Below are 54,756 nucleotides of genomic sequence, written 5' to 3' on the forward strand. Positions count from 1 at the left end.
GTGAGACAGTTCGGTCCCTATCTACCATGGGTGTTGGAAACTTGAGAGGACCTGTCCCTAGTACGAGAGGACCGGGATGGACGCACCTCTAGTGTACCGGTTGTCGCGCCAGCGGCATTGCCGGGTAGCCACGTGCGGACGAGATAACCGCTGAATGCATCTAAGCGGGAAGCTCCCCTCAAAACCAGGTTTCCCTATCAGAGCCGTGGAAGACCACCACGTTGATAGGTGGCGTGTGGAAGCGTGGTAACACGTGAAGCTAAGCCATACTAATCGCTCGATCGGCTTGATCGCCCATGCGCGGCGGCAAGCCCGACTTCTAGAACGCTAAAATTGCACGCGGTTTACTTACCAGATCAGATAAATTTGAGTTTCCTTCGACGACCTGGTGGTCATAGCGAGGGCCCCCCACCCGATCCCATCCCGAACTCGGACGTGAAACCCCTCTGCGCCCATGGTACTGTGTCTTAAGGCACGGGAGAGTCGGTCGCTGCCAGGTCTTCCAAGGAAACTCAAAAAAACCTATCCACAAAGACAACCCAACCCGCTCAAAACCATCACCGCGGGGTGGAGCAGCCCGGTAGCTCGTCAGGCTCATAACCTGAAGGTCGCAGGTTCAAATCCTGCCCCCGCAACCAAACGCAACAAAGCCCACCACACATCGTGGTGGGCTTTGTTGCGTTTAGACTGCCGATGCCCGGTTTCTGCTCTTCCGACCGTCAGGGCATGAGCCGTAGGCGAATAAATTGGCGCATAGCCTGACTTTGACCGGACCTGGGATACCCCTGGTCCGGGCATATAGGAAGGCTCGCGACAATCCCCCGGAGGGAAAAGGTCCCAGGTTCAAATCCTGCCACCGCAACCAAAATCAAAATATTGATCAAGGCGTTAGTCGAAAGGCTAACGCCTTTTTCGCGTCTCCAGCCCGGCGCTGGTAACGCCCGAATGCGTATGGGCGGCGGGAACCCAGTTCCGTTGCCCCTGCTTGACCCCGTCTCCTCGACCGGCTTTCAAGTGAATCGTGGCGGGCGTCCTAAAGGGCATATTGAACCGAGGGTGTACCTAAGGTAGGGTTCGAATGATATTCGAATTATCCTTATTCCAATTATATATGGCCCACGACCATGAGCGTCGCCACCCAGGCTGAAATCTACGTCATCGTCATCACGAACATTTTACTGCTCGGGATGATGCTTGCCTTGTCGTCAGGACGACGCGACGGTGTCCTGCTTTGGGCCATGGCTTTTTTCTGGCATGCAGCCACCTTTTTCATTTTGTTGCTGTGGCCGTCCAACCTGCCCGAACTTGGCATGCTGGCCGCCACCCTGACCTATTCGGTGGGCTTGGCCTGCCTGGCACAAGGTCTGGGACGTTTCCTCGCCCAAGTGGTGAGCGGCTGGGTGCTCTGGCTGCCCTGCGCTCTGATCCTCGTCACCGCTCCCTTCATCGATGAATGGCCCTTACTGCGGGTGGTGTGGCGTGGCACGATCCTCTCCGCCCAGACGAGCTTTCTGTTGTATTTCCTTGTTCGCCATCGGCACAGCGCCTCAGGCGTGGGGAAATATTATCTCGCCGTTGGATTTGGCATCCTGATCTTCTTCCAGATCGTCCGGACCGTCTACGCGGCGATTTCCGGGCTGTCCGGCTGGCCGCTGCTGTCCCTCGACATGGTCCAATTTTTCGCACAGATCGAACCGAGGAAACTCCTGTCGCTCAGCCTGGTGATCACGCTGCCGTCCCTAATCGGCATCAGTTCTCTCTTCATCATCAAGGATCGCCTGCGGCAGGATGTCGAAGACATCCGGATTTTCATGCAAAAGGTCCTGGACGCCATCCCGCATCAGCTTTGCGTGATCGACACAGCGGGCGAAATCACCCGGATCAACCGGGCTTGGAGCATTTTCGCGGCAGAGAATGGCGGACGTCCCGATTCGATCGGACTGGGGGCCAACTACCTGCGAGTCACCTTGGGTGCCAATGATCCGGTCGGCAAGGGGATCCAGGAGGTTCTCGACCATCGACGGGACCATTTCAGTGCGGAATATCCCTGTCATACCTCCAGACGGCAACGCTGGTTCCTGCTTCAGGCCGCCCCGTTGGACGACAGGCGCGGCCGGGCGGTGATCAGTCACACGGAGATCTCGGCGCAAAAAGAACTGGAGAGATTGCAGCAGCAATCACTGATCATGTTCCGCGATGTCGCAAATTTGGTCCCGGGTATTTTGTACAAGGTCCGGGAACGCGGGGTGGGTGAGGGAAAGCCCGTCTTCGAGTTCATGAGTCCCCGGATCGGCGAACTGGGTCTGGATGCCCAGGCCATCTGCGAGAACGCCGACCTGCTTCTGTCGCGGGTCCACCCTGACGACCTTCGGGAGATGGTCGGTTCGGTGGAAAGGTGTTCGGCGGCACAGATCGCGTGGCATATGCAGCTTCGCCTGCGACATCGCGACGGGGCCTATCGCTGGTATCAGGGCCGAGCCACCCCCGAGCGGGAAAATAACGGAAGTGAGACGGTCTGGTACGGCTATTTCCAAGACATTGATGAAATTAAATCGAGCGAGGAGAGTATTCGCGTCCTGGCGCATCACGATGCGCTGACCGGTCTTCCCAACCGGATTCTCTTCAACGATCGCCTCATTCAAGCGATGGCCCAGGCCCGCCGAAACCAGCACAAGCTGGCGGTTCTGTTTATCGACCTCGACCGTTTCAAGCCGGTCAACGACCGATATGGTCATGACATGGGCGATTCGTTGTTGCGCAAGGTGGCGGAGCGTTTGCGCGGCTGCCTCCGCGACATCGACACTCCCGCGCGCATCGGCGGCGACGAGTTCGTCGTCCTGCTCAATCAGGTCAAGGACGAGGCGGATGCAAGAACCGTCGCTGACAAGGCTGCTGCCGCGATGGCCGAACCGTTCCTCGTCAACGAGACGATTCTCACCATTTCCTCGAGCATCGGGATTTCGGTCTTTCCCGATCATGGCGAAAGCGTGACTGAACTCCTGACCCATGCGGATCGGGAAATGTATCGCCGCAAGGGTAGGAATTAACAAACAGCGCCGAACGCTAATCCGCTCCATTTATCGTGGGGGCATGGCCCTCGCTATGGATTGGCTGTCTCGCTCTCCTCGGAACGCGGGCCACATTTGCCTGGGTAATCCCCCCTGAAAATAAGGGGTTGGGACGTAGAACTTTCTCGGTCTTGTGTCCGCTGGACCCTATCGTCTGGCGTCATCCCTTAGCGACTGACCCGCTGCGACCGGTCATTGAGGGCGAGGGCGTTGGCCGTCCAGATCGCGTCTTCGACCGTTGCGGCGGTGACGTCGAACCATGTCGCATGGATCGTTTCGCCGGGAGCAGTGGCGGCCTCGGCGACGGCGCGGATGTCGTCGCGGGTCGGGGCGTGGATGCCGAGATCGTCGAGGCAGACCGGCAGCCCGACCGACCGACAGAATTCCAGAACCTGTTGAAATTGTTCGGCCGGACGGCCTTCCATCACCAGTTGGACCAGAGTTCCGAAGGCGACTTTCTGACCATGAAGCCGGTCGTGTGAGCTTTTAAGGACGGTCAGACCGTTATGGATCGCGTGGGCTCCGGCCAGACCGCCGCTTTCGAAGCCGAGGCCGCTCAGTAAGGTGTTGGCTTCGACGATTGCTTCGACCGCCGGAGTCACGCAGCGGTTCGCGACCGCCAGTTTTGCCGCCAACCCGTGTTCCAGCAAGGTGTCGTAGCACAGGCGGGCCAGGGCGAGGGCGGAGCGGAGCGGGGCCTTGGCTCCGGTCAATACGTTGGGGCGGCAGCTTCGGGCGCAAGTGTCGGCTTCCCAGAAGGTGGCCAGCGCGTCGCCCATCCCCGACACCAAGGTTTCGACTGGGGCGTTTGCGATGATCCGGGTATCGACCAGAACGCAGTCGGGATTGTGCGGCAGCAATTGATAGCGCTCGAACACACCTGTTTCGGCATAAATCACCGACAGGGCAGAGCAGGGAGCGTCGGTTGCCGCGACGGTGGGCAGGACGATCACCGGCAGCTTGAGCCGGTGGGCGACGACTTTGCCGGTGTCGATGACTTTTCCGCCTCCGGCGGCGATGACGAGATCGATCCCGTTCTGCTGGGCGACGCAAACCAATCTGGCGATCTCGGACTCGCAGCACTCTCCCCCGAAGAGTTCGCGGTGGCAGGAGAGACCGCTGCCCGCCAGGGCGGCCTCGATCGGTCCACCGCAGGCGGCCAGGGCTCGCCGTCCGCTCACCAGCAGCGCCCGGGTGCCGAGGCGCGCCGCGTGGAGTCCGATTTCGGCGACGGCCCCGTCTCCCTGGATATAGCGGCGGGGTGCAAGCAACATCTGGCTCATGGCGTGCGTTCCAGTTTGACGAAGCCCGTTTCCTGGCCGGACAGCCTATGCGCCGGGGGGAAGAGCTTCAAGCCCGACCGGTGGAGGGGGAGGGCGCAAAACCGAGGCGAGGGACCGTCCTCGGCCATAATTTGTCCGCTTTTGTGGCGTTTCCTATAAAGCAGCGGAATTGGTAACGATTGAGTTCTATACTCCTCCGCGTAAGGCTGAGGTTGCCTCTAGCTCTGGGAAGACCGGTCATGAAGGTTAAATTGGTAGTTTGCGCTCTTGCCGCCGCGATGGCGGTGGCTGCGCCGCTGGAGTCGGCCCAGGCTCGCGACCGACATGGCAACGACCTCACCCTGGGGCTGCTGCTGGGAGCCGCCGCAGTCGGCACTACGGCGGCGATCATGTCCGCGCCGTCGTCCGAGGTCTATGCTGCCCCGCCGCCGGTCTATTATGCGCCGCCCCCGGTTTATTACGCCCCGCCGCCGCCGGTCTATTACGCGCCGCCGCCGCCGGTTTACTATGCGCCGCCGCCCCCGCCGGTGGTGTATTACGCCCCGCCGCCGCGTCACTATTACTACCGGGGCTATTGAGGCCAAGACGATCCCGCCCGCGCTGGGCGCGAGGCGGGATCGGTTGTGCCGGGATCAGGCGGCGGCGGAAGGCTTGCCGTCCTTGAGGTCGGCGACGACTTTCTTTCCGATGCCGAATTGCTTCCGGAAGAAGGCTTTCACCTTGCTCGGATCGAGATCGACGAGGCTTCCCCCCGATTCGTAATGGCGGACAAAGACCTGATTGACGGCATAGGTCGCCGCTCCGGCCAGAACCGGCAGCGCCACCGCGCCGGTGGTCTGACCGATGATGGGGATGAATTTCAGCAGGCTGATGACGGTGCCGCCGACGGCGACGGGGAACAATCCCCCCAGCAGCGAGGTCAGGATCGCCTTGCCGCGATCTTGCTGGAAGGGGACGCCATATTCCTGCGACAGCGAGCGGATCAGGTCGAGATTGATCGCGACGACGCCGACGACATCGACGATCGGGATCGGAACCAGACCGACGCCGAGTGCGCCGAGGATGTGATTGCGGGCGATTTTTTCGACCCGCAGCGCGCGGGCGGCACCGTCGCCGGTCGCGTCGTCCGCGACGTCCGACGGGGCAGAGGATTCGCTGGGTTTATCCGACATGACGGCAGCTCCAGACAAGAGGGCGCGCGCGACCGGCGCGGGCAGGGACCAGGGCACACTCTACCGTTAAACCGACATCGCGTCACGGGCTCGCACCGCCCGGACCTCAGCGCGGCCGGGCTTGGTCCCGCGCCTGCAACTGCAATTCGCGCAGGGCGGTCAGTTCGCCCAGCAGCAGGCGGCGGTCGTTGTCCTGGACCGCCGGAGGATCCTTGGCGTTGGGGATGTAGAGCAAGGCGCCGAGCGCGTGGCACGCCGCCAGCCGCAAGGTTTGGTTCCCGTCATCGGCCATCCGCAACAGCGTTGCGATCTCCTCCCGCGGATGGCTTTGGAAGGTGGTTTGCAGGTAGCTCGACATCAGCAGTCCGTCGCGGTGGAAATAGCGGAACAGTTCTTCATCGCGCGAGGCGATGTCGATCAGCAACGTGTCGATGAACCAGCCCAGCGAGAATTGCGAAACATTGTGGCCGGTTTCGGTCTGGCGAATAAAATCCGAGACGCTGGAGACGTCGAAGACGACCTCGAGCGTCTCTTCGTCGGAGTTCGGAGCGGGAAAGGTATTGGCGCAGGCCAGAACGGACAGCGACAGCACCGCGCCCAGAACGATCCTGGCCGCCAGCGCAGTCCGCGCGCGCGGCACCGGCGCGGCCGTGCAAGAGTCCGAGGCGAAGGTCATGAAGCGACTCGGTTCACGATGAAGGGATAGGAGTGTTCCCCTTATACGCCGGATCGACCGTATGGGGCCATCCGGTAATTCCCCTCCCCCATTATTGACGATGGGTTGATTATCAGTTGGCGCCCCATGCAATATTTTAAATTAAAGCAAGAAAAATATTTAATTCCGTCTCTTTCGGCGGGCGTGAAGCCGCCCCGGTCAGGCCGGAAAGGGAAAGGGCAGATGGGATCGTCACGGGCAATCGGCTCCGATGGCCATGCCCTTTGGCCCAGGGCTTCCGTCTCCTCTGGAAATGGCGGGCAAACCTCGCTAGAAGTAGGCACATGCACCGCTACGCCAATCCCGCCCGCTTCCTGCGTCTGGCCAAGGCGATCCTGCCGTATTCGTCGGGACTCGCCGTTCTGCTCCTCGGTTCCGGCCTGTGGTTCGCCCTGGTCGGTTCGCCCGCCGATTACCAGCAAGGCGACAGCATGAGGATCATGTACGTCCATGTGCCGTCGGCCTGGATGGGCATGGTCTGCTATGTCGCGATGGCGATCTTCAGCGCGATGGCGCTGATCTGGAAACATCCGCTGGCCGATCTGCTCGCCCGCGCCACCGCTCCGGTGGGCGCCGCCTTCACCCTGCTCTGTCTCGTCACCGGATCGCTGTGGGGCAAGCCGATGTGGGGGACGTGGTGGGTGTGGGATGCCCGGCTGACCAGCATGTTGATCCTGCTGTTCCTCTATCTGGGCTATATGGCGCTGATCGACGCCTTCGACGATCCCGAGCGGGGGTCGAAGGCCGGGGCGATCCTGGCCCTGGTCGGGGCGGTCAACATTCCTGTCATCAAATTCTCGGTTGATTGGTGGAACACCCTGCACCAGCCCGCCAGCGTGGTGAAGATGGGCGGTCCGGCGATCGACCCCAGCATGCTGTTGCCGCTGCTGCTGATGGCGTTCGGCTTCAAGGCCTATTGGGTCACCGTTCTGCTGCTGCGCGGCCGCGCCGAGATCGCCGCCCAGAAAATCCGCGTCCTGCGCCTTGCCCAGGTCCACGCTTCATCCCAAGGGGAGTGACCGACAGATGGAGTCTCTGCACGCCCTGTTCGCCATGGGAGGCTATGCCGGTTACGTCTGGCCGGCCTACGGAATTTCGGTGGTGGTGCTGACCGCCGTTCTGGCGATCTCGCTACGCCAGGTGCGCCGCCGCGAGGCCGAACTGGAGCAGCTCCAGGGCGCGCGGCGGGGGCGCCGGAACGGCGCGGCGGGAGCCGGGTCATGACCCGCAAGCAGCGACGCCTTTATTTCGTTCTGCTCGGCCTGCTGGCGCTGGGCGCCGCCGCCACCCTGGTTCTCACCGCGATCTCGGATTCGCTGGTCTATTTCTATACGCCGAGCGACCTGGTCGCGAAGCCGCAGCCCGAAGGACGGCGGATGCGGATCGGCGGGCTGGTCCAGGACCATAGCGTCATTCGCGACGGTAAAAGCGTGACCTTTGTCGTCACCGATCTGGTCCAAAGCCTGCCGGTGACCTATGCCGGGATTCTGCCCGACCTGTTCCGCGAGGGCCAGGGCGTGGTGGTCGAGGGCAAGATGGGGCCGGACGGACGCTTCCTGGCCGCCGAGGTTCTCGCCAAGCATGACGAGAAATACATGCCGAAGGACGTCGCCGATGCCCTGAAAAAATCAGGGCAGTGGAAGGAACCGAAGGCGAACTGAGCGGGGGCTTTCCCGACCGCTCCCGATGCGACGTTTCCGACGAAAGGACTAACGCCCGATGATCGCCGAAACCGGCCATTTCGCCCTGGTGCTGGCCCTGGCCGTCGCCATCGTTCAGGCGTCGGTGCCGCTGGCCGGTGCCCGGCGCGGCAAGATGGCCTGGATGGCCGTGGCCGGTCCGGCCACGATGCTGCAATTCCTCTTCATCGCCATCGCCTTCGCCGCGCTGACCCATGGCTATATCACCAGCGATTTCTCGCTGATCAACGTCGCCAGCAACAGCCACACCGAAAAGCCGATGCTCTACAAGGTCGCCGGGGTGTGGGGCAACCACGAGGGCTCGCTGCTGCTGTGGGTAACGATCCTCGCTCTGTTCGGGCTGGCGGTCACCCTGTTCGGCCGCAATCTGCCGCCGGGATTGAAAGCCCGCGCGCTGGCGGTCCAGGCAATGATCTCGATCGGCTTTCTGCTGTTCCTGCTGCTGACCTCGAATCCGTTCCAGCGGGTTGATCCGGCCCCGTTCGACGGTAACGGCCTCAATCCGATGTTGCAGGATCCCGGTCTGGCCTTCCATCCGCCGATGCTCTATCTCGGCTATGTCGGCTTCTCGATGGCCTTTTCCTTCGCCATCGCCGCGTTGCTCGAAGGTCGGGTCGATGCCGCCTGGGCGCGCTGGGTGCGGCCGTGGACGCTGGCCGCCTGGGTGCTGCTGACCGGCGGGATCGTGCTCGGCTCGTGGTGGGCCTATTACACCCTGGGCTGGGGCGGCTGGTGGTATTGGGATCCGGTCGAAAACGCTTCGTTCATGCCCTGGCTGGTCGGCACCGCTCTGCTGCATTCGGCGATCGTCGTCGAAAAGCGCGACGCGCTGAAAAGCTGGACGATTCTGCTGGCGATCATCACCTTCGGCTTCTCGCTGCTGGGAACCTTCCTGGTTCGCTCGGGGGTGCTGACCTCGGTTCATGCCTTCGCCACCGATCCGGCCCGCGGCGTGTTCATTCTGCTGCTGCTGGTGCTGGCGGTCGGCGGCTCGCTGGCGCTGTATGCCGCGCGGGCGCCCTCGATGAAGATGGGCGGGCTGTTCTCGCCGATCTCGCGCGAGGGCTCGCTGCTGTTCAACAATGTGCTGATGTCGACCGGGGCGGCGACGGTGCTGCTCGGCACTCTCTATCCCCTGATCGCCGATGCGTTCGGTCTGGGCAAGGTTTCGGTCGGTCCGCCCTTCTTCAATTCGGTGTTCCTGCCGCTGATGGTGCCGATGGTGCTGGTGATGGCGCTGGCCCCGATGATGTCGTGGAAGCGGGGCGATCTCCCTGGCGTGTTGGGGCGGCTGAAGATCGTCGCGGTGATTTCGGTGCTGGTCGCGGCGGCGACGTGGCAGATGCAGGGCGGGTCCGCCGGTCCGTGGTGGAGCGCCGCCGGTCTTGGCCTCGCCGCCTGGCTGGGCCTGGGGACGCTGGCCGATCTGGCCGACCGCATCCGTCTGTTCCAGGCGCCGGTTCAGGCGCCGTTCCGCGCCTTTGCCCTGCCGCGCTCGACCTGGGGGATGATGGTCGCCCATTTCGGTCTGGCGGTGTTCATCGTCGGCCTGACCGCGTCGTCGGCCTGGACCACGGAAAAGGTCCAGACCCAGAAGATCGGCGAGACGATCGAAATCGCCGGGTATCAGGTCACCCTGAAAGGGGTCGAGCCGGTTCCCGGCCCCAATTACATCGCCCGGCGCGGCACCTTCGAAATCGCCCGCGGCGGACGGGTGCTCTACCAGTTGCAGCCGGAGAAGCGGGCCTATCGCACCCCGCCCCGGCCGATCACCACGGCGGCGATCCGCTCGGGCATCACCGGTGACCTGTACGTCGTGATCGGCGATCCCGACGGCAAGGAGGGGGCCGAGACCGGCTATGTCACCCGGCTTTATTTCAATCCCTGCATTCCCTGGCTGTGGGCCGGCGGCCTGCTGCTGATGGTGGGCGGGCTGATCAGTCTGGCCGACCGCCGTCACCGGATCGGGGCTCCGGCCCGGGCCAGTCGTTCGGCCGTCGCGTAACGAAAGGGGCCGCCGATGCGTCGCGTTCTCTACCTGCTGCCGGTTCTGATCTTCGTCGGTCTGACCGTGCTGTTCCTTAAAGGGCTGACGATGGACCCGCGCGAGATCCCCTCGGTTCTGATCGACCGCCCCGTGCCCGAGATGGCGCTGGCTCCGCTGCCCGGCCGGGGCGCGGAGAGCGGGCTCGCGAGCGCCGATCTGAAGGGGCGGGTGTCGGTGGTCAACATCTATGGCTCGTGGTGCATCGCCTGCGTCCAGGAACACCCGACCCTGATGGCGCTGAAAAGCCGGGGCGAGGTGCCGATCCACGGCATCGACTGGCGCGACGATCCCGAGCAGGGGGCGGCGTGGCTGAAGAAGCACGGCGATCCCTATCAACGGGTCGGCAGCGATCCCGCCCCCGGCCGCGCCGCGGTCGATTTCGGCGTCACGGGCGCTCCGGAAAGCTTCATCGTCGATCGCAACGGCATCATCCGCTACAAGCATGTCGGACCGATCACCCCCGACAACTGGCGCAAGACCTTGCTGCCGATCATCCGGGAGCTGGAGAAATGAGGCACCTTGTCCTGGGCGTTCTTCTGTTGGGCCTCTGCGCGGCCTCGCCCGCTTGGGCGGTCAATCCCGACGAGATGCTGAAAGACCCGGCCAAGGAAGCCCGCGCCCGCGACCTGGGCCGCGAGTTGCGCTGCGTGGTCTGCCAGAACCAGTCGATTGACGATTCCGACGCCGATCTGGCCCGCGACCTGCGCCTGATCGTCCGTGAGCGAATCGACCTGGGTGACAGCGATAACGACGTCCGTCGCTTTCTGGTCGAGCGCTATGGCGATTACGTGCTGCTGAAGCCGCCGTTCAAATCCTCGACCCTGGTGTTGTGGCTGGGGCCGCCGGTGCTGTTGCTGGGCGCGGCGGCGACGGTCGCACTGTTCTATCGCCGCCGCCGTCGCACCACCGTTCCGCCCGCGGTCGAAGTGCCGCTCAGCCCTGAGGAACAGCGCCGTCTCGACCGGCTGCTGAAGGAGAGCGGCCAATGATCTGGATTTTGTTCGGTGGGTTGACCGCGCTGGCGATGCTGGGGCTGCTGATGCCGCTGCTGCGTCCAGCCCCCGCCGGGTCGGCGCGCTCGGCCTATGACATGGCGGTCTATCGCGATCAGCTCGACGAGATCAGCCGCGATATCGAGCGCGGATTGCTGTCGCCCGATCAGGCCGAGGCCGCCCGCACCGAGATCAAGCGGCGGATGTTGACCGCCGCCGAGGGCGGGGCCGCCGCGATTGCCGCCGAGACCGAGCGGACCGGCGGCTGGCCGTCCTGGTTGATCGCGCTGGGCCTGCCGCTGCTGGCCTTCGGCGGCTATGCCCTGCTGGGCTCGCCCAATCTGCCCGATCAGCCCTATTCCGAGCGCGCGGCCGAGATCGCCGAAATCCGCAGCCAGGTTGCGATGATCGAAACGACGGTGAAGCGGCTGGAAGAGAAGGTGAAGGCCAATCCGTCCGACGGCAAGAATTGGGCGATGCTGGCCCGGTCGCAGCGGGCGATCGGCCGGACCGAGGCGGCCAAGGACTCCTATCGCAAGGCGATTCCGTTGCTGCCCGAGGCGATCGAGCCCCGGATCGAGCTGGCCGGATTGCTGATCGAGGAAGGCCAGGGACCGGTGCCCGAGGCGGTCGATCTGCTGCGTCAGGTGCTGGCCCACGAGCCCGATCAGCCCGACGCGCTGTATTTCGTTGCCCAGGCCGAACTGGCCGCCGGTCGGCGCGATCAGGCCAAGGCGATGTTGTCGCGTCTGGCCGGTCTGCTGCCGGCCGGGTCGTCGGACCGGGTCGAGGTCGAAAAGCAACTCGACCGCTTGAAATAGTGGGGGCGGGTCCGGCGAGGGCCGGGGGCCGACCGAATCATTGGGGGACGTTTTATGCTGCAAAGCCTCGCGGGCCTTGCCGGTCTGATCCTTATTGCCATTCTTCTGTCGGAAAAGCGCAGGCAGGCTCCGATTCGTCTGATCTTGGCCGGTCTGGCCATCCAGATCGGACTGGCATTATTGCTGTTGAAAGTCCCGGCGGCGAAGGGGCTGTTCCTGGCCCTGAACGAGGCGGTCGATGCGTTGCAGGCGGCGACGCTGACCGGGACCGCGTTCGTGTTCGGCTATGTCGGCGGCGGTCCGGCTCCGTGGAGCATCGCCAATCCCAGCGCCGGGTTCGTGCTGGCCTTCCAGGCGCTGCCGATGGTGCTGGTGATGAGCGCGCTGTCGGCGCTGCTCTATCACTGGCGGATTCTGCCGCTGGTGGTGCGGACGATCTCGCGGTTGCTGGAACGCGCGCTTGGCGTCGGTGGCGCGGTCGGGGTCTCGGCCTCGGCCACCGCGTTCCTGGGGATGATCGAAGCGCCGCTGCTGATCCGTCCCTATATCGCGGCGCTGTCACGGGGCGAGTTGTTCCTGGTGATGACGACCGGGATGTCGACGATCGCCGGAACCGTGATGGTGCTGTACGCGACCTTTCTGAAAGGGGTGATCCCCGATCCGATCGGTCATCTGCTGACCGCCTCGTTGATTTCGATTCCCGCCGCGATCATGGTCGGCAAGATCATGATCCCCGACGAGGCCCGGACCGGGGCCGCCAGCCTCAGCGATGCCCACGGCTATGGCGGCGCGATGGATGCGGTGGTGCACGGCACCCTGGACGGGGTGCGGCTGCTGGTCGGGATCTGCGCGATGCTGGTGGTGCTGGTCGCCCTGGTCAGCCTCGCCAACGGGGTTTTGGCCCATCTGCCGCCGGTGTGGGGCGAGCCGCTGTCGTTGCAGCGGATGTTGGGTTGGGCGATGGCGCCGGTGGCGTGGATGATGGGGGTTCCCTCGGCCGAGATCGTCACCGCCGGAAGCCTGATGGGGACCAAGACGGTGCTGAACGAGTTGCTGGCCTATCTCCAACTGGCCCAACTGCCCGAAGGAGCCCTGTCGGAACGCTCGCGCTTGATTATGACCTATGGCCTGTGCGGCTTTGCCAATCTGGGCTCGCTCGGCATCCTGATCGCCGGGCTGTCGGTGATGGCGCCGACGCGGCGGGCCGAGATTGTTGGGTTGGGAGCGCGTTCGATCGTCTCGGGAACCCTCGCGAGTTGTATAACGGGGGCGGTGGTCGGATTGCTGCTCTGACTCCCTTCATATGGCGGACGTTTACAAGACCGGCTGAATCCTGCATCGTTCCCAGACCATGAGCCCTGGCGACGATTCGATTCAACTGCTTATCATCGAAGATAACCCCGGTGACCGGCGGTTGATTGAGATTGCTTTGGCCGATGCGATGCCGGACTGGGCGGTCAGCTCTTGTTCCTGCCTGGCCGAGGCGCTGACCCAGGCCCCGTTCGACCGCTTCGATTGTCTGCTGTCCGATCTCGGCCTGCCCGACGCCCAGGGGATCGAATCCGTCCTTGCCCTGCGGGCTCAGGCCCCCAGCAAGGCGCTGGTGGTGCTGACCGGGCTCGATGACGAGCGGGTCGCGCAGGAGGCAATCCGCGCCGGAGCCCAGGATTATATCGTCAAATCCGATGCCGGTCTGACGATGCTGCCCCGGGTGATCCGCCACGCGATCGAGCGCCAGCAATCGCAAAGCGCGCTCGAGGCGTCGCATCGGACGGCGCAGGCCCTGCTCGACGCCAGCCGCGACGTCGCGATGCTGCTCGACAGCGATGGTCGGATTCTGACCCTGAACGCGGTGGCCGAAGGCTATCTTGGCCGCCCGCTCGACCAGTTGATCGGGGTGTCGCTGTTCGATTTGCTGCCCGACAGTCTGGTCGCCCATCGCCGCGCCTATCTGGCCGAGGCGCTGAACAGCGGCGAGACGGTCGAGTTCGAGGATACCGACGGGCTGCATTGGTTCGCCAACCGCCTGCGCGCCGTCGCTGGCGAGGTGCCGGGCCAGCATCGCTGTGCCCTGTTCTCCCACGACAGCACCGCCGAGCGCGCCGCCGCCGCCAAGCTGGCCGAGGCCAAGGACGAAGCCGACGTCGCCAACCGGGCCAAGACCGAATTCATGGGGCGGATGAGCCGCGATATCCGCACCCCCTTGAACGACGTGATCGGCTTTGCCGAGATGATCTCGACCGAGATGTTGGGGCCGCTGGCCCAGCCCGGCTATCGCGATTACGCCGAGACGATCTATCGCTCCGGCTCGCAGATTTTGAAACTGATCGACCGTATCACCGACGTTTCGATGCTGGAAACCGCGCTGTTGAAAGATCAGGCGTCGTACCGCGATCTGGTCGAACTGTCGCCCGATCTGATCTGCGTCTGCGTCGATGGGGTGATCCGCCGCATCAACGCCGCCGGGCTGGGGATGTTGCGGGCTCCGGCCCCGTCGTCGTGCGAGGGGCGGCGCTTTGTCGAGTTCGTCCATGTCGATTACCGGACGATGTTCGAATCCGGCCTGGACGTCTTGTGCGAGGAAGGCCACCCGATGCCGGTCAAGGTGGTCACCTTCGCCGGGCGGGTCCGCGACGTCGAATTGTCGGCGGTGCCGCTGCGGCGCGAAGGCCATACCGCCGTGCTGCTGGTCGGCCGCGATACCACCGAGGTAACGGCGGCGATGCGGGCGGTGGCGGCGCGCGAGCATCGCATCCGCGCCATCATGGACACGGTGATGGACGGGATCGTCACCATCGACGAGGAAGGCACCCTGCTGAATGCCAACCTGTCGGTCGAGCGGATCTTTGGCTATTCGCTGACCGAAGTGGTCGGCTCGCACGTCTCGCTGCTGCTGCCCGAACTGGATTCCAGCCGACTGACCGTGGCGATCCACGATTACCTGTCGCGCAGCTTCGGCGCGGTGGTGGGGGCCGAAGCGGTGGGACGGCGCAAGGACGGTACCGCTTTCCCGGTCCATATGTCGGTGTCGGAATTGCGGGTGGAAAAACGCCGCCTGTTCACCGGGACGTTGCGCGATCTGTCCGAGAACAAGCAACTGGCCCAGCGGGTCGATTATCTTGCCAACCACGACCCGCTGACCGACCTGCCCAACCGCACCGGGCTGGCCGAGCGGCTGGGACTGGCCGTCATCCGCGCCCGCGACAGTGCGCGGATGGTTGCGGTGGTGACGGTCGATCTCGACGGCTTTACCACCATCAACGATTCGCTTGGCCACGAATCCGGCAATCTGGTGCTGCGCGAGACGGCGCGGCGGCTGGCCCAGAACACCGGGCCGGACGGCACCGCCGCCCGGCTGGCCGGGGATGAATTCGCGGTGGTGCTGCCGCAATTGCGTGATGCGGGCGAGGTCTCGGCCGGGGTCGAGCGGATTCGCGAGGCGCTGAACCGTCCCTACATGATCCAGGGCAGCGAACTGACGATCGGGGCCGATATCGGTGTTTCGGTCTTTCCCCGCGATGGCGAGGACGCGTTCGACCTGCTGCGTAACGCCGAGGTAGCGCTGCATTCGGTCAAGCGGCTGGAAGATTCGCGGCTGGGCTTCTTCGATGCGGCGATGTCGTTCAAGGTGACCGAGCGGCTGACGCTTGAACGCTCGATCAAGGCGGCGCTGAAGGCCGATCAGTTCGAGCTGTTCTTCCAGCCCCAGGTCCGCCTGATCGATTTCCATCTGGTCGGAGCCGAGGCGCTGATCCGCTGGCGTCATCCCGAACTGGGCATCATCACTCCGGACAAATTCATCCCGGTCGCCGAGGAAACCGGCCTGATCGTTCCGATGGGAACCTGGGTGCTGCAAAGCGCCTGCCGCCATCTGCGACGGTGGGACGATCTTGGCATGAAGGGGCTGCGGATGGGGGTCAACATCTCGGGCCGCCAGTTCCGCGAGGAGGATCTGGCCGATCTGGTCGCCGACGCGATCGTCGAGAGCGGCGTCAATCCCGCCCAACTCGACCTCGAACTGACCGAAAGCATGTTGATGGCCGACGGCGAGGCGACGCTGAAGATTCTGCGCGCCCTGGCCCGGCTCGGCGTCACCCTGTCGATCGACGATTTCGGCACCGGCTATTCGTCGCTGGCCTATCTGAAGCGCTTCCCGGTCAATACCGTCAAGATTGATCGCACCTTCGTCAGCGATCTCGACCAGGACAAGGACGGGCGCGCCATCGCCAACGCGATCATCTCGCTGGCCCATTCCCTGGGGATGAAGACGATCGCCGAGGGGGTTGAGACCGAGGCCCAGGCAGCGATGCTGGCCAGCCATGGCTGCAACGAAATTCAGGGATATCTGATTGAGCGGCCGCTTCCGGCTGCTGAATTTAGCGCCTTCGTCGCCCGCTATGGCGCAAATGGCGGGCGGGGATCGGTCGGGTCGCGGCTATCCCTGGTGCAGGAGGGGGGGTGACCATGCCGGGGACCATCGTCATCGTCGAAGATAATGCGATGAATATGAAGTTGCTGGAGCAGGCGCTGGGGATCGCGGGCTTTCGCACCGTCAAATCGATGGATGGCGACGGGCTGGTCGATCTCGCCTCGACGGCAGAGGCCAATCTGATTTTGATGGATATCCAGTTGCCCAAGCATTCGGGGGTCGATCTGCTGAAGCAATTGCGTGCCGACGATCGCACCCGGACGGTGCCGGTGGTCGCGGTGACCGCCTTTGCCGATCCGGATTCGATCGCGGGATTCCTCGACGAAGGCTTCGATCAGGTCATCACCAAACCGGTCTCGATCCGGAAATTGCTAGACGAAGTTTCCCGCTATTGCGGCGGCGACGCGACCGCGTAGGACGACGGTCTTTCGAGACCTCAGATCCAGCGTTTGTCGGCGGTGAAATCGACCGTCAGCCAGTGGCCGGGGAGAGCGCCGCCCAGTTCGTCGGCGATTTCCTGGCGGATCGCATCCAGCTCGGCAAAGCTGCGCGTCATCTCGCCCGAAGGGGCAACCAGCCCGATCTCGATGAAATTGACCCGGCCCGCTTTCATGACGTGGCTTTCGAACGCGGCGAAGCCATGGCGTTCCGCGATGATTCGGGCGGCCTCGCGCACGGTGCGGTCCAGTTCGGCCGGGGCGATCAGCAAGATCTCGCCGGTGGCCCGCCAGACCGTTTGCAACGGGATCGGCAGCAGGCAGCCCGCCAGCAGGGTCAGGATGAAGGGATCGACATAGGGGGCGAGATAGGCGTATTCCGCCTCGACCAGCAGGTTGCAGACGACGAAGCTGATACAGACGCCCAGGCTGATGACGCCGCCCAGCAGCCAGGCCCGCGCGTCGATCCGCAGCAATTCCGACTCGATATGGGCCGAGCGGATATGGATGAACGCCGACATCGTCAGACAGATGACCCCGCCGATCCCGGTAAAGACCGCGCCCGGTCCGAAATCGACGATGCGGCCCCCCGACAGCATCCCGTTCAGTCCCTCCAGCACGGCATAGACGCAGGCGGTGGCCAGCACCAGCCCGTTGACCAGCGCCACCAGAGGTTCCAGGTGCCAGTAGCCGTATTGGAACAGACGGTCGTCGCCGCGCGCGATCAGGCGCGAAACGCCCAGCGCGGCCAGAGTCATTACCGAATCGATCAGGGTGTAGAACGCGTCGAACATGACGGTTCGCGATTGGATGATCAGCCCGAAGACGACACCGGCGATGGCGGTGAGGACGGTGACGGCAATCGAAATGGCAAGAAGCTTCTGTTCCTGCTTGGTCGAGGTCTGGGACATGATTGATACGCGGTTGCTTTGACGAATCTCGGCTTTGGAGCGATCCCGAACGGGACGGATCAGGCCTTTTGCCCGTCGTCGGCATCGGCCTCCGGCGTCCACAAAAGGTGGAGCAGGATAACAGATGGCGACGAAGGGTCAAAGCGGCGCAACGCAAAGCTGCGTCTGGCGAAGATCGCTATAGATCGCGTCGCCGCCGGTCAGGCGGCGCGCGAGGCGGGAGATTCGGTCAGCAAGGCATAGAGAGCGTCGGCATTGTCGGTACCGCGCAGCTTTTCGCAGACGGCACGATCGCGCAGCAGACGCGAGACGCGGGCCAGGGCTTTCAAATGATCGGCCCCCGCCGATTCCGGGGCCAGCAGCAGAAAGATCAGATCGACCGGCTGTTCGTCGATCGAATCGAACTGGATCGGCCGTTCCAGCCGGGCGAACAGGCCGTAAAGCCGTTCGAGGCTGGGCAGCTTGCCATGCGGGATCGCAATCCCGTTGCCGACACCGGTGGTGCCAAGTCGTTCGCGTTCCAACAAGACGTCGAAGATCGCCCGTTCATGCAGTCCGGTGATCTCGGCCGCCCGCCGCGCCAAATCCTGCAGCGCCTGTTTTTTGGACGTGGCGCGCAAGTTTGAAATAACGGCTGACGGAGTGATCAGGTCGGTGATTTCCATGAATCCACCTATTCAGCGGGACTCGAATCCCAGCGGGCACCCCAGGCATAGGCCGGACGCGGGACGATCCCAACGGTCAGCACACAGCCCCGCCCCCACGAGTTCCCTGGGGAGGGGCGGAAAATAGTTCCCCCTTGCGTCCGAGTCAAGCGGACTGCCGCCCGGTCACATTCCCAGCGATTTTTCGCGCCGCCGTTGGACCGAGGAGGCAATGTTCATTGCCTCCCGATACTTTGCCACCGTTCGGCGGGCAATGTCGATGCTTTCCGCTTTTAGAATCTCGACGATTCGTTCGTCGGACAGCACATCCTTCCCTTCGGCGTCGATCAGTCCCTTGATCCGGTGGCGCACCGCCTCGGCGGAGTGGGCGTCGCCGCCGTCGGCGGAATTGATCGATTGGGTGAAGAAGTACTTCATCTCGAAGATACCGCGCGGTGTCGCGATATATTTGTTCGAGGTAACCCGGCTGACCGTGCTTTCGTGCATCGAGATCGCGGTGGCGATGTCGCGTAGCACCAGCGGGCGGAGATGGCTGACGCCCAGGCGGAAAAAGGCGTCTTGCTGCCGCACCAGCTCGGTTGCAACCTTCAGAATCGTGGTCGCGCGCTGGTGCAGCGACTTGACCAGCCAATTGGCCGACTGGAATCGCTCGCTGATATAGGTCTTGTCGTCCTTGCCGCGGGCGCTGGCGGCGATCTTGGTGTAGTAGCGGGTGTTGACCAGCACGCGGGGGAGGGTGTCGGCGTTGAGCTCGACCAGCCAGCCGCCGTCCTGGGCGCGGCGCATCAGGACGTCGGGGATCACCAGCGGGGCGACGACATGATCGAAGCGCAGCGCCGGCTTGGGGTCGAGCGCCTTGATCTCACCGATCATCTCGGCCAGATCCTCGGCATCGACCCCGCAAACCCGCATCAGGCCGGGCAGGTCGCGCCGGGCCAGCAGATCGAGATGGTCGAGCATCGCCGCCATTGCCGGGTCGAGCCGGTTGCGCTCGGCCAATTGCAGGGCCAGGCATTCCTTTAAGGAGCGGGCGAACACCCCGACCGGGTCCAGCGTCTGGACCCGGGCCAGCACCGCCTCGACCCGGGCCAGCGGGCAGCCCAGCCGCAGGGCCAGTTCGTCCAGCGTTCCGATCAGATAGCCCGCTCCGTCCAGCATCTCGATCAGATGCAGCGCGATCAGTCGGTCGCCCGGCTCGGTGACATCGACGTTGATCTGGGCGACAAGGTGGTCGCGCAGGGTGATTTCGCCCGCCGACACCTGATCGAGCCCGTTGCCGTCATCCTCGAAATCGGTCCGGCCGCCGTTGCCGCTGCCGCTCCACTGGCCATAGCCCTCCATCCCGACCGAATCCGCCGCGCTGTCGTTGTTGAAGACGTTATCGACATCGACATCCATCCCCTCGGTGGCGGCGGCAGGGGTCATGCCGTCGAGGATCGGGGCCTCGGGCGGGGCGGAATCCAGCACCGGCAGGTCGGTCGCGTCGGCGCGGGGTTCGGCCGCAACCGACTCGATCGGACGGTCGGCCTCCTCGCGCTCCAGCAGCGGGTTGCGTTCGAGTTCCTGGTCGATGAAGGCGGTCAGCTCAAGGCTGGACAATTGCAGCAGCTTGATCGCCTGCTGCAATTGCGGCGTCATCACCAGCGACTGGCTTTGACGGAGGTCGAGGCGGGGACCGAGGGCCATCGGGTCTGTCCCCTTTACAGGCTGAAATGCTCGCCCAGATAGACCCGGCGCACACCTTCGTGAGCGACGATCTCGGCGGGGTTGCCTTCCATCATCACCGACCCGTCATGCAGAATGTAGGCGCGGTCGATGATGTCCAGCGTCTCGCGCACATTGTGGTCGGTGATCAGCACGCCGATGCCGCGGTCCTTCAGATGCGACACCAGATCGCGGATGTCGGCCACCGCGATCGGGTCGATACCGGCCAGCGGTTCGTCGAGCAAGATGAAGTGCGGACGACCGGCCAGGGCACGGGCGATCTCGACGCGGCGGCGCTCGCCGCCCGACAGCGCCATCGCCTGGGCGTGGCGAAGGTGGGAGACCGAGAATTCCGACAGCAGGCTTTCCAGATCGTGCTCGCGCCGCTCGCGGTCGGGCTCGACCACCTCCAGCACCGCCATGATGTTGCCCTCGACGGTCAGGCCGCGAAAGATCGACGCTTCCTGGGGCAGATAGCCGATGCCCAGCCGGGCGCGGCGATACATCGGCAGCGCGGTGATGTCGTGATCGTCGAGCAGGATCGCGCCCTCGTCCGGGGCGATCAGGCCGGTGATGCAATAAAAGCAGGTGGTCTTGCCCGCGCCGTTGGGGCCGAGCAGGCCGACCGCCTCGCCCCGCTGCACGCTGATCGAGACGTTGCGCAGCACCGAGCGGCGCTTGAACCGCTTGCCCAGGCCGCGCGCGACCAGACCGCCCGCGGAGAGATTGCGGGCGACGGGGACGTCCGGCGACAGCGGCTCGGACGGAACCGTGATTTCAGGATCGGTGTCGGGTGCGGTGTGCATCAGCGGTTGCCAAAGTCCTCGTTGGAGGGAACCCGGCCGGAAAAGCCCGACCGCCCCTGTTCGTCCTGCTTCTTCGGAGTGAACACGCCCTGAACCCGCGGGCTGGAGCCGTTGGCTCCCGGCGGGGCGGGGAACAGTTTGCTGATCCCGGTCTTCAGATTGACATAGGCCCAGCCGCCTTCCAACTGGTTGCCGCCCTCGCGGACGATCTTGACCGCGCCCGACACGGTGGCGATTTCGGTGACGGCGTCGTAATCGCCGCGATCGCCGGTGACGGTCTCGGTGGCGGTGGTGAGGCGGACATGACCATAGGCGTCGGCGCGCTGCAAATCCAGGTTCTCACCGCTGCTCTTTGCCGCGCCGTCGCTGCTTTTGGCCGGGGCGGCGGGGCGAGCCGCGGTTGATCCGGCGGCCCTGTCCTTGAAATGGGCGGTGATGACGTCGGCCTTCAGCGTGCGCGGGCCACGGGTGGCGACGGCGTCGCCGCGCAACACCGCCATCTTCTGCGTCTCCCAATATTCCAGGCTGTCGGTGGCCTGGAACTGATCGGTGGCGGTGACCAGACGGGCGGGCGCGCCTTTCAGCACGAACACCGCCTTGTCGAGGTCATAGATCGCCTTGGTCCCGGTCGCGGTGTCGGTGGGCGAGCGGATCGTCACCGTTCCGTCGGCGTCAAGCCGCCAGATCTCGTCGCCCTTGCCGTTGATCTGGCGGTAATAGGCGGTCAGCTGGTCGGCATCGACCGTCATCGTCCCACGGGTGGCGCGGGCGTTGCCGGTGGCGATGACGCGAAGGTCTTCAGAATGCCACTCGATACCGTTATCGGCGAAGACCTGCAATTGCTGGTCGCCGCCGCCCTGGGACATGCCGAAGCCCTGGGCGGCGGCGGGAGCGGCGGCCGACAGCAGGGCCATGGCCAGGAGGGGGAGGACGCGGAGCGCGGGACTCATCGGGGCGGGGCTCCCTGGGGCTGGGTCTTTCCGGCTTTGCCGGTCTTGCTGGCAGAGGGTCCGACGCTCCGCAACGACATTCTGCTCTTGCCGGTGAAGGTCAGGGTGCGCCCCTTGTCGGTGATGTCGAACCCGGCGGCGTCGATCCGCCCTTGCGGGCCGTTGCCGGTGACTGGGTCGTCGCCGTGGGCGGAGGACCGGGCGAGGTCGATCAGGGCCGAGTTGGTGTGCATCTCGGTTCCAGAATCGTGGTAGAGGTTGACGTTGCCGGTCAGCAGAAGGGTGTTGTTCGCCTTCTGATACAGACCGGAATCCGCCTCGATCACGACGTTGGCGCCGCTCGACGTGGTGAAGTCGGCCTTGGGATTGTCGAGGTGGACGATGTCGCTGCGGCCGTTTTCCTGGGTTGCCAGGTCGGCGCTGACGGCATAGGGGCGATTGCTCTCGTTGATGCCGAAATAGCGCGGGTTCTGCATGGCCAGGGTCTCGACCTCCTTCGACGGCAGCCGGGCGAACCCGATCTGGAAACCGCTTTCCTCCATCGTCAACTTGGGCCACGCCACCAGCAGCGCCAGCAGAACCACGGTCAGCGACGGCAGCACGATCTTCATGATCCCGACAAAGCGGGAATAGCGGGCAAACGGACCGGTGCGCGGCGGGCGCAGCCGTCGGCGCAGCCGTCGGGCGGCTTCGCCCGGGTCGATCACGCCAAACCTGCCCGCAGACAATCGTGAACGTGTAGAACCCCGACCGGGTGCCCGGCCTCGTCCACCGCGAACAGGCTGGTGATCGCCTTGGCGTTCATGATTCCCAACGCCTCGGCGGCCAGCAGGGTCGGCGGGACCGTCTTGGGGGTGGCGTTCATCACCTCGGCGGCGGACAGCGACAGCAGGTCGCCCCGCATGTGGCGGCGCAAATCGCCATCGGTGACGATGCCGACCAGCCGACCGTCGGGATCGACGATGCCGGCGCAGCCCAGGCTCTTTTTCGTCATCACCAGCAGCACTTCGCTCATCGGGGCGGCGGGGGCGGCCAGCGGCAGGGCTTCGCCGCCATGCATCAGGTCCGAAACCCGCAACAGGCGGCGGCCCAACTGACCGCCGGGATGGAACAGGCGAAAATCGGCGGGGGTAAAGCCCTTGCGCTCAAGCAGGGTGATCGCGAGCGCGTCGCCCAGCGCCAGCATCATCGTCGTCGAGGTGGTGGGAGCCAGACGGTTGGGGCAGGCTTCGGGGTGATCGGGCAGCACCAGCGCCACGGTGGAGGCCAAGGCCAGGGTGCTGTTGGCTCCCGAGGTGATCCCGACCAGCGGAATGTCGAAGCGGCGGCAATAGGCGATGATGTCGCCCAGTTCCGGCGTCTCGCCCGAATTGGACAACGCCACCACCGCATCGTCGCGGGTGACCATGCCCAGGTCGCCGTGGCTGGCCTCGGCGGGGTGGACGTAAAAGGACGGGCAGCCGGTCGAGGCCAGCGTCGCCGAAATCTTGCGGGCGATATGGCCGCTTTTGCCCATTCCGGTGACCACCACCCGACCCGATGCCCGCTCCAGCGCCTCGATCGCGGCGTCGAAGGGATGGCCCAGGCTGGCGGCCAGAACGCCCAAAGCTTCTGCCTCGGTGGTCAGCACGCGGCGGGCGATGGCGATGGAGGTGGTGGCGGCGGCGGTCATGTCAGGGTCCGATAGTCAGGGGCCGGGTCGCGCCGGACAGGCGGACCAAGGCCCCCTACTATACGAATCCGCCGGGGGACGGAAAGGCAAAACGCGAATCTGGTCCGTTTCCTGCATTCCCCGAGGGTACGGCGACAGGACGGTCGAGACCCGATCCCGATGAGTGGACCTCGTCGAGATTGGGGGGAGGCCGCGGTGCCGACGGCGATTGTCGCGGTGCTACACCTCGGTATGGTTTGACTGTCTCGGTCTCCCCGGCAAGCAGCGAGGCCGTCATCGTCACCTCGGCCCCCCGGTCGGCCGGTCATTGAGTCCGGTCTGTTTGCCGTGTGATATCGGCCTTGCCTGCGCCTCGTCATGGATATATCATTTTCCAATATAAGGAAATGAGGCTAGCATCCCTCCCATGCTTGAGACCTTCGAAACTGTCGCCAGAGCCGTTGCCGACCCCACCCGCATCCGTATCTTGAAGCTGCTGGAAAGCGGCGAATTGTGCGTCTGCCAGATCACCACGGTGTTGGATCTGGCGCCTGCCACCGTGTCCAAACATCTGGCGGTGTTGAAGATCGCCGGGCTGCTCCAGCAGCGACGCGACGGCAAGTGGGTGTATTACCGGCGGGCCGAACGCGATCTCAATCCGTATGCGCAGGCTTTCCTCGGACTGGTCCGGGGGGCGCTGAAAGACGATCCGACCGTGGCCGGGGATGCCCATGTACTGGCCCAGGTCACCGCCGCTCCGCTGGCGTTGGTCTGCGATCAGGGCCGCGCGGCGCTTGATCCGAGGCCTCAAGCCCCTGTGACCACAGTCTGCCGAGGGGGACCGCGATGACCGACAAACTCTATTCCGTCTTGTTTTTGTGCACCGGCAATTCGGCGCGTAGCATCATGGCCGAAAGCATCCTGAACCGCGAAGGCCGCGGCCGCTTCCGGGCCTTCAGCGCCGGGTCTCATCCCAAGGGTCACGTCGATCCGCTGGTGTTGAGCCTGCTGGCCAAGACCAACTACCCGACCGATGGCTTGCGCTCGAAATCCTGGGACGAGTTTGCCGCTCCTGGCGCTCCCGATCTCGATTTCGTCTTCACCGTCTGCGACAACGCCGCAGGCGAGGTTTGTCCGGCCTGGCCGGGACAACCCATCACCGCCCATTGGGGCATGCCCGATCCCGTCGGTTCCACCGGGTCCGACGTCGAAAAGGCGGCGTTATGCGTCGAAGTGATGCGGATGCTGAATAACCGGATCGGCTTGTTCACGGCTCTGCCGATCTCCTCTCTTGACCGACTGTCCATGCAAAACCGCCTCGATGCCATTGGCCAGAGCAACGCTTGAGACTGGAGGATCCGATCTCGATGACCGACACAATCACCAATGTCTTGGTTCTCTGCACCGGTAATTCCGCCCGATCGGTGCTGGCCGAGGTTCTGATCAACGCGCTGGGGGAGGGGAAATGGCGGGCCTATAGCGCCGGGAGCCATCCCGCCGGGGCGGTCAATCCGCTGACGCTGGCGGTGCTGGCGGAACACGGCCATGCGGTCGAGGGCTTGCGCTCGAAATCATGGGACGAGTTCGCTGTGCCCTCCGCGCCCCCCATGGATCTGGTTATCACCGTCTGCGACAACGCGGCGGGCGAGATGTGCCCGATTTGGCCGGGCCATCCGTCGAAGCTTCATGTCGGCTTCCCCGATCCGGCGGCGGCCACCGGCAGCGAGGCCGAGCGGCTGGCGGTCTTCCGCGACATCTATCGCCAGATCGAAGCGAAGATCCGCCGCCTGATCGCGCTGGGGCCGGAACGGGCGGCGGAGGTCTGACGCGATGACGATGTTCGAACGCTATCTGACCCTGTGGGTCGGCCTCTGCATCGTCGTCGGGGTGGCGCTGGGCCATTTTGTCCCCGCGCCGTTCCACGCCATCGGCGGGTGGGAGGTGGCCCAGGTCAATCTGCCGGTCGCCGGGCTGATCTGGCTGATGATTATTCCGATGTTGCTGAAGATTGATTTCGCCGCACTGGGTCAGGTGCGCGAGCAATGGCGCGGCATCGGCGTCACGCTGTTGATCAATTGGGCGGTCAAGCCGTTCTCGATGGCGCTGTTGGGCTGGGTCTTCATCAGCACCCTGTTCCGCCCCTGGCTGCCGGCCGAGCAGATCGACAGCTACATCGCCGGGTTGATCCTGCTCGCCGCAGCACCCTGCACTGCGATGGTGTTCGTGTGGTCGACCCTGTGCAAAGGCGAGCCGCATTTTACTCTGTCCCAGGTGGCGCTGAACGATCTGATCATGGTGGTGGCCTTCGCGCCGCTGGTCGGGCTGCTGCTGGGTCTGTCGGCGATCTCTGTGCCGTGGGACACCCTGCTGCTCTCGGTCGGGCTCTATATCGTCGTGCCGGTGATCGTGGCCCAGGTTTGGCGGCGGGCGTTGCTGGCGCGCGGGCCGGACGCCTTGGCGGTCACCTTGGCCCGGCTTGGGCCGCTGTCGCTGACGGCGCTGCTGGCGACTTTGGTGCTGCTGTTCGGCTTCCAGGGCGAGCAGATCATCGCCCAGCCGCTGGTGATTGGGCTGCTGGCGGTGCCGATCACCATTCAGGTCTATTTCAATTCCGGTCTCGCTTATCTGCTCAACCGCCGCTTCGGCGTGCCCCATTGCGTCGCCGGGCCGTCGGCGTTGATCGGGGCCAGCAATTTCTTCGAACTGGCCGTCGCCGCCGCGATCTCGTTGTTCGGCTTCGATTCGGGCGCAGCGCTGGCCACCGTCGTCGGTGTGCTGATCGAGGTGCCGGTGATGCTGTCGGTAGTCAAAATCGTCAACGCCAGCAAGGGCTGGTACGAAGCGAAGGCATAAGGCGATGTTCGACCTGTTCACCTGGTTGGCGGATTGGTCGGCTTATCACCTGCTCGGTCTCGAGCAGGGCAGCCGACTGGCAGAAGCGGTTCATTTCTTCGTCGAGGACACCGCCAAGATCTTCGTGCTGCTGGTGGCGATCGTCTTCGTGATGGGATTGTTCCGCACCCTGCTGTCGCCCGAGAAAGTCCGGGGATATATCGAGGGGCGGTCGCGCGGAATGGCCTATCTGCTGGCGGTGACGCTGGGCGCGGTGACGCCGTTCTGTTCCTGCTCGTCGGTGCCGCTGTTCATCGGCTTTCTCGAAGCGGGGATTCCGCTTGGAGTCACCATGGCCTTCCTGATCACCTCGCCCTTGGTCAACGAGGTCGCGGTGGTGATCCTCGCTTCAATCATGGGGTGGGAGATGACGGCGGTCTATGTCGCCGCCGGACTGGGTGTCGGGCTGATCGGCGGCATCCTGATCGACCGCCTGCACCTGGAGCGCCATGTCGAGGATTATGTCTGGAAAATCCGGATGGGCGCGCTGGCCGAGATCGAGGCCGACAGTTCGCTGGGCGGCCGGGTGCGCTATGCCTGGGGCGAGGTCACCGACATTGTCGGGCGACTCTGGCTCTATGTCGTGATCGGCATCGCGATCGGTGCCGCCTTGCATGGCTATGTCCCCGAGGAGCTGTTCGCCCGCTATGCCGGAGCCGATAACCCGTTCGCGGTACCGGTGGCGGTGCTGCTCGGGCTGCCGCTCTATTCCAACGCCACCGGGATCATCCCCGTTGCCGAGGCGCTGATCGCCAAGGGCGTTCCGATCGGCACGGTGATCGCCTTCATGATGAGCGTGGTCGGCCTGTCGGTTCCCGAATTCATCATGCTGCGCAAGGTGCTGAAGCCGCCGATGCTGGTGTTCTTCGGCGTATTCCTGACCGTGGCCTTCATTGTGGTGGGAGTGTTGCTGAACGCGCTGTTCGGCTGAAATGAGGAGAGGTGTCATGAAGTCGATCAAGGTTCTCGGCTCGGGCTGCAAGACCTGCGTCAACACCGCCAAGCTGATCGAGGACAAGGCCCAGGCTTTGGGCATTGCGGTCGAGATCGAGAAGGTCACCGACATGGCCGCGATCGTCGGCTATGGGGTGATGAGCACCCCGGGCGTGGTGGTCGATGGAAGGGTGGTCCATGCTGGCGGCATGCCCAAGCCGGACGCGGTCGAATCCTGGCTGAAACCATAGAGCCGGGATGGCTCAAGATCTGGCGTGTCGCCAGACCTTGAGCCATCGTCAGGGCTTTAGCTGGCCTTGATTTCCTTGCGGACGGTGGTCCGCATATCTTCGAGGAATTTCAGCAATTCCGAGCGGAGTTCCTCGCTGGACGTCGCCAAGGTCCGGGTGCTGTCGAGAACCTGGCTTGAAGCGGTGCCGGTTTCGGTGGCGGCCTGACTGACCCCGGTGATCGCGGCGGCGACGTCGTTGGTTCCCTGCGCCGCCTGCTGGACGTTGCGGGCGATTTCGGCGGTCGCCGCCGATTGCTGTTCGACGGCGGCGGCAATTGCGGCGGCGATGGTGTTGATCTCGTCGATCCGGGTGACGATGGCGCCGATCGCTGCGACCGCCTGCTGGGTCGAGGTCTGAACCGCGCTGATCTGGCTGCCGATTTCATCGGTCGCCCGCGCCGTCTGGTTGGCGAGGTTCTTGACCTCGCCCGCGACGACGGCAAAGCCCTTGCCCGCCTCACCGGCCCTGGCCGCCTCGATCGTCGCGTTCAGGGCCAGCAGGTTGGTCTGCGAGGCGATGTCGTTGATCAGATTGACCACTTCGCCGATCCGGCCCGACGCTTCGGCCAGTCCGCGGACGGTGGCGTTGGTCTCTTTGGCCTCGTCGGCGGCCACCGAGGACAGGCGGCTCGATTGTTCGACCTGACGCCCGATCTCGCGGATCGAAGCCGACAATTCCTCGGCGGCGCTGGCGACGCTTTCGACATTGCTGGTCGCCTGCAGGGTCGCCGAGGCGACCGTGGTGACCCGTTCCTGCGAATTCTCGGCGGTTCCGGCCAGGGTGCGGGCGGTGCGCTCAAGCCCGGAATGGGCCGCCTCGACGTTCGACAGAACCGAATCGGCGCGGCTTTGGAAGGCCCGCATCAACTCGCCCACCGCCTTGCTGCGCCACTCGCTGGTGGCGAGGCGGTCGCGGTCGCTCTGCTCGATCTCCTTGCGCTCGATCGCGTTCTGGCGGAACACCAGGACCGCCTTGGCGATATGGCCGATTTCGTCGTTGCGGTCGTGGTTGGGGATGTCGATGTCGGTGTCGCCCCGGGTCAACCGATCGACCGCGTCGCTGAGCGCCGACAGCGGGCGGGTCACCAGCCGCGAGACGATCAGATAGAGGACCAGCAGCCCGGCGATGGTCAGGCCGGCCCCCAGCAACACCAGTTCGAGGGTGATCGTCTCCATCAGCGACTGCATGCCGCTTTTCGACGTCTGCATCGCGTTGAGGTTGGCGGTAACCCGCTGCTCGATCGCTTCGCCGAACGCCAGCCGCGCCGTGCGGCCGTCGCTCATCCACACTTTCGATCCGCCCTCGCGGTCGCCCGCCAGGATCATCCCCATTGCCCGCTGGGTGGCGGCTTGGTACGTCGCCAGCTTGGTGCGCAAATCCTCGACGGCGGCGCGCCGTTCCGGCGTGCTTGCCATTGCCGCCCCGGTCTCCAATTTTTTCGCGACCTGGGCGATGCTGGTCTCATAGCGACCCTGGACCATCTTCATGTCGGCTTCGTTGTCCTGAAGCAAGATCGACAGCGCCGCGACGGTGGCGTTGTTGACCTCCGCCTTCATGTCCAGCGTGATCAACAGGCGTTTGACATCGGTGTCAATGATATCGACGGCGCTCTGATTCAGAGTTTTCAATCCATGAAAGCTGATCGCAATCGTCGCGGCGATTGTCGCGATGACAAGAACCATCGGAAGAAGAATCTTGCCAAACACGCTTAGATTCAGGAGCCATCGTTTCATCGTGATTTCTCGCATCAAGGCCGTTAGTCGAAAAAGGATTTGGCACCGATCGCCAGGTCCTAGGCATGTCAGCCGTATCATTGAACGTGTCACAAGGATCAGGACAAGCGATGCCCCGATCCTTAAGCACCCAAACGGTGACAGGACTCGGTGTCCTGCCCCTTCGGGCTGCCAATGACCCGGTAGGTTCATTATATTTTCAGGAAATTCTCGCATTGAAACTGCATCGAATTGGCGCAGTCTGCAAGGCGTCACATGGCATAGTGGCTATGTCATGCGCGCAAGGGTATACATCGCCAAGAGGAATAGTGCCCCTGCTTTGCGATCGGCCCAGGTTGAACACGAATAGAGCGAAGCTATCCGTAAAATTTTATTAAAAACCGGTCTCGAGCTGCTGCGATGCCGCCAGTTCTATTGGCTGGCCCACAGAATCCGCGCCAGCCAGGAAACCTCTTCGGTCGCAAGGACGCGGCCGGGATGGGCGGGGTTGATCGAGGCCAGTTCGATTCGCTTCGCGGTCAGGCGTGCCAGTTGCTTGACCATCACCTCGCCTTCGGTGGTGCGCAGCACCACCCGGTCGCCGCGGCGGACGCTGGCCGAGGGGGAGACGATGACGACGTCGCCGTCGCGAAACAGCGGTTCCATCGAATCGCCGCTGATCTCCAGCGCGTAGGCGTGAGGGTCGCCGATCTCCGGGAACGGAATTTCATCCCATCCACCGCCCAAGGGATAGCCCGCATCGTCGAAGAATCCGCGGTCTCCCGCCTGGGCAAATCCGATCAGCGGGATCGTCGGGGCCGGACGGGCGGTGGTGGCACCATTTTCGATATAGCCGAGAAAACGGCTGAGGTTGGCCCCTGTCGCATCAAGGACTTTGGCGACACTTTCGGTCGAGGGCCAGCGCGCCTTGCCCTCGCGGGTGATCCGTTTGCTTTTATTGAAAGTAGTGGGATCGAGGCCGGCCTTGCGCGCAAGGGCTGACGCCGTCAACCCGCTGTCGCGCGCCAAAGCATCAATTGCCGCCCAGATGTCGCTGTGTTTCAGCATGGGAAGATTGTCTCGCAGTTCGATTGATTTCGCACCAGGAATAAATACCCGAATCCGCTTGACGCGTACCGTCTTTGGTGCCACACGGTATATGGTTTGTTCTCGATGCGGAGGAGTCATATGGCACGAGACAAGTATGCTGGCTGCGTTCTCCACGATCAGCCGGCCGAGGTGTTTGCAACCACAGAGGAGGCGTGGCTGTGGTTCGTCCGCTGCCAGTCGGCCCGCGACGAGGGGGCGCGATTCGGAGCGGGGCGGGGCGAGGTCGCCCGGCCCTGCGAGCCCGACGATATCGCCCGCGAGGTGGGGCGGCTCTATCGCGGGCGCATTCTTCGTCCCGCCCATCTGAAGGTTCTCGACCGGTTTGGCCGTCGGCTGGCCCCGCCCGATCCGTGGGCCGGGGACAGTCCGGCCGAGGCGCGTTTGTGGGAGGAAGCGTTGGATCGTCTGGCCACGCCGCTGAAGCGAAAGGGGATCGTGTCATGAGCCTGGCCGATGAAAATGAAGGAAAACAGCCGTTTTCTGGTCGGGCTCTGGTGGTGTTTTCCGGTCAGGCCGATCTGCTCTGGCTGCGATTGTTGCGGCCGGGCTTTCGCCATTGCTTTGTCGTGCTGGGATCGCCGGGCGGCTGGATCAGCCTGAACCCGATGGCGCATCGCACCGACTTGACCGTGCTGTCGGTGCCGCCCGATTTCGATCTGGCCGGGTGGTATCGCGCCCAGGGATTGACCGTGGTGGAGACGCTCCCGCATCTGCCGCCCCGGCGTCAGGCCCCCTGGCGGCCCTATAGCTGCGTCGAGGCGGTCAAGCGGGTCTTGGGAATTCATGACGGATTCGTGCTGACGCCTTGGCAATTGTTCCGTTATCTCAAAATTAAAGGAAAAAAATCATTGACAGGTGGGGCCGCGTGGCGTGATGATCTTCCCATCAACACCACATTTGCGCCCAAAACCGACCGGAGCTTCGCTGCGGCGGTTTTTTTTGCGCCCAAAACAGAACAAAACAAGATCACACGCCTTGGAAAGGAAAGCGCCATGGGTGGTTTTTTTGCTCCTTCGTCCTCGTCCAGCCCGGCCCCGGTGGTGGTCGCCGCCACCACCGCCGCCGACACCAGTGCCGATGACGCCGCCAAGACCCGGCAGGAGACGGTCGAGCGCAATCGTCGCGGCTTGTACGGCACCATCGCCACCTCGGAGACCGGGCTGCTGAAGCCCCGTGTCCAGGGTGGAAAATCCTTGTTGGGAGAGTGAGGATGACCCGTCGTTCCTCTCGCTCCGAGGATGAGGCGGCGCGGGGCGAGCATCTGCTCGGCCCCGATGCCGACGATCCTTCAATTCTGCTCGGCCGGTTCCGCAAGGCCAAGCAACGCCGCGCCGTGTGGGAGTCGCATTGGCAGGAATGCTATGACTTCGCCCTGCCGCTGCGCGATGCGATCCTGACCGCCGCGGTGCCGGGCGAAAAGAAGGCCGACCGGCTGTTCGACGGCACTGCTCCCGATGCGGTCGATCAGCTGGCCGCCTCGCTGCTGTCCGAACTGACTCCGCCGTGGGCGCAATGGTTCGGTCTGACCGCCAGCGACCGGCTGGAGCCCGCCGAGCGCGACCGGGTCGCCCCGGTGCTCGACCGTATCGGTACGGTTTTGCAATCGCATTTCGACCGCTCGAATTTCGCGATCGAGATGCATCAATGTTATCTCGACGTCGTCACCGGCGGCACCGCCTCGCTGCTGTTCGAGGAGGCGGCTCCGGGCGAGTCCTCGGCCTTTCGCTTCACCGCCGTGCCGCTTGGTCAGGTCGTGCTGGAAGAAGGACCGGAAGGGCGGCTCGACGTTACCTTCCGCCGCTGCGAACTGACCGTCGCCGCGCTTCATGCCCGCTTTCCCGCCGCCCGCTTGCCCGACGCGATCATCCGCGCCGCCGCCAGCGATCCCGATCTGCGCGTCGGCATCGTCGAGGCGGTGGTGCCGTCGCGGGGCTCGTATGGCTATGCCGCCGTGTTGGAGGCGGAGTCCGACGAGACCGTGCTGGCCCAGGGTCGCTTCGAGATGAGTCCGTTCATCAATTTCCGCTGGCTGAAGGCCCCGGGCGAGGTCTATGGCCGCTCGCCGGTGATGAAGGCGCTGCCCGACATCAAGACCGCCAACAAGGTGGTCGAACTGGTGTTGAAGAACGCCACCATCGCCGTCACCGGCATCTGGCAGGCCGACGATGACGGGGTGCTGAACCCCGCCAATATCAAGCTGGTCCCCGGCACGATCATCCCCAAGGCGGTCGGCTCGCAGGGGCTTCAGCCGCTGGTCGCGCCGGGGCGGTTCGACACCTCGCAACTGGTGCTGGACGATCTGCGCGGCCGCATCCGTCATGCCTTGCTCGCAGACAAGCTGGGCCAAACCAACAGCCCCAAGATGACCGCGACCGAAGTGCTGGAACGCTCCAGCGAGATGGCCCGGCTGCTGGGGGCGACCTATGGTCGGCTGCAAAGCGAGTTGCTGACTCCCCTGGTGCTGCGGGCGGTCCATATCCTGCGCCGCCGGGGCGAAATCCCCGATCTCGTCGTCGATGGGCGCGAGGTCGATCTGCAATACCGCTCGCCGCTGGCGCAAAGCCAGGCCCAGCGCGACGCCCGCAACATGCTGACCTGGCTGTCGTCGCTGTCGCAATTGGGGCCGGAGGCCCTGGCCGCGATTGATCCCGCCGCCGCCGCCCGCTGGCTGGGGCGCAGCTTCAATGTTCCCGCCGACATCCTTCGTCCCGCCGCCGCCACCTCCCCGACGGGGGGCAACGATGGAGTCCGCTGAGTCCGGCTGGGACGGGCTGGCCGCGTCCTCCTCGCCGCCGGGCGGGGCCGAGACGGCCCTGCTGGCCCGTCAGACGGCGCGGCTGTTCGCGACGCCCGAGGGCGAGGCTCTGCTGGCCCACCTGCGCAAGCTTACGCTGGAGCGGTGCCTCGGCCCCCAGTCCGGCGAGTCCGCGCTGCGCCATCTCGAAGGCCAGCGCCACCTTGTCCTCCACCTGCTGTCCCTGGTCGCGCGCGGCCGGGCCGGTCGGTGAGGACTCGTTTCAAACCGAAGGAAGATCCCATGTTCGAAGACGATTCCCGCGACAGTTTTGCCGATCCCGATCCCGATCCGGCTCCGGCCCGGAAGCCCGCCGCAATCCCGGCCAAGTTCTGGGACCAGAGCAAAGGCGAATTGCGGACCGAGGCGCTGCTTCAGGCCTATCTTGAGCTTGAGCGCCGCGTCTCGGCCCGGGGGGGCATCGAGATCCCCGACAGAGCCGAGAAATACGCGATCTCGGCGCGCCATCCCGCCGTCACCTCCGATCCCGAAATCAACAAGCGTCTGCACGAGGCCGGGTTCACCCAGCAGCAGGCCCAACTGGTCTACGATCTGGCGTTCGAGCGGCTGGTGCCGCTGCTGGTCGCCGCCGGGGCCGAGGCCGGGTCGGAGTCCGGGGCGGGGCAGGACTCTGCCGCTTCCGATCCGCGCGACGGCGATATCTCGCATTTGTGCGACCATTTCGGCGGCGAGGCGCGCTGGCGGCAGATCGCGCCGCAACTGGCCGCCTGGGGGCGTAAATCGCTGCCGCCCGAGGCGTTCGAGGTTCTGGCCTCGAGCGTCGAGGGGGTCAAGACCCTGCATCGGCTGATGGGGTCGGGCGAACCCAGCTTGGGCCGCGCTCCGGCGCCGCGCGACGAGGGCCAGTCCGAGAATCAGCTGAAGACGATGATTCAGGATCCCCGCTATTGGAAGAGCCGCGATCCCGCCTTCATCGCCAAGGTCACCGACGGCTTCCGTCGTCTTTACGGCGAGGGCTGAGGCGATCCCGTCCGTCGGGGGCGATCCCCCCGGCGGGCGGGCACCGTTTAGCGGTTCATCGCCGCGATGCCCGAACCGACCTCCAGCGCGGCGAACCAGTCGAGGAAGCGTTTGACGTCGTCGCCCTTGAAGATCAGTCCATGCTGCGGGGCCAGGATGTCGATGTCGAGCTTCGAGACCTGAGCAATCCAGGCGTCACGCGCCTGGGGCGACGGCATCCAGCGGCGGTGGAAGCCTTCCATATAGCCGATATGACGGCTGAAATCGGTGACGAACAGGCTGTCGGCCGGGCGGTCGCGCGGAATCAGCGCCGCGCCGATGTCGCCCGAGAACAAAATCCGGGCCTGCGGGTCGTAGACGTTGAAGTTTCCCGAGGAATGAAGGTAATGCGCGGGCAGGAAGCGCAGCCGCAGTGACGGCGACAGCGCCACCTCCAGCCCCTCGTCCGGGATCGTGGTGAAAACGGCGTCGCGGTCGAAATGCGACGCGAAGCTTTCCCACAGCCACGAGATGTAGATATTGATGTCGGGCTGACAGACTCGCCGCCACAGCGGCAGCGACGAGCCGATGTCGGGGTCTTGGTGCGAGATGAACAGCGCCTTGATCTGCTCGACCGGAATCTCGCGGGTCAGCGCCGCCAGCATCGAGGGGAACACCTCGATCCCGCCCGGATCAAGCAGGATTGCCGCATCACCCGAGCGGATCATGTATTGATTGGTGTCGATGACGCGGTCGGGCCGTTCCGGATCCTGCCCGAACGCCTGCCAGCAATGATCGTCGCGGCGGAACAGGGTGACGCATTTCATCGGTGATCTTCTCCCGCGCAAAGAGACCGGCGGTCAGCCGAATCCCTTCAGTTCGTCCAGGCAGTCGAGGCCAAGACGGCGTAGCGCCTCGCCCCGGTTGGCGGCACGGCGGACCGCGTCCGACGCCTCCTCGATCATCAGTCGCAGATCGTCGACATAGTGGCGCATCGTATCGGCGACGGTGCGGAATTCCTTTTCGTGGACACCTGCCGCCGCCGCCTCAATCGCGATGTTGGTGGCGATCGAATCCGACTGGCTCACCACTTCCTCGATCGCGTGGGCGCGGCGCGACAATTCGGTGACCGCCGCCGCCATCCCGTCCAGCGTATCGACCATCCGCTCGGTCGCGGCGGCAAAGGCGCGTTCGGCCACCCGCGCGCCGGGACCACTGCCACCGACCAGATCGACCGCCCGCTCGAACATCGACATGTGTTGCAGGCCGAGCAGGATCGTCGAGGAAAAGGCAAAGGTGCGGCCGCGCAACGCTTCCATCTCGGCTTGAATCTGGGCCAGACGGTTGACCAACTCGCGGGTGTATTGGGTCAGCGCCCGCACGGCACGGCCCTTGTCGCCCGCCCGTCCCGCCGCCAGTTCGGCATTCAGCGACAGAATCCGCAGATTCTCGGCCAGTTCGTCCAGTTCGGCGAAGGAGTGAAAGGCGCGGCGGCAATCGCCCAGCAAACCGCCCGCGCGGGCTTCGAGCCGGTTGGTGCGCGGTGTCGAGGTTCGGGCCGGAGCCAACGCCACGTTCATCGACCGACTTCTCCCCGACGGGTCGCCACAAGGCGACAAACCGTCGAATGATAACGATTTTTTTTCAGCGAAACAGGAGAAATCTCGACGTGTCTGCCGGGTGTCGGATAATCGCCCTCCGGTTAAAGGAATATATTGACAAGATAGGAATTAGAAACTAAAACCACCCTATCAACACCCGAACTGCGCCCGGTGTTCGGGGCGCTGGGTCACCCCTCCTCTTCTTTGCTTTCATCACCTCCGGAGAACCGCCGATCTTGGCGGCCCGGGGTTTTTTCGTGCGTCGTCAACGGCCGCCCGATGTCTTGGCCTGCATTGCGGCGATAACCGGAAGACAGCGCGCCGTGCGTCACTCACCTCAAAATAAGGAACAAAACATGTCCACGAGTATCGTCAACGCCTATTCGGTCCAGTATGGACACGAGGTCCACGCCGCCTATCAGCGGATGGGGACCAAGCTGCGCAACACCGTGCGGGCCCGCAACAACGTCAAGGGCGCGGTCGCGGTGTTCCAGAAGGTCGGCAAGGGTACCGCCAGCACCAAGGCCCGTCATGGCAAGGTGCCGGTGATGAACATCGATCACACCGCGGTCGAATGCCAGTTGTACGATTATTATGCCGGCGACTGGATCGACAAGCTGGACGAACTGAAGGTCGAGCATGACGAGCGCGCCGTGCTGACCAATGCCGGGGCCTATGCCCTGGGCCGCAAGAGCGATGAACTGATCATCGCCGAACTGGACAAATCGACCAATTTTGCCGCCGACGGCACCACCGGCCTGACCAAGGACAAGGTGCTGACCGCGTTCGAAATGCTGGGGACCGCCGATGTCCCCGACGACGGCGAGCGCACCGCGATCGTCGGCTGGAAGCAATGGTCCGAGCTGATGCAGCTCGAGGAATTCGCCAGCGCCGATTATGTCGGCGAGGACGATCTGCCGTGGAAGGGCACTCAGGCCAAGAAGTGGCTGGGGACGCTGTGGATGCCGCATTCTGGCCTGACCAAGACCGGAAATGTCCGCTCTTGCTACTGGTACCACAAGACCGCAATCGGTCACGCCTGCGGGGCCGAGGTCAAGACCGAGATCACCTATCACGGCGAGCGTGCCGCCTGGTTCGTCAACAATTTCATGTCGCAGGGTGCGGCGCTGGTCGATCCGTCCGGCGTCGTCGCGCTGCGTTGCCTCGAAGCCTAAAGGAGGACCAGATGGCTTATCTGTCGAAGGATCTGTCGGTCCTGGCCTATGCCAACGGTTTCACGCTGTGGCACTACACCACCCCCGACACCGCCAGCGTCGTTGACGCGACCGGCTATTTCAACCCCGCCGCCTCGATGCTGCGGGTCGGCGACATCCTCGTCGCCAATGTCGAGACCGCCGGGGCGATGAAGGCCGGTCTGTTCCTGGTCTCGGCCAATGCCAACGGCATCGTCGATGTCAACGATCTGACCCAGATCGGCAGCGCCGACAGCCGCTAGGGGACGCGGCGCGGGGGGCTCTGCGCGCCCCCCGCGCCCACCCTCACCCACACGATTTTCAAGAGAGGGGGTTTCCATGGCCTTGTCCGCCATCGGGCTGTGCTCGCGCGCGCTGTTGCGTCTGGGTGCGACCACCATCGCCAGTTTCGAGGAAGGCACCGCCGAGTCCGAGGTGGCGGCCAACCTCTATCCGCCGCTCCGCGACGCCGTGCTGTCGTCGCATCCGTGGAGCTTTGCCACCGCGCAGGCGACCTTGTCCCGGCTGGCCGCGGATCCCGTCGCCGATTGGGAGGCGGCCTATCAATTGCCCGCCGATTTCTTGCGCGTGCTGTCGGCCGGGCCGGAGGGGGCGGGGCGGGGGCTGTCCTATCGCCTGGCCGAGAAGCGGCTGTTGTGCAATTCCGACGACGTGACGTTGACCTATATCTTCCGCCCCGACGAGGCCGCTTTTCCGCCCTTCTTCGATCAGATGCTGATCGCCCGCCTGACCGCTGAATTCTGCATCCCGATCACCGAGAGCACCAGCCGCGCCCAGTTCCTGTTCCGGCTGGCCGAGGACGAGTTCCGCCGCGCCAAGTTGATCGATGCCCAGCAGCATACCCCCGTCGCGATTTCCGATTTCCCCCTGGTCGAGGTGCGGTCATGAGCCTGCTGACGCTGAACAAGACCAGCTTCACCGCCGGTGAACTGGACGTCGATATGATGGGGCGCGGCGATCTGTCGGCCTTTGCCAACGGGGCGCGCTGGCTGCGCAACGTCGTCATCGCGCCCACCGGGGGGGTGGCGCGCCGCCCGGGACTGCGCTTCATCGACCGGGCCAAAGGGGCGGGGCGGCTGATCTCGTTCGAGTTCAACACCGAACAGACCTATCTGTTCGTCGTCACCGCCAACCGCATCGACATCTATGCCGGAGATAGTCTCGTCGGCGGGCTGGCGACGCCGTGGGGCGCGGCCGACATTCCCCGCCTCAACTGGACCCAGAGCGCCGACACCTTGCTGGTGGTGCATCCCGACATCGCGCCGCGCAAGATCACCCGCACCGGCGAGGTCAGTTGGAGCCTCGCCGAATGGTCGTTTTACGAATCGGACGGGCTGCTCTACCTCCCCCATCACAAATTCGCCGAGGATGAGGTGACGGTGACTCCCAGTGCCACCTCGGGAAACATCACAATCACCGCCTCGGCAGCGGTGTTTCAGGCGGGCCATGTCGGCCAGCGTCTGTGGATCGGCGGTAAGCAGGTGCTGGTCACCGCGTTTCTCTCGGCCAGCCAGGTCTCCGCCGAGGTTCGCGCCACGCTCGGCGGCACTGCGGCGACGACCGATTGGGAGGAACAATCCTTCTCGGCGCTGCGCGGCTGGCCGGTCTCGGTCTGCTTCCATCAGGGACGGCTGGTGATCGGCGGCAGCCGCGACCTGCCCAACCGGCTGTGGCTGTCGAAATCAATGGACCTCTATAATTTCGATCTCGGCACGGGCCTGGATGACGAGGCGATCGAGTTCTCGATGCTGTCCGATCAAGTTAACGCGATCCGCGCCGTGTTTTCCGGCCGCCATCTCCAGGTGTTCACCTCGGGGGCGGAATACATGGTCACCGGGGCGCCGCTGACGCCGTCCAACATCCAGGTCACCCGCCAGACCCGGATCGGTTCACCGGTCGACCGGACCGTGCCGCCCAAGGATGTCGATGGGGCGACCCATTTCGTTTCGCGCGATGGCCGCGACCTGCGCGAGTTCCTGTTTGCCGATGTCGAGCAGGCCTATCAGGCCAACGATCTGGCGATGCTGGCCAAGCATGTGATGGTCCGTCCGGTCGATCAGGATTACGATTCCCGCAATCGCCTGTTCTACGTCACGATGGGCGACGGCACCCTGGCGACGCTGACGATTTATCGCGGTGAAAAGGTCACCGCCTGGACGGTGCAGCAGACCGACGGCGCGTTCCGTTCGGTCGCGGTGGTCGATGGCGATGTCTTCGTCCTGGTCGAGCGCGGGTCCGCCCTTTTTATCGAACGGTTCGATGCCGATCTGGCGCTTGATTGCGCCCTGTCGGGCAATCGCGACGATCCGACCGTCTCCTGGACCGGCCTGTCCTATCTTGAGGGGCGCACGGTGCGGGTGCTGGCCGATGGCGGCTCGATCTCTGATCGGGTCGTCGCCGATGGACGGGTCGTCCTGGCCGAACCGGCGGCGGCGATCCAGGCCGGATTGCCCTTTGCCCATCTGATCGAGCCGTTGCCGCCGGTCGGTTCGTCGGGGCAGGCCCTGCCGCCGGGCAGCGTCGTCCGTCTGGTCCAGGCCCATTTCCGCGTGCTGGAGACCGAGGCGTTGCATATCGACACCGGGCGGGGCGCGACCGCGATTCCGTTTCGCCGCTTTGGCAAGGCCCGGTTCGGCGACACGCCCCCCGGCTTTTCCGGCGACGTCCGGGTTCGCTCGGTCGGCTGGACCCGCGACGTGATGCAGCCCTTGTGGCGGATCAGCCAGGACGTCCCGCTGCCCTGCATTGTTCTGTCGGTTTCGACCGAAATCAAGGTCGCCGAATAAGGCGCTCCCCGTTTCAGACTTAAATCCTTGCTCAAGGAAGCAAACGCCATGACCGGACATATCCAGGTCGGCGATGTCGCGCCGCGCGTGCAATACGTCGCCAACGGCAGCCAGACCGTTTTTCCCTATCCCTTTCCGATTTTCACCGAAAGCGACCTCGACGTTTGGATCGGTGCCGCCCGTCTCGCCGCCGCAACCTATGTCGTCGCCGGGGCGGGAAGCTCCGAAGGGGGCTCCGTCACACTGACCGTCCCTCCGGCGAATGGAGCCATCGTCACCCTGCGCCGCCGTCTGACCCTGCGCCGCACCAGCGACTTTCACGATGACGGCATCATCCGCGCCAAAGTGGTCAACGATGAGTTCGACTATCAAACGATGTCGGTTCAGCAAGTCGCCGAAGAGGTCGAGCGCGCCGTTCGCCGCGCCCATACCAGCAGTTCGAATGCCGATCTGACCCTGCCCGATCCCGTGCCCGGTCGGGCGATCAAATGGAATGCGGCGGCCAGCGGGCTGGAGAATTCCGCGTTCGACGTCGATCAGGTGCTGGCCCAGGCGATGCGCGAGGCGGCCGAGGCCGAGGCCAGCGCGGCTTTGGCCTCGGTGTCGGCCGCGACCGCGACGGCGCGGGCGGCGGAAGCAACCAGCGCCGCCAGTACCGCCACCGCCGCCGCCGACCAGGCTGTTGCTCTGGTCGGGTTCACTATCGACACCGATCCCACCCTGGCCACTTCCAGCGACGAGAAGATCGCGACCCAGAAGGCGGTGCGGACCTATGTCGATACCACTGTCCCCGCGGCGCTGGACCCGGTGCGGGGGCAGATCGCGCTCACCAACCTGCGCCTGCTGCTCAACAGTTCGGTCGCCTCTGGGCTTCTGCTCGGCGGTCGTCAGTGGGAACTGGCGACGGACGAATGGGCCGCCGGGTCGAGCGGCGCGTCCCTGACCGTCGCGACGCCGAATTATTACACCAATCTGGCTTCGATCGCCGAAAGCACATCCGCCCTTCTGCACACCGGCGGCTGGAGCGGAAGCACATGGATCAACCTCAACACAAAGCTTCCGAACGCGACGCTGGTGACCAGTCTTCGTTTCTATCTTGACTGTGCCGATACCGGAGCAGTGGCAAAGATCGTCAAGCGCAATAGCGCTGGCAATTACGATGTGGTGTTCAGTAGTGCCCTCACCTATGTGGCTCCGGGGTGGAATTCTCTTGCCACCGCATTCTCTGTGCCTGCCACCGGGAATTACTATATCGGCCTTTACCATACGGCTTCTTATAGCTGCTATCTTATCGTGCCTCGTGCCCACTATATAGGCAATGCTGCCGCTGGCGCAGGCCTGACGATGTCAGAAGGGGACGGTGATGGCGCTGTTCCTGTTGGGTACACCGCGTTGCGCGGCATGACGCTGCTGTCTCCCCCGCTCGCCACCGCTACCGTCCCGTCCCATGCCTCGCTCTATGCCCTGTATCGCGACGACAGCGGGACGGCCACGCTCGGCGCCGATCTGGCCGTCGAGATCAGCCGCGACGGCGGGGCCAGTTATACGAATGCGACGATTGTCCCCCTGGCCACCTATGACGGCTCTTACGCCCTGATCCGCGCCCGCGCCGATCTGAGCGGACAACCGGCCGGAACGTCGCTGGTGGCTCGCATCAAGACCGACCCCTTCAAGGCCCAGCGGATCGCCGCTCCGGCCCTTTACGCGGAGTGAGCGCGATGACCTCGTGGATTGATTCCCTGATTGCCACCATCACGGCCGAACTGGATTCGCAGAGCCTTGACCCGGCCGACGTTGCCTATGCGACCAAGCGGCGGATGGCCTACGACATCCGCTGGCCGACCCGTCGCCAGATGGAAGCCCACCTTGACGCCGCCACCGGCAACCCCGCGACGCTTGAGGCGATGAAGGAAGAGTTCGCCCAGATCAAGGCCCATTCCTATTTCGCCAAGCCCTAAGACCCTTTTCAGGAGAACACGATGGCCGAGGATCTTGCCGGTTTGCGCCGGCAGCTCGCCCAGACTCTGCCCGATCGCATCAGGGCGGCGATCGGCGGATACGAAACCTTTGCCGCGACCGTCCCGCCCGACGATGCCAAGGGCTTTGCCGCCTGGCATGCCGCCGCCAAGGCGGCGCTGGCCCATGCCGATGCGTTGGTCAAGCTGGCCCGCTGGGCCGAGGGCGGGGCCGCCGCCAGCGACGAGACGGAGGGACTGGACGGCGTGCTGGCCCGTGCCCGTGCCGTTCTGGCCGGGCTGGAGGATGAGGATGGGGACAGCGGAGACGACCAATGACCGCCGTCGATTTTCCCGAATTCGTTCTGGTGTGGAACGAGCGTCAGGGCTTGGGGACACCGCGTCATCAGATCCGGATGGCGCGGTGGCTGGCCGAACGCCGCTATTGGAACGACCGCGACCTGTTGTTGATGGCGTTTCGTTCCAGCGGCAAATCGACCGTGGTCGGGCTGTATTGCGCCTGGCTGCTGCGGACCGATCCCAACCTTAGAATCATGGTGCTGGCCGCTGATCTGGCGCTCGCCAAGAAGATGGTCCGCAACGTCAAGCGGATCGTCGAGCGCCACCCGCTGACCCAGGGGTTAAAGCCGAAACGACGCGACCAATGGGCCGCCGATCAGTTCACCGTCAACCGGCCGGGCGAGTTGCGCGACCCGTCGATGGTCGCGCGCGGGATCGGGGCCAACATCACCGGCTCACGTGCGGAGATGGTGATCTGCGACGATGTCGAGGTGCCCAACACCTGCGACACCGCGCCGAAGCGGGCCGATCTGCGTGAGCGGCTGGCCGAGATTGATTACGTGATGGTGCCGGGGGGAACCCAGCTTTACGTCGGCACCCCGCACAGTTTCTACACGATCTATGCCGAGACCGCCCGGCTGGAGGCGGGCGAGACCCGTCCTTTTCTCGACGGCTTTTCTCGTCTGGAAATCCCGCTGGTCGATCCGGCCGGGCGCAGCGCCTGGCCCGAGCGCTTTCCTCTCGACCGGATCGCGCAATTGCGTAAACGCTCGGGCCCGAACAAGTTCGACAGCCAGATGATGTTGCGCCCGGTCAACATCGCCGATGGCAGGCTCGATCCCGACCGGCTGCGGCTGTACGACGACGATCTGGTCTATGCCGAGGGTAACGGCGTGCCGCTGCTGACCTTGGCGGGGAAACGGATGGTGTCGGCCGCCTGCTGGTGGGACCCGGCCTATGGGGCTCCCGGCAAGGGCGATGCCTCGGTGGTCGCGGCGGTCTTCACCGATGACGAGGGCGGCTATTGGCTGCACCGGGTCCGCTATCTCGAACACGATCCGGCGCGGTGCGACGATACCGACGAGGCCAGCCAGCTCTGTCGGCAGGTCGCCGCCTTTGCCGCCGAACTGCATTTGCCCGCGGTGCAGTTGGAGACCAACGGGCTGGGCCGCTTCCTGCCCGGTCTGCTGCGGCGCGAGATCGCCCGGTCGGGCCTGTCTTGCGCGGTGATCGAGGCCGCCTCGACCCGGGCCAAGGATCAGCGGATCGTCGATGCCTTCGACGCGGTGCTGGCCGCCGGAGCCCTGCACGCTCACCGCAGCGTGTGGGACACCCCCTTCATCGCCGAGATGCGGGAATGGCGGCCGGGCGGCAAGGGCCGCGATGACGGGCTGGATGCCGTCGCCGGATGCCTGCTGTCCCAGCCGGTGCGGCTGGGACGACGGCGCAGCAGCACTCCGTCCCGCGCCGATTGGCGACCCGGCGGCGGCGTGCTGAAAGCCCACACCGATTTTGAATTGTGAGGATTGAAGGAGCGCCGTTGCAATGGACCATGCCTTTCTCGACCCCGGCTGGTGGGTCACCGCGATCGAACTGCCCGCTCTGGGGGCGATGGCGCTGTTGCTGTGGCGGGCGCGCCAGGAGTGGGACAGCCGAATCGACGAGCTTGAACGCCGCTTCGATCTCGGCCTCGGCCAGATGCGGGAAGCCCTGGCCGCCTACAAGCTGGAGGTGGCGAAAAGTTATGCCACCACCGGCTATCTGAAGGATGTCGAACGCCGTCTGACCGAACATCTGGTGCGGATCGAAGCCAAGCTGGACGCGGTCCAGACCGGCCAAAGATAGGAGGAAATCCGATGGACCCGATCTCGATTGCCCTGGGCCTCGCCCAATTTGTTCCTGGTTTGATCCGGTGGGTCAGCGGGGACGACCAGTCGAAGGCAGCCAAGGTCGCCGAAACCGCGATCAGCGTTGCCCGCGAGGTGACCGGCAAGGATAGCGGCGAGGCCGCCCTGGCTGCGATCAAGGACGATCCCTCCCTGGCGCTCGCGCTGCAAAAAGCCTGGATGGTCCACGATCTCGCCCTGGCGCGGGAGGAAACCCGCCAATTGGCCGAGATCAACGCGACGATGCGGGTCGAGGCCGCCAGCACCGATCTTTACGTCCGGCGTTGGCGGCCGACCTTTGGCTATGCCGTCGCCTTGACCTGGACCGCGACGATGGGCGCGGTGTCGTGGGCGATCATCGCCCAGCCGGTTCAGGCCCCCACCATCATCGCCGCCTTGGTCAACACCTCGCCGATCTGGGGCATTGCCTTGGGCGTGCTGGGGGTGTCGGTGGTCAAGCGCTCGCAGGACAAGAAGAACAAGGTTTAAACCCGTGTCCCGAAAGGATCAGACCCCCATGTCCGGATTTTCCAACATCGTTCCCTCCGCTTTGTCGTTGGCGGGGGATGTCTCTCAATCTCAAAGCAGCGAAGACGCCGCCCAGGCGAGGGCGCAGCAGGTCGCCCTTCAAAACGATCTGATCGAATCCGACCGCCAGACCCAGGCGGCAGAGCGGCGCGATTTGCTCGCCCGCCAGCAAGCCAGCCAGCGGGCTCAATTGGCGGCCTGGGGTGTTGGCGGCGAGGGCGGCTCGTCCGACGCGCTGTTGAGCGGGCTGTCCCAGCGTAGCGACAGCGACCTTACCTCCCTCAACCGCAGCGCCGCGTTGCGGACGGCGCGCAATCGGGCCAGCCTGCTTGACGACGACGATAGCTCCAGCGCCTCGACGCTCAATCTGGCCAAGAGCGGCTATAAGGTGTTCAGCAGCTTTTACGACTGGATGGGATAGCTATCCTGGGGCACATACCAAGCTGCTCATTGCAGCTTGTAGGCCCAAGGGGCCGCGCGCCTTATGGCGCGGAAGGCAAGGGGGCGGAGGCCCCCGCCCGCCGCCTGAGGGCCAGCATGGATCGAGTCCGATCCATGCAGATGGATATCACACCATCAAACTGGTGGTGGTGGTGGCGGCCGGGCTGGGCGGCAGATCGACGAAGGCCCGCCCGGCCTGGAACGATACGCCCCCCTTGATCCCGGTCAGTTGGGCGCATTCGGCGAAGATTCCGGCGATGTCGCGGCAGATCGCGGTGTCGAGCGGTTGGCGGGTTCGCACGATCAGGTCGAACCGCTTGGTCTCGCGCAGCACCAGCCCGTCGAACTGAATCCGGCCCAACCGGCTCATCTCGATATCGAGAATGAAGCGCTTTTCGCCACCGCCGCCGCCGCGCCGCTGGTCGCTGTCCTCTGGCGAAGTCTGGACATGAAGCCGGATCGGGTCGATCTGGGCTCCGTTGAGGAACGGCATCGTCAGGGTCTGCCATTCCCCCGCCGGACCCTTGGGCTGCGCTGCTTCCTCGGCCAGGGACTTCATGTCGCCCAGCAGCCGGTCGGCCAGATCGTGCCGTCCGATCTTGTCCAGTCCGCGCTGGGTCGCTTCGCCTCCGGGCAAGCGGGAGTCACCGTTGCGGACCGCTGCCGCAAACCCGGCCAGCGCCGCCGCCAGGCGCGGCCCGGCCTGGGGCAACGCCTGCATCAGCGTATTGGCGGCCTGAAGATCGCTGCGGGCCAATTGGTCGATCGCTTCGGACATAGCGGGCCAGCCCCCGGTGCCCAAGCCCGGAGCCAACGGCGGCGGGGCCGGGGGCGGCGGCAGCGGCGGGCCAACCACTTCGAGCCGCACCGTTCCGCCGACCGGCAGCGCCAGACCCGAGGGCAAGGACAGCAGCCCGACCTCGGTCTGCACCAGCGCGCCGCCGCCCGGAACCGAATTGGTCAGCACCCGGCCGGTCAGGATCAGCGGCGCGGTGGGCGTCGGCGACGCGAGGGAAAGTCCGCTCCCTGCTCCTGGCGGGAGTCCGCCTCCCGTCGGGGCCAGGGCCGGATTGGCGGTGAGGAGGGACGGGGCGGCAGGCGCATTCCCACCGTCCGCCGGTCGCGCTTCGGCCAGACGCAGGGGAAGCTGGGTGCCGGGGGCGAGCGTGCTCCAGGCGGCGGGCAGGGTGCCGGGAGCGTTCGCGGTTGGCGGTGCTGCTCCGGCCGGGAGGCTCGGCGGGAAAGAGGCTGGGTTTTGACCGGGGGACAGCGGCGGTCCCGCTGACGGGAACGCTCCACTGGCTCCGCCCGGCTGTGGTGCCAGTCCCGGACGCAGCACAATCGCGGTCAGGCCGGGCAATCCGTCCGCCAGCAAACCCGGCGCAGGGGTGGAGGCGGTCAGACCGGCGGTGCCCGTCCCCGCACGTTGCCCCGCGATCCCTCCCGCAGACGACAACCCGCCGCCCGGATTTGGTGTCGGTTGCGCCAGCAGGAGGGGGGGCAGGCCGCCGCCGTTTGCCGTCGTCAGCGTCGCCGTCGGGGTGCCCGCCGTCGCGCGTCCGTTGACCGCCGCCAGCCGCAGCACGAAGCCGCCGCCGTTCTGTTGCTGGAACTGAAAGGTGAGGGCGGCACCGGGGCTGGCCGAAAATCCGGGCGGAATCTTCAGGTCGAGGAACGAGCCGTCGGGCAAAGCCAGTCTGGCCGTCGCGCGCGGCTGTCCCGAGGTGGAGACCAGGGTGGTCTCGATCGTCGTCACGCCCGCTTCCGCCAGCCGGGTCACCGCTTCGGCGGTTTCGGCAGTGGCCGGGCTCGTCACCACCGCCGGACTGGGCGACGAAGACGGGCTGGCCGATGTGGCGGACGGCAGGACGCTATCGACCATATCCTATCTCGTGCGGACCAGACGCTCGACAATCGCCTCGACGTCGGCGGCCGCCTCGGCATTGGGGGACCGGGTCATGATCGGGGTTTGGTTGCGGATCGCCTCGCGCACCTTGAGATCGCGGCGGATCACCCCGGCCAGCGGCGGCGAGATTTTCAGGAAGCCCTCGCACGCTTTTAGCAGGGTGTTGTAGATCCGCTCGCCCTCGCGGGTCGAGTTGGCCATGTTGACGACGACGCGCAGATCGCTGCCCGGTCGTTCCATGCAGGTGACCTTGATGAAGGCATAGGCGTCGGTCAGCGAGGTCGGCTCGTCGGTGGTCACCACCATGATCGTCCCGGCCGATTGCGAGAAGGTGCGGATCGACTTTTCCACCCCGGCCCCGAGATCGACCACCACCCGGTCATAGCCGCCCGCCAGCGTCACCAGATCGTCGCCCAGCATCTGGAGCCGCGACAGCGGGATGTTGGCCAGCGTGCCCGAGCCCGAGCGTCCGGCGATGACGTCGAACCCGCCCGCGTCAAAACTGACTGCCGCTTGATTAAGCGTCATCCGCCCGGCGACGACGCTGCCCAGATCGGTCTTTGGCATCAGGCCGAGTTGGATATCGACATTGGCCAGCCCAAGATCGCCGTCGAACAGCAGAACCTTTTGCCCGGCGCGGGCCAAAGCGTGCGACAGGGTGATGGCGAACCATGTCTTGCCCACCCCCCCCTTGCCCGAGGCGACGGCGATGATGTTGCGCCCCTTTGCCCGAACGGTCGGGCGTGGCGCGAGGGTGGGAGCGTCGGGCGTGCTCATGATGCGGATGCCTCGGTCCAGAAGGTTTCGTCTTGGGGGGGGGCGGCGGCGGGCGGCGGTGGCGGCATGATCAGCCGGGCCAGGGAAATCGCGGAGATCGGCGATAGACCCGACGCGACGTGCGGGCTGGCCGAGACGTCGCACAGGGCAAGCTGTCCCGCCTCGGCTCCGGCCAGGATCGCGCCCAGACGGCGGGTGGTGTCGAGCCGGGTGGCGAACAGCCGGGTCGCCCCGGTGGCGGCGAAGGATTCGGCCAGTTCGCCCGCCTCGATCGCGTCGCCGCCTGCGGCCAGTACCAGGATCGGTTCGACGTCGGCGGCTTCGATCAGGCTTTGCAGATAATCCATGTCGCTGGGTTTGAATGCGTTAAGGCCGGGCGAGTCGATCAGGGTCAGGTCGAACCGGCCCTGGGACTCTTCGACGGCGCGGGCCAGCGTGTCCGGTCCCCGCGCCCGCACCAGCTCGATTTCCAGGATCGACGTGAAGGCGGCCAGTTGCTCGACCGCCCCGGCGCGGATGTTGTCGCAGGTGATGACGCCGACGCGGCGCTGTTTCAACACCGAGCGGGCCGCCAGTTTGGCCACCGTGACGCTTTTGCCCACCCCGTTCGGCCCGACCAGCATGAACGGGCGCGGCGCGGAATGTTCGGGCAGGTGGGCAAAGGCGAACCCGGCTTCCAGCGCGGCGGCGCAGGCCAGAACCGGGTCGGAGATTTCGGCGGCGCGGGCGGCATTGACCAAACGGTCGATCAGGCGCGGCGGTGTGCCATGCTCGGTCAGCGCCGCCCGGATCGCGTCGGCGGCGGCCGAGCCGTCGCTTTCCCCCAGCATTTCGGCGACGGCAAGGTCGGCATCGGCGGATTCCAGCGCGGCGGTGATCCGCACCCCCTTGGTGCCCGCCGCCCGCTGGGTCGAGACGATGATGGCGTCGTCGCCCAGTTCCGAGCGGACCATCTCCATCGCTTCGGACATCGTTGCCGCGGTGAAGGATTTCAGCCGCATCGGCGTGTCCTTCGCGCCAGGGTCTTAGTCGGCGTCGTCATCATATCTGTCCCAGTGTCTTGATGCGGGCCTTGGGGTGAATCTCGGACTGCCCCATCACCACCGTCATCGGGCGGAACCGCTCGACGATCGAGCGGACATAGGGGCGCACCATCGGGCTGGTCAGCAGCACCGGGGTCTCGCCCTGCATCGCGAAGCGCTCGAAGGTCTGGCGGACCCGGCCGATGAAATCCTGCAATTGGGTCGGTGCCATCGAAATCTGCTTTTCCTCGCCCGCGCCGACCAGGGATTCGGCGAAGGCCTGTTCCCATTCCGGCGACAGGGTCACCAGCGGGATGAAGCCCTGCGGCCCGCAATTGGAATCGGAAATCTGACGGGCGAGACGCGAGCGGACATGCTCGGTGATCATCGTGATATTGCGGGTATGGCCGCAGGCTTCGGCGATGCCTTCGAGGATCGTCGGCAGATCGCGGATCGACACCCGCTCGCCCAGCAGGTTTTGCAGCACGCGTTGCAGTCCGCCGACCGTCATCTGGCTGGGGACCAGTTCGGCCACCAGCTTCTGCTGCTCCTTGTCGAGATCGTCGAGCAGCTTCTGCGTCTCGGCGTGGCTGAGCAGTTCGGGCATGTTGTCCTTGACCACTTCGGTCAAGTGAGTGGTGATCACCGTTGGCGGATCGACGACGGTATAGCCGCGGAACAGCGCCTCTTCCCGCGCCGCCGGGTCGATCCACATCGCGGGAAGGCCAAAGGTCGGCTCGCGGGTCTTTTCGCCGGGCAACGAGATATCCTCGCCGCGCGGGTCCATGATCAGCAGCATGTTGGGGCGCAGATCGCCCCGCCCGGCCTCGACTTCCTTGATGTGGACGACATAGGTGTTGGCCGGAAGCTGCATGTTGTCCTGGATGCGGACGCTGGGCATCACGAAGCCCATTTCGGCGGCGACGGCGCGGCGCAGCGACTTGATCTGATCGGTCAGACGCTGGCCCTTGGGGTTGTTGATCAACTGGAGCAGCCCATAGCCCAGTTCCAGCCGGATCAAATCGATCTTGAGCGCGGTCGAGATCGGTTCCTCGGGCACCGGGGCCTGTTGCAGCGCCTGCTCGGCCTGAACCTGAACCTCCTCGTCGGCCTTGGCGCGCTTGCGCCGGTCGAGATAGAACGCCGCCACGCCCATCCCGCCGCCCAGCACGGCGAAGGGCAGGAACGGCATCCCCGGCACCAGCGCCATCATCATCATCAGACCCGCCGCCATGCCGACGGCGCGGGGATAGCCCGCCAACTGGGCGAACAGGGCTTGATCGACTGATTCCTGAATGCCCGCCTTGGTCACCAGCATACCGGCGGCAACCGAGACGATCAGGGCGGGAACCTGGGTGACCAGACCGTCGCCGACGGTCAGCTTGGTATAAATGTCGGCGGCCTGGGCAAAGGTCAGCCCGTTCTGGGCCATCCCGATCACCATCCCGGCGATGACGTTGATCGCGGTGATCAGCAGACCGGCGACGGCGTCGCCCCGGACGAATTTCGACGCACCGTCCATCGCGCCGAAGAAGGCGGATTCCTGCTCCAGTTCGGACCGGCGTTTGCGCGCCGTCGGCTCGTCGCACAGCCCGGCCGACAGATCGGCGTCGATCGCCATCTGCTTGCCCGGCATCGCGTCGAGGGTGAAGCGGGCCGCCACTTCGGCGATACGGGTCGAGCCCTTGGTGATGACGACGAAATTGACGATCACCAGAATGGCAAAGACGATAATGCCGATGACGAAATTGCCGCTCATGATGAAGCTGGAGAAGGCGGCGATGACCTGACCGGCGCCTTCGACCCCTTCATGGCCGTGCGAGAGAATCAGCCGGGTCGAGGCCAGATTCAATGCCAGTCGGATCAGGGTGGTGATCAGCAGAACCGTCGGAAAGGCGCTGAATTGCAGCGGCTTCTCGATGAAGATCGCCACCATCAGAATCAGAACCGAAATCGTGATCGACAGCGACAGACCGACGTCAAGCGCCCAGGCCGGTAGCGGCAGGATCAAGACGGTCAGGATCAGCATGACGCCAGCGGCCAAGGCGACGTCGCCTCGCCGCATCGCTGCGCCTAACCGGCCGAATGCCTGCCGTGTCGCCAGGGTTCCGCTTCCCGCGTCGCCTTCGGCCATCGTCTACAATCCTTAAATCGCGGCGCGGTCGGGTTCGCCGCCCGCAGGCGGCGGCACCGCAACGCCGTCATCGGCATATTGCTTCAGCTTGTTGCGCAGCGTCCGGATCGAGATGCCCAGAATGTTGGCGGCATGGGTCCGGTTGCCGAGATAGGCGTTCAGCGTGTCGAGGATCAGGTCGCGCTCGACCTCGGCGACGGTCTTGCCGACCAGCCCGGTCGGACTGCCCGCCGTTACCGATGCCGCCGCGACGGCGGCCTGGGCCACCACCGGATCGGGATTGGTCCCGACCGCTCCCCCCGACAGCAAGATCGCCTCGGCCCCGATCTCGGGGCCTTGGGCCAGCAGCACGGCGCGGTGCATGCAGTTTTCCAGTTCGCGGACATTACCGCGCCAGGAATGGCGGATCAGCATCTGCCGCCCCTCGGCCGACAGGGCGCGGGCGGGCAGGCCGTTGGCCTCGCTGTAGCGCTTGATGAAGTGGTCGGCCAGCACGCTGATGTCGAGCGGACGTTCGCGCAGGGCGGGCAAGGCCAGGGTGACGACGTTCAAGCGGTAATAGAGATCTTCGCGGAAGGTGCCCTTGCGCACTTCCTCTTCCATATTGCGGTTCGAGGTGGCGAGGATGCGGACATCGACCTTCACCGGCTGGCTGCCGCCGACGCGGTCGATTTCCTTTTCCTGAAGCACACGCAGCAGCTTCGATTGCAGCCGCACGTCCATTTCGGAGATTTCGTCGAGCAGCAGGGTGCCGCCGTTGGCTTCCTCGAACTTGCCGATCCGCCGCGCCACCGCGCCGGTGAACGCGCCCTTTTCATGGCCGAACAATTCGGATTCCAGCAGGTTTTCCGGAATTGCGGCGCAATTGACCGCGACGAAGCGTTTGTCGGTGCGGCGGCTTTTCTTATGGATGAAGCGGGCGACCAGTTCCTTACCGGTGCCGGATTCGCCGGTAATCATGATCGAGGCGTCGGAATTGGCCACCTGCTCGGCCAGCTTCAACGTCTGGGACATCCGCGGGTCTTTGAAGACGATGTTGTGGCTTTCCTGGGTCACCGCCGCGATCACCGCCGCGATCAGTTCGGCATCAGGCGGCAGCGGGATGTATTCCTTCGCCCCCGCCTTGATCGCCCGTACCGCCGCCGAGGCGTCCGAGGCGATGCCGCACGCCACCACCGGCACGACGATCCGTTCCGCTTCCAGCGAATCGATCAGGGTGCGGATGTCGCATTTGACGTCGATCATCACCAGATCGGCCCCTTGGCCGCGCAGTTCCTCCAGCCCCGCCTCCAGGGTGACGACATGGCGGACCTTGGCCCCTCGCGCCATCGCGATCTGGCTGGCGGCTCCGATCTGCCCGTCCAGGGTGCCGATGATGAGAAGTCGCATCTGGTAACTCTCCCTCGCCAGGTCGCCGGTCAGGCGCGGTCGGTCTTGATGATTTCCGTCATGGTCACGCCCAGGCGGTCCTCGACCACCACCACTTCGCCGCGCGCCACCAGACGGTTGTTGACATAGATATCAATCGCCTCGCCGACCTTGCGGTCCAGTTCGACCACCGCCCCGCGTCCCAGCTTCAGCAATTGGTTGACCTGCATCGTCGACTTCCCCAGCACCGCCGAGACCTGCACCGGGATGTCGTACACCGCTTCCAGATCGCGGGCCGAACGCGGGCTGTCGGGCACGTCGCCACGTTGTTGCTGGTCGTCGCCCTCGGACTTCAGATCGTTCAACTCGAAATCAGGCATGCTGTCCTCCGCATCCGGCCGCTGGCCGGGAAGCTTTTATCGTCGCCCTCAATCGCCGGGCGCTCGTTCCACTCGCTTGGCTCTCGCGCCATGGGGCGCGGGCGCTGTTCGCGCCACTCGCTACGCTCGGGATCAACGCCCTTGATCGCCGGGCGCGACCTCCGGTCGCTTGGCACCGCGTCTCAACTCTCGGCATCGGCGGCCTCCGAATTCCGTTCCGGCGGGGCCAGCGCCCGCTCGACCGCCGCCTCGATGTCGGCGATCAGGCGGACCTGATCGCGTTCGGCGCCGCCGTCGGTCCATTCGACCCGGCAATCGCCGGGGGGAAGCCGGGGGTCGGCCTGAACCACCACGCGCCCCTCGAATCCATGCTGCGATGCCTGGGCTTCCAGCCGCTCGCGCACCGGATCGACCAGATCGGGGACAACGCGGACGATGATCCGGGGCTCGTCAAGCACATTGGAAAAGCAATCGAGGACGGTGCGGATCACCTCTTCGAAAGCGTTGGCTTCGCAAGCTGCGGGCAGCACCTTGCGCAGCACCGCCATCGCCACCCGGGCGGCGACCCGCTGGGCTTCGTCGGCCGAACGGGCCTCGGCCTCCGTCAGGGCGGCGAAGCCGCTGGCCAGCAATGTTACCGCATCGGCCAGTTGCCGTTCCGTCGCTTGCGTCGCTTCGTCCAACCCGCGGCGGCGTCCTTCCTCGAAGGCGGAGTCGCGCACCAGCTGCAAATCCTCCTCGGAGAAGGTCGGCGGCGGCGGGGCGGCTTCGACCGGGGGCGGGGCAGGGGCGGGAGTCGCCGGTTCGGCGTCCTTCGCCGCCGCGCCACGCGACCGCGTCCCACCGCCGGGCGGGTCGAAATCGAGGTCGAACATGTACTTTCGATAGGCCATTCGTTTCACTGTCCCTCAAGCGCCGGGCGCTCATTCCATTCGCTTGGCTTTCGCGCCATGAGGCGCGGGCGCTGTTCGCGCCAGTCGCTGACGCTCCGTCTCTTCACTGTCCCTCAGTCGCCGGGCGCGACCTCCGGTCGCTTGGCTTTCGCGCCATGAGGCGCGGGCGCTCAATGCGCATAGTCGCGTTGCTCCGTAGTCACAGTCCCTCAAGCGCCGGGCGCTCGTTAATAGACCAGTTCGTCTTCTTCGCGGCCTTCCGAAATCACGATCTGGTTCGAGGCGGCCAGTTCCTTGGCCATTACGACGATGGCCGACTGGGCCTGATCGACGTCGCGCAGGCGGACCGGCCCCAACGCCTCCATGTCTTCCTTCAGCATCTTGCCGGCGCGTTCGGACATGTTCTTGAAGAACAGTTCCTTGACCGCCTCGGCCCCGCCCTTCAGCGCGATCGCCAGCTTGTCCTTTTCGACCGAGCGCAGCAGCACCTGGATACCGGCGGAATCGATCCGGATCAGGTCGTCGAAGGTGAACATCAGCGCCTTGATCTTTTCCGCGCTCTCGCGGTTGCGCTCTTCGAGTGCGCTCATGAAGCGGTTTTCGGTGTTGCGGTCGAGGTTGTTGAAGATGTCGGCCATCAATTCATGCGAATCGCGCCGCTGGGTCCGGGCGAGGTTGGTCATGAATTCGGTGCGCAGAGTCTTTTCGACGCCGTCCAGCACTTCCTTTTGCACCGCCTCCATCCGCAACATACGCATGATCACTTCCATCGCGAAATTCTCGGGCAGCACGCCCAGCACCCGCGAGGCGTGGTCGGCCTTGATCTTCGACAGCACCACCGCCACCGTCTGGGGGTACTCGTTCTTCAGATAATTGGCCAGCACCTGCTCGCTGACATTGCCCAGCTTGTCCCACATCGTGCGACCGGCGGGACCGCGGATTTCGTCCATGATCGAACTGACGCGGTCGCGCGGCAGCGCCTTCATCAGCAGCCGCTCGGTGGTGTCGAACGAACCGGTCAGCGAGCCGGTCGAAGACAGCGCATCGGCGAATTCGACGAACACCCGTTCGACCAGATTGGCCGACACCGTGCCCAGGCTGGCCATGATCTGGGACAGTTCCTTGATCTCGTCGTCGCCCATCATGCTGAACAGCTTGGCCGAATGCTCCTCGTTCAGCGACAGCATGAACATCGCCGCCTTCTGCGGGCCGGTCAGGCTGCGGTAATCTTCCTTCATGCGGGCCATGGATGGGGCGCTCCGTTAGAACATGTCCGGTCGCGGACCGGGTCAGCTTTCCTGGTAAAGCCAGCTGCGGATGATCGACAGCGCTTCTTCGGGGTGTTTCTCGACGATTTCGCCGATCTTGCGGATCGACGACGCCTTGACCCGACCTTCGACCTTGTCGATGTCGATCAGTTCGTCGGCGATCACTTCCTCTTCCTCGCCCAGGCCAGGGGCGGCCAGGGCGACCGCGCCGGGACCGGTCAATTGCGGCATCCCGCCGCCCTCGGCGGTCAG

At 64.9% G+C, this 54,756-nt stretch carries 57 protein-coding genes, 1 tRNA gene and 2 rRNA genes (1 of these 60 only partly in view); 37 read left to right on the top strand and 23 right to left on the bottom strand.

All coding sequences use genetic code 11. From position 1 onward, the window contains the following. The 4 genes from BLW40_RS11805 to BLW40_RS11820 form a co-directional block, all read left to right on the top strand. Positions 1 to 294: ribosomal RNA gene (locus BLW40_RS11805) — 23S ribosomal RNA — on the top strand; the annotation flags it as partial. Between the two features lie 90 nt (positions 295 to 384). After that, positions 385 to 499: ribosomal RNA gene (gene rrf / locus BLW40_RS11810) — 5S ribosomal RNA — on the top strand. A 62-nt stretch (positions 500 to 561) separates the two neighbouring features. Next, a tRNA-Met gene (locus BLW40_RS11815) sits at positions 562 to 638 on the top strand. Positions 639 to 1,124: 486 nt separating this feature from the next. After that, on the top strand, positions 1,125 to 3,047 hold the full coding sequence (locus BLW40_RS11820) for a diguanylate cyclase domain-containing protein (protein ID WP_074768817.1): 1,923 nt from the start codon (positions 1,125 to 1,127) through the stop codon (positions 3,045 to 3,047). Between the two features lie 188 nt (positions 3,048 to 3,235). On the opposite strand, the gene BLW40_RS11825 is transcribed toward BLW40_RS11820, so the two are convergent. Beyond that, positions 3,236 to 4,351, bottom strand: a complete 1,116-nt coding sequence (locus BLW40_RS11825; RefSeq protein ID WP_074768819.1) for a glycerol dehydrogenase — start codon at positions 4,349 to 4,351, stop codon at positions 3,236 to 3,238. 239 nt (positions 4,352 to 4,590) lie between these two features. Between BLW40_RS11825 and BLW40_RS11830 the strand changes: the two genes are divergently transcribed. Continuing rightward, positions 4,591 to 4,929 (top strand): hypothetical protein, encoded by a 339-nt coding sequence (locus BLW40_RS11830; protein WP_074768821.1) that lies wholly within the window; start codon positions 4,591 to 4,593, stop codon positions 4,927 to 4,929. 54 nt (positions 4,930 to 4,983) lie between these two features. Here the strand turns inward: BLW40_RS11830 and BLW40_RS11835 are convergent, their stop codons facing one another. Both BLW40_RS11835 and BLW40_RS11840 read right to left on the bottom strand, forming a co-directional pair. Further along, positions 4,984 to 5,523, bottom strand: coding sequence for a YcjF family protein (locus BLW40_RS11835; protein WP_074768823.1), 540 nt, complete (start codon positions 5,521 to 5,523; stop codon positions 4,984 to 4,986). 106 nt (positions 5,524 to 5,629) lie between these two features. Then, positions 5,630 to 6,199 (bottom strand): hypothetical protein, encoded by a 570-nt coding sequence (locus tag BLW40_RS11840; protein ID WP_074768825.1) that lies wholly within the window; start codon positions 6,197 to 6,199, stop codon positions 5,630 to 5,632. A 323-nt stretch (positions 6,200 to 6,522) separates the two neighbouring features. On the opposite strand from BLW40_RS11840, the gene BLW40_RS11845 reads away from it, so the two are divergent. From BLW40_RS11845 to BLW40_RS11890, 10 genes are read left to right on the top strand one after another with little or no spacing between them, the layout of a single operon-like run. Next, positions 6,523 to 7,257, top strand: a complete 735-nt coding sequence (locus tag BLW40_RS11845; protein ID WP_074768827.1) for a heme ABC transporter permease — start codon at positions 6,523 to 6,525, stop codon at positions 7,255 to 7,257. A 7-nt stretch (positions 7,258 to 7,264) separates the two neighbouring features. Next, positions 7,265 to 7,462, top strand: coding sequence for a heme exporter protein CcmD (ccmD, locus tag BLW40_RS11850; protein WP_074768829.1), 198 nt, complete (start codon positions 7,265 to 7,267; stop codon positions 7,460 to 7,462). Then, entirely contained in the window at positions 7,459 to 7,899 is a 441-nt protein-coding gene (gene ccmE / locus BLW40_RS11855) for a cytochrome c maturation protein CcmE (protein ID WP_074768831.1), read from the top strand. The genes ccmD and ccmE overlap by 4 nt, the downstream gene beginning before the upstream one ends. Before the next feature lie 58 nt (positions 7,900 to 7,957). After that, a complete protein-coding gene (locus BLW40_RS11860) occupies positions 7,958 to 9,943 on the top strand; it encodes a heme lyase CcmF/NrfE family subunit (RefSeq protein ID WP_074768833.1) in 1,986 nt (661 codons plus the stop codon). A gap of 15 nt (positions 9,944 to 9,958) precedes the next feature. Further along, positions 9,959 to 10,498: a DsbE family thiol:disulfide interchange protein gene (locus tag BLW40_RS11865; RefSeq protein WP_074768835.1), complete on the top strand. Its 540-nt coding sequence runs from the start codon at positions 9,959 to 9,961 to the stop codon at positions 10,496 to 10,498. After that, positions 10,495 to 10,974, top strand: a complete 480-nt coding sequence (locus tag BLW40_RS11870) for a cytochrome c-type biogenesis protein (protein WP_074768837.1) — start codon at positions 10,495 to 10,497, stop codon at positions 10,972 to 10,974. The genes BLW40_RS11865 and BLW40_RS11870 overlap by 4 nt, the downstream gene beginning before the upstream one ends. Next, positions 10,971 to 11,798, top strand: coding sequence for a c-type cytochrome biogenesis protein CcmI (gene ccmI / locus BLW40_RS11875; RefSeq protein WP_074768839.1), 828 nt, complete (start codon positions 10,971 to 10,973; stop codon positions 11,796 to 11,798). The genes BLW40_RS11870 and ccmI overlap by 4 nt, the downstream gene beginning before the upstream one ends. Positions 11,799 to 11,852: 54 nt before the next feature. Then, positions 11,853 to 13,091 carry a NupC/NupG family nucleoside CNT transporter gene (locus BLW40_RS11880; RefSeq protein ID WP_074768841.1) on the top strand — a complete coding sequence of 413 codons (1,239 nt, stop codon included), beginning with the start codon at positions 11,853 to 11,855 and terminating at the stop codon, positions 13,089 to 13,091. Positions 13,092 to 13,149: 58 nt separating this feature from the next. Further along, complete coding sequence (locus BLW40_RS11885; RefSeq protein ID WP_074768843.1) at positions 13,150 to 16,260, top strand: EAL domain-containing protein; 3,111 nt, start codon at positions 13,150 to 13,152, stop codon at positions 16,258 to 16,260. A gap of 2 nt (positions 16,261 to 16,262) precedes the next feature. Beyond that, positions 16,263 to 16,643: a response regulator gene (locus tag BLW40_RS11890; protein WP_074768845.1), complete on the top strand. Its 381-nt coding sequence runs from the start codon at positions 16,263 to 16,265 to the stop codon at positions 16,641 to 16,643. 20 nt (positions 16,644 to 16,663) lie between these two features. Here the strand turns inward: BLW40_RS11890 and BLW40_RS11895 are convergent, their stop codons facing one another. The 7 genes from BLW40_RS11895 to BLW40_RS11925 form a co-directional block, all read right to left on the bottom strand. Then, a complete protein-coding gene (locus BLW40_RS11895; RefSeq protein ID WP_074768847.1) occupies positions 16,664 to 17,575 on the bottom strand; it encodes a cation diffusion facilitator family transporter in 912 nt (303 codons plus the stop codon). A gap of 200 nt (positions 17,576 to 17,775) precedes the next feature. Further along, positions 17,776 to 18,240: a PTS IIA-like nitrogen regulatory protein PtsN gene (ptsN, locus tag BLW40_RS11900; protein ID WP_021131699.1), complete on the bottom strand. Its 465-nt coding sequence runs from the start codon at positions 18,238 to 18,240 to the stop codon at positions 17,776 to 17,778. Between the two features lie 165 nt (positions 18,241 to 18,405). Continuing rightward, positions 18,406 to 19,926, bottom strand: a complete 1,521-nt coding sequence (gene rpoN, locus BLW40_RS11905) for an RNA polymerase factor sigma-54 (RefSeq protein ID WP_074768848.1) — start codon at positions 19,924 to 19,926, stop codon at positions 18,406 to 18,408. A 14-nt stretch (positions 19,927 to 19,940) separates the two neighbouring features. Continuing rightward, positions 19,941 to 20,750: an LPS export ABC transporter ATP-binding protein gene (gene lptB / locus BLW40_RS11910; RefSeq protein WP_074768850.1), complete on the bottom strand. Its 810-nt coding sequence runs from the start codon at positions 20,748 to 20,750 to the stop codon at positions 19,941 to 19,943. Next, positions 20,750 to 21,700 (bottom strand): LptA/OstA family protein, encoded by a 951-nt coding sequence (locus BLW40_RS11915; protein WP_074768852.1) that lies wholly within the window; start codon positions 21,698 to 21,700, stop codon positions 20,750 to 20,752. Before BLW40_RS11915 ends, lptB begins: the two co-directional genes overlap by 1 nt. Continuing rightward, positions 21,697 to 22,407 carry an LPS export ABC transporter periplasmic protein LptC gene (lptC, locus tag BLW40_RS11920; protein WP_074768854.1) on the bottom strand — a complete coding sequence of 237 codons (711 nt, stop codon included), beginning with the start codon at positions 22,405 to 22,407 and terminating at the stop codon, positions 21,697 to 21,699. The genes BLW40_RS11915 and lptC overlap by 4 nt, the downstream gene beginning before the upstream one ends. Further along, on the bottom strand, positions 22,404 to 23,372 hold the full coding sequence (locus BLW40_RS11925; RefSeq protein ID WP_074768856.1) for a KpsF/GutQ family sugar-phosphate isomerase: 969 nt from the start codon (positions 23,370 to 23,372) through the stop codon (positions 22,404 to 22,406). The genes lptC and BLW40_RS11925 overlap by 4 nt, the downstream gene beginning before the upstream one ends. A 406-nt stretch (positions 23,373 to 23,778) precedes the next feature. On the opposite strand from BLW40_RS11925, the gene BLW40_RS17655 reads away from it, so the two are divergent. From BLW40_RS17655 to BLW40_RS11955, 6 genes are read left to right on the top strand one after another with little or no spacing between them, the layout of a single operon-like run. Next, positions 23,779 to 24,201, top strand: a complete 423-nt coding sequence (locus BLW40_RS17655) for an ArsR/SmtB family transcription factor (RefSeq protein WP_074768858.1) — start codon at positions 23,779 to 23,781, stop codon at positions 24,199 to 24,201. Beyond that, entirely contained in the window at positions 24,198 to 24,698 is a 501-nt protein-coding gene (locus BLW40_RS17660) for an arsenate reductase ArsC (protein ID WP_074768860.1), read from the top strand. The genes BLW40_RS17655 and BLW40_RS17660 overlap by 4 nt, the downstream gene beginning before the upstream one ends. Positions 24,699 to 24,718: 20 nt before the next feature. Continuing rightward, entirely contained in the window at positions 24,719 to 25,177 is a 459-nt protein-coding gene (locus tag BLW40_RS11940; RefSeq protein WP_074769089.1) for an arsenate reductase ArsC, read from the top strand. Between the two features lie 4 nt (positions 25,178 to 25,181). Beyond that, positions 25,182 to 26,204 (top strand): ACR3 family arsenite efflux transporter, encoded by a 1,023-nt coding sequence (arsB, locus tag BLW40_RS11945; RefSeq protein ID WP_074768862.1) that lies wholly within the window; start codon positions 25,182 to 25,184, stop codon positions 26,202 to 26,204. A gap of 4 nt (positions 26,205 to 26,208) precedes the next feature. Then, entirely contained in the window at positions 26,209 to 27,174 is a 966-nt protein-coding gene (locus BLW40_RS11950) for a permease (protein ID WP_139305582.1), read from the top strand. 16 nt (positions 27,175 to 27,190) lie between these two features. After that, positions 27,191 to 27,427: a thioredoxin family protein gene (locus BLW40_RS11955; RefSeq protein ID WP_074768864.1), complete on the top strand. Its 237-nt coding sequence runs from the start codon at positions 27,191 to 27,193 to the stop codon at positions 27,425 to 27,427. A gap of 56 nt (positions 27,428 to 27,483) precedes the next feature. Here BLW40_RS11955 and BLW40_RS11960 read toward each other — a convergent pair whose 3' ends face one another. Both BLW40_RS11960 and BLW40_RS11965 read right to left on the bottom strand, forming a co-directional pair. Continuing rightward, the gene (locus tag BLW40_RS11960) at positions 27,484 to 29,217 is read right to left on the bottom strand and encodes a methyl-accepting chemotaxis protein (RefSeq protein WP_342027667.1); all 1,734 of its coding nucleotides are present in this window, start codon (positions 29,215 to 29,217) and stop codon (positions 27,484 to 27,486) included. Positions 29,218 to 29,613: 396 nt separating this feature from the next. Next, positions 29,614 to 30,249: a LexA family transcriptional regulator gene (locus BLW40_RS11965; RefSeq protein ID WP_074768868.1), complete on the bottom strand. Its 636-nt coding sequence runs from the start codon at positions 30,247 to 30,249 to the stop codon at positions 29,614 to 29,616. Positions 30,250 to 30,369: 120 nt separating this feature from the next. Between BLW40_RS11965 and BLW40_RS11970 the strand changes: the two genes are divergently transcribed. From BLW40_RS11970 to BLW40_RS11995, 5 genes are read left to right on the top strand one after another with little or no spacing between them, the layout of a single operon-like run. Beyond that, positions 30,370 to 30,735, top strand: a complete 366-nt coding sequence (locus tag BLW40_RS11970; RefSeq protein WP_074768870.1) for a hypothetical protein — start codon at positions 30,370 to 30,372, stop codon at positions 30,733 to 30,735. Beyond that, positions 30,732 to 31,499 (top strand): hypothetical protein, encoded by a 768-nt coding sequence (locus BLW40_RS17985; protein ID WP_244511172.1) that lies wholly within the window; start codon positions 30,732 to 30,734, stop codon positions 31,497 to 31,499. Before BLW40_RS11970 ends, BLW40_RS17985 begins: the two co-directional genes overlap by 4 nt. A gap of 2 nt (positions 31,500 to 31,501) precedes the next feature. Further along, positions 31,502 to 33,046, top strand: coding sequence for a portal protein (locus BLW40_RS11985; protein WP_244511173.1), 1,545 nt, complete (start codon positions 31,502 to 31,504; stop codon positions 33,044 to 33,046). After that, the gene (locus BLW40_RS11990) at positions 33,033 to 33,299 is read left to right on the top strand and encodes a Bbp19 family protein (protein ID WP_074768874.1); all 267 of its coding nucleotides are present in this window, start codon (positions 33,033 to 33,035) and stop codon (positions 33,297 to 33,299) included. The genes BLW40_RS11985 and BLW40_RS11990 overlap by 14 nt, the downstream gene beginning before the upstream one ends. A gap of 29 nt (positions 33,300 to 33,328) precedes the next feature. After that, complete coding sequence (locus BLW40_RS11995; protein WP_074768876.1) at positions 33,329 to 34,066, top strand: capsid assembly protein; 738 nt, start codon at positions 33,329 to 33,331, stop codon at positions 34,064 to 34,066. 47 nt (positions 34,067 to 34,113) lie between these two features. Here the strand turns inward: BLW40_RS11995 and BLW40_RS12000 are convergent, their stop codons facing one another. After that, positions 34,114 to 34,872, bottom strand: coding sequence for an oxygen-binding di-iron domain-containing protein (locus BLW40_RS12000; RefSeq protein WP_074768878.1), 759 nt, complete (start codon positions 34,870 to 34,872; stop codon positions 34,114 to 34,116). A 33-nt stretch (positions 34,873 to 34,905) separates the two neighbouring features. Then, positions 34,906 to 35,625 carry a methyl-accepting chemotaxis domain-containing protein gene (locus BLW40_RS12005; RefSeq protein ID WP_074768880.1) on the bottom strand — a complete coding sequence of 240 codons (720 nt, stop codon included), beginning with the start codon at positions 35,623 to 35,625 and terminating at the stop codon, positions 34,906 to 34,908. A gap of 377 nt (positions 35,626 to 36,002) precedes the next feature. Here BLW40_RS12005 and BLW40_RS12010 point away from each other — a divergent pair, with 377 nt between their 5' ends. From BLW40_RS12010 to BLW40_RS12060, 11 genes are all read left to right on the top strand, one after another. Next, positions 36,003 to 36,821 carry a phage capsid protein gene (locus BLW40_RS12010; protein WP_074768882.1) on the top strand — a complete coding sequence of 273 codons (819 nt, stop codon included), beginning with the start codon at positions 36,003 to 36,005 and terminating at the stop codon, positions 36,819 to 36,821. Between the two features lie 11 nt (positions 36,822 to 36,832). Then, positions 36,833 to 37,102: a hypothetical protein gene (locus BLW40_RS12015; RefSeq protein WP_074768883.1), complete on the top strand. Its 270-nt coding sequence runs from the start codon at positions 36,833 to 36,835 to the stop codon at positions 37,100 to 37,102. A gap of 76 nt (positions 37,103 to 37,178) precedes the next feature. Beyond that, positions 37,179 to 37,748 (top strand): phage connector family protein, encoded by a 570-nt coding sequence (locus BLW40_RS12020; RefSeq protein WP_074768885.1) that lies wholly within the window; start codon positions 37,179 to 37,181, stop codon positions 37,746 to 37,748. Continuing rightward, a complete protein-coding gene (locus BLW40_RS12025; protein WP_074768887.1) occupies positions 37,745 to 39,646 on the top strand; it encodes a phage tail protein in 1,902 nt (633 codons plus the stop codon). The genes BLW40_RS12020 and BLW40_RS12025 overlap by 4 nt, the downstream gene beginning before the upstream one ends. A 48-nt stretch (positions 39,647 to 39,694) precedes the next feature. Beyond that, positions 39,695 to 41,359: a hypothetical protein gene (locus BLW40_RS12030; RefSeq protein ID WP_074768889.1), complete on the top strand. Its 1,665-nt coding sequence runs from the start codon at positions 39,695 to 39,697 to the stop codon at positions 41,357 to 41,359. 5 nt (positions 41,360 to 41,364) lie between these two features. Next, on the top strand, positions 41,365 to 41,604 hold the full coding sequence (locus BLW40_RS12035) for a hypothetical protein (protein ID WP_074768891.1): 240 nt from the start codon (positions 41,365 to 41,367) through the stop codon (positions 41,602 to 41,604). Between the two features lie 21 nt (positions 41,605 to 41,625). Further along, the gene (locus BLW40_RS12040) at positions 41,626 to 41,940 is read left to right on the top strand and encodes a hypothetical protein (protein ID WP_074768893.1); all 315 of its coding nucleotides are present in this window, start codon (positions 41,626 to 41,628) and stop codon (positions 41,938 to 41,940) included. Then, complete coding sequence (terL, locus tag BLW40_RS12045; RefSeq protein ID WP_074768895.1) at positions 41,937 to 43,424, top strand: phage terminase large subunit; 1,488 nt, start codon at positions 41,937 to 41,939, stop codon at positions 43,422 to 43,424. The genes BLW40_RS12040 and terL overlap by 4 nt, the downstream gene beginning before the upstream one ends. 22 nt (positions 43,425 to 43,446) lie before the next feature. Then, on the top strand, positions 43,447 to 43,746 hold the full coding sequence (locus BLW40_RS12050) for a hypothetical protein (protein ID WP_021131349.1): 300 nt from the start codon (positions 43,447 to 43,449) through the stop codon (positions 43,744 to 43,746). Positions 43,747 to 43,757: 11 nt separating this feature from the next. Next, on the top strand, positions 43,758 to 44,276 hold the full coding sequence (locus tag BLW40_RS12055; protein ID WP_074768897.1) for a 3TM-type holin: 519 nt from the start codon (positions 43,758 to 43,760) through the stop codon (positions 44,274 to 44,276). A 28-nt stretch (positions 44,277 to 44,304) separates the two neighbouring features. Beyond that, positions 44,305 to 44,736, top strand: a complete 432-nt coding sequence (locus tag BLW40_RS12060; protein ID WP_074768899.1) for a hypothetical protein — start codon at positions 44,305 to 44,307, stop codon at positions 44,734 to 44,736. Positions 44,737 to 44,883: 147 nt separating this feature from the next. Here the strand turns inward: BLW40_RS12060 and BLW40_RS12065 are convergent, their stop codons facing one another. From BLW40_RS12065 to fliF, 9 genes are all read right to left on the bottom strand, one after another. Then, entirely contained in the window at positions 44,884 to 46,638 is a 1,755-nt protein-coding gene (locus BLW40_RS12065) for a hypothetical protein (protein ID WP_074768901.1), read from the bottom strand. 3 nt (positions 46,639 to 46,641) lie between these two features. After that, positions 46,642 to 47,439, bottom strand: coding sequence for a MinD/ParA family protein (locus BLW40_RS12070; protein ID WP_074768903.1), 798 nt, complete (start codon positions 47,437 to 47,439; stop codon positions 46,642 to 46,644). Further along, entirely contained in the window at positions 47,436 to 48,440 is a 1,005-nt protein-coding gene (locus BLW40_RS12075; protein WP_074768905.1) for a flagellar biosynthesis protein FlhF, read from the bottom strand. Before BLW40_RS12075 ends, BLW40_RS12070 begins: the two co-directional genes overlap by 4 nt. Positions 48,441 to 48,480: 40 nt before the next feature. After that, on the bottom strand, positions 48,481 to 50,595 hold the full coding sequence (flhA, locus tag BLW40_RS12080) for a flagellar biosynthesis protein FlhA (protein ID WP_074768907.1): 2,115 nt from the start codon (positions 50,593 to 50,595) through the stop codon (positions 48,481 to 48,483). A 12-nt stretch (positions 50,596 to 50,607) separates the two neighbouring features. After that, positions 50,608 to 51,984, bottom strand: a complete 1,377-nt coding sequence (gene flbD / locus BLW40_RS12085) for a sigma-54-dependent transcriptional regulator FlbD (RefSeq protein ID WP_074768909.1) — start codon at positions 51,982 to 51,984, stop codon at positions 50,608 to 50,610. 29 nt (positions 51,985 to 52,013) lie between these two features. Continuing rightward, positions 52,014 to 52,343, bottom strand: coding sequence for a flagellar motor switch protein FliN (gene fliN, locus BLW40_RS12090; protein ID WP_074768911.1), 330 nt, complete (start codon positions 52,341 to 52,343; stop codon positions 52,014 to 52,016). Positions 52,344 to 52,525: 182 nt separating this feature from the next. Beyond that, positions 52,526 to 53,236 (bottom strand): FliH/SctL family protein, encoded by a 711-nt coding sequence (locus tag BLW40_RS12095; protein ID WP_074768913.1) that lies wholly within the window; start codon positions 53,234 to 53,236, stop codon positions 52,526 to 52,528. Between the two features lie 227 nt (positions 53,237 to 53,463). After that, positions 53,464 to 54,483 (bottom strand): flagellar motor switch protein FliG, encoded by a 1,020-nt coding sequence (gene fliG / locus BLW40_RS12100; protein ID WP_074768915.1) that lies wholly within the window; start codon positions 54,481 to 54,483, stop codon positions 53,464 to 53,466. A gap of 42 nt (positions 54,484 to 54,525) precedes the next feature. Continuing rightward, positions 54,526 to 54,756, bottom strand: partial view of a flagellar basal-body MS-ring/collar protein FliF gene (fliF, locus tag BLW40_RS12105; RefSeq protein WP_074768917.1) — the 3' portion only. The gene runs 1,434 nt beyond the window's last position; the window shows 231 of its 1,665 coding nt (coding positions 1,435-1,665); its start codon lies beyond the right edge, outside the window; the stop codon is at positions 54,526 to 54,528.

The sequence above is a fragment of the Magnetospirillum fulvum genome, from assembly GCF_900108475.1.
Taxonomy (GTDB): Bacteria; Pseudomonadota; Alphaproteobacteria; order Rhodospirillales; family Magnetospirillaceae; genus Phaeospirillum; species Phaeospirillum fulvum_A.

Excerpts from the sequence above, each read along its gene's own strand:
- BLW40_RS11820 (WP_074768817.1), top strand. The coding sequence starts at position 1,125 with ATGAGCGTCGCCACCCAGGCTGAAATCTACGTCATCGTCATCACGAAC.
- BLW40_RS11825 (WP_074768819.1), bottom strand. The coding sequence starts at position 4,351 with ATGAGCCAGATGTTGCTTGCACCCCGCCGCTATATCCAGGGAGACGGG.
- BLW40_RS11830 (WP_074768821.1), top strand. The coding sequence starts at position 4,591 with ATGAAGGTTAAATTGGTAGTTTGCGCTCTTGCCGCCGCGATGGCGGTG.
- BLW40_RS11835 (WP_074768823.1), bottom strand. The coding sequence starts at position 5,523 with ATGTCGGATAAACCCAGCGAATCCTCTGCCCCGTCGGACGTCGCGGAC.
- BLW40_RS11840 (WP_074768825.1), bottom strand. The coding sequence starts at position 6,199 with ATGACCTTCGCCTCGGACTCTTGCACGGCCGCGCCGGTGCCGCGCGCG.
- BLW40_RS11845 (WP_074768827.1), top strand. The coding sequence starts at position 6,523 with ATGCACCGCTACGCCAATCCCGCCCGCTTCCTGCGTCTGGCCAAGGCG.
- ccmD (WP_074768829.1), top strand. The coding sequence starts at position 7,265 with ATGGAGTCTCTGCACGCCCTGTTCGCCATGGGAGGCTATGCCGGTTAC.
- ccmE (WP_074768831.1), top strand. The coding sequence starts at position 7,459 with ATGACCCGCAAGCAGCGACGCCTTTATTTCGTTCTGCTCGGCCTGCTG.
- BLW40_RS11860 (WP_074768833.1), top strand. The coding sequence starts at position 7,958 with ATGATCGCCGAAACCGGCCATTTCGCCCTGGTGCTGGCCCTGGCCGTC.
- BLW40_RS11865 (WP_074768835.1), top strand. The coding sequence starts at position 9,959 with ATGCGTCGCGTTCTCTACCTGCTGCCGGTTCTGATCTTCGTCGGTCTG.
- BLW40_RS11870 (WP_074768837.1), top strand. The coding sequence starts at position 10,495 with ATGAGGCACCTTGTCCTGGGCGTTCTTCTGTTGGGCCTCTGCGCGGCC.
- ccmI (WP_074768839.1), top strand. The coding sequence starts at position 10,971 with ATGATCTGGATTTTGTTCGGTGGGTTGACCGCGCTGGCGATGCTGGGG.
- BLW40_RS11880 (WP_074768841.1), top strand. The coding sequence starts at position 11,853 with ATGCTGCAAAGCCTCGCGGGCCTTGCCGGTCTGATCCTTATTGCCATT.
- BLW40_RS11885 (WP_074768843.1), top strand. The coding sequence starts at position 13,150 with ATGAGCCCTGGCGACGATTCGATTCAACTGCTTATCATCGAAGATAAC.
- BLW40_RS11890 (WP_074768845.1), top strand. The coding sequence starts at position 16,263 with ATGCCGGGGACCATCGTCATCGTCGAAGATAATGCGATGAATATGAAG.
- BLW40_RS11895 (WP_074768847.1), bottom strand. The coding sequence starts at position 17,575 with ATGTCCCAGACCTCGACCAAGCAGGAACAGAAGCTTCTTGCCATTTCG.
- ptsN (WP_021131699.1), bottom strand. The coding sequence starts at position 18,240 with ATGGAAATCACCGACCTGATCACTCCGTCAGCCGTTATTTCAAACTTG.
- rpoN (WP_074768848.1), bottom strand. The coding sequence starts at position 19,926 with ATGGCCCTCGGTCCCCGCCTCGACCTCCGTCAAAGCCAGTCGCTGGTG.
- lptB (WP_074768850.1), bottom strand. The coding sequence starts at position 20,750 with ATGCACACCGCACCCGACACCGATCCTGAAATCACGGTTCCGTCCGAG.
- BLW40_RS11915 (WP_074768852.1), bottom strand. The coding sequence starts at position 21,700 with ATGAGTCCCGCGCTCCGCGTCCTCCCCCTCCTGGCCATGGCCCTGCTG.
- BLW40_RS11925 (WP_074768856.1), bottom strand. The coding sequence starts at position 23,372 with ATGACCGCCGCCGCCACCACCTCCATCGCCATCGCCCGCCGCGTGCTG.
- BLW40_RS17655 (WP_074768858.1), top strand. The coding sequence starts at position 23,779 with ATGCTTGAGACCTTCGAAACTGTCGCCAGAGCCGTTGCCGACCCCACC.
- BLW40_RS17660 (WP_074768860.1), top strand. The coding sequence starts at position 24,198 with ATGACCGACAAACTCTATTCCGTCTTGTTTTTGTGCACCGGCAATTCG.
- BLW40_RS11940 (WP_074769089.1), top strand. The coding sequence starts at position 24,719 with ATGACCGACACAATCACCAATGTCTTGGTTCTCTGCACCGGTAATTCC.
- arsB (WP_074768862.1), top strand. The coding sequence starts at position 25,182 with ATGACGATGTTCGAACGCTATCTGACCCTGTGGGTCGGCCTCTGCATC.
- BLW40_RS11950 (WP_139305582.1), top strand. The coding sequence starts at position 26,209 with ATGTTCGACCTGTTCACCTGGTTGGCGGATTGGTCGGCTTATCACCTG.
- BLW40_RS11955 (WP_074768864.1), top strand. The coding sequence starts at position 27,191 with ATGAAGTCGATCAAGGTTCTCGGCTCGGGCTGCAAGACCTGCGTCAAC.
- BLW40_RS11960 (WP_342027667.1), bottom strand. The coding sequence starts at position 29,217 with ATGCGAGAAATCACGATGAAACGATGGCTCCTGAATCTAAGCGTGTTT.
- BLW40_RS11965 (WP_074768868.1), bottom strand. The coding sequence starts at position 30,249 with ATGCTGAAACACAGCGACATCTGGGCGGCAATTGATGCTTTGGCGCGC.
- BLW40_RS11970 (WP_074768870.1), top strand. The coding sequence starts at position 30,370 with ATGGCACGAGACAAGTATGCTGGCTGCGTTCTCCACGATCAGCCGGCC.
- BLW40_RS17985 (WP_244511172.1), top strand. The coding sequence starts at position 30,732 with ATGAGCCTGGCCGATGAAAATGAAGGAAAACAGCCGTTTTCTGGTCGG.
- BLW40_RS11985 (WP_244511173.1), top strand. The coding sequence starts at position 31,502 with ATGACCCGTCGTTCCTCTCGCTCCGAGGATGAGGCGGCGCGGGGCGAG.
- BLW40_RS11990 (WP_074768874.1), top strand. The coding sequence starts at position 33,033 with ATGGAGTCCGCTGAGTCCGGCTGGGACGGGCTGGCCGCGTCCTCCTCG.
- BLW40_RS11995 (WP_074768876.1), top strand. The coding sequence starts at position 33,329 with ATGTTCGAAGACGATTCCCGCGACAGTTTTGCCGATCCCGATCCCGAT.
- BLW40_RS12000 (WP_074768878.1), bottom strand. The coding sequence starts at position 34,872 with ATGAAATGCGTCACCCTGTTCCGCCGCGACGATCATTGCTGGCAGGCG.
- BLW40_RS12005 (WP_074768880.1), bottom strand. The coding sequence starts at position 35,625 with ATGAACGTGGCGTTGGCTCCGGCCCGAACCTCGACACCGCGCACCAAC.
- BLW40_RS12010 (WP_074768882.1), top strand. The coding sequence starts at position 36,003 with ATGTCCACGAGTATCGTCAACGCCTATTCGGTCCAGTATGGACACGAG.
- BLW40_RS12015 (WP_074768883.1), top strand. The coding sequence starts at position 36,833 with ATGGCTTATCTGTCGAAGGATCTGTCGGTCCTGGCCTATGCCAACGGT.
- BLW40_RS12020 (WP_074768885.1), top strand. The coding sequence starts at position 37,179 with ATGGCCTTGTCCGCCATCGGGCTGTGCTCGCGCGCGCTGTTGCGTCTG.
- BLW40_RS12025 (WP_074768887.1), top strand. The coding sequence starts at position 37,745 with ATGAGCCTGCTGACGCTGAACAAGACCAGCTTCACCGCCGGTGAACTG.
- BLW40_RS12030 (WP_074768889.1), top strand. The coding sequence starts at position 39,695 with ATGACCGGACATATCCAGGTCGGCGATGTCGCGCCGCGCGTGCAATAC.
- BLW40_RS12035 (WP_074768891.1), top strand. The coding sequence starts at position 41,365 with ATGACCTCGTGGATTGATTCCCTGATTGCCACCATCACGGCCGAACTG.
- BLW40_RS12040 (WP_074768893.1), top strand. The coding sequence starts at position 41,626 with ATGGCCGAGGATCTTGCCGGTTTGCGCCGGCAGCTCGCCCAGACTCTG.
- terL (WP_074768895.1), top strand. The coding sequence starts at position 41,937 with ATGACCGCCGTCGATTTTCCCGAATTCGTTCTGGTGTGGAACGAGCGT.
- BLW40_RS12050 (WP_021131349.1), top strand. The coding sequence starts at position 43,447 with ATGGACCATGCCTTTCTCGACCCCGGCTGGTGGGTCACCGCGATCGAA.
- BLW40_RS12055 (WP_074768897.1), top strand. The coding sequence starts at position 43,758 with ATGGACCCGATCTCGATTGCCCTGGGCCTCGCCCAATTTGTTCCTGGT.
- BLW40_RS12060 (WP_074768899.1), top strand. The coding sequence starts at position 44,305 with ATGTCCGGATTTTCCAACATCGTTCCCTCCGCTTTGTCGTTGGCGGGG.
- BLW40_RS12065 (WP_074768901.1), bottom strand. The coding sequence starts at position 46,638 with ATGGTCGATAGCGTCCTGCCGTCCGCCACATCGGCCAGCCCGTCTTCG.
- BLW40_RS12070 (WP_074768903.1), bottom strand. The coding sequence starts at position 47,439 with ATGAGCACGCCCGACGCTCCCACCCTCGCGCCACGCCCGACCGTTCGG.
- BLW40_RS12075 (WP_074768905.1), bottom strand. The coding sequence starts at position 48,440 with ATGCGGCTGAAATCCTTCACCGCGGCAACGATGTCCGAAGCGATGGAG.
- flhA (WP_074768907.1), bottom strand. The coding sequence starts at position 50,595 with ATGGCCGAAGGCGACGCGGGAAGCGGAACCCTGGCGACACGGCAGGCA.
- flbD (WP_074768909.1), bottom strand. The coding sequence starts at position 51,984 with ATGCGACTTCTCATCATCGGCACCCTGGACGGGCAGATCGGAGCCGCC.
- fliN (WP_074768911.1), bottom strand. The coding sequence starts at position 52,343 with ATGCCTGATTTCGAGTTGAACGATCTGAAGTCCGAGGGCGACGACCAG.
- BLW40_RS12095 (WP_074768913.1), bottom strand. The coding sequence starts at position 53,236 with ATGGCCTATCGAAAGTACATGTTCGACCTCGATTTCGACCCGCCCGGC.
- fliG (WP_074768915.1), bottom strand. The coding sequence starts at position 54,483 with ATGGCCCGCATGAAGGAAGATTACCGCAGCCTGACCGGCCCGCAGAAG.